This window comes from Bradyrhizobium sp. (assembly GCF_035570375.1).
In the GTDB taxonomy this organism is placed as follows: domain Bacteria; phylum Pseudomonadota; class Alphaproteobacteria; order Rhizobiales; family Xanthobacteraceae; genus Bradyrhizobium.
Genome location: NZ_DATMLW010000201.1, coordinates 1 through 56,513, shown reverse-complemented (window position 1 = coordinate 56,513; position 56,513 = coordinate 1). Strand labels below are relative to the sequence as shown.

At 62.2% G+C, this 56,513-nt stretch carries 54 protein-coding genes (1 of these 54 running past the window's edge); 33 read left to right on the top strand and 21 right to left on the bottom strand.

Annotated features, from left to right (window positions below; all coding sequences use genetic code 11):
• The 10 genes from VNX23_RS22285 to VNX23_RS22240 form a co-directional block, all read left to right on the top strand.
• Positions 1-565 carry the 3' end of an ABC transporter substrate-binding protein gene (locus VNX23_RS22285; protein ID WP_414643052.1) on the top strand. It extends 1,028 nt beyond the left edge of the window, so the window shows 565 of its 1,593 coding nt (coding positions 1,029-1,593); its start codon lies off the left edge, out of view; its stop codon occupies positions 563-565.
• A 189-nt stretch (positions 566-754) separates the two neighbouring features.
• The gene (locus tag VNX23_RS22280; protein WP_325633636.1) at positions 755-1,708 is read left to right on the top strand and encodes an ABC transporter permease; all 954 of its coding nucleotides are present in this window, start codon (positions 755-757) and stop codon (positions 1,706-1,708) included.
• A gap of 4 nt (positions 1,709-1,712) precedes the next feature.
• On the top strand, positions 1,713-2,600 hold the full coding sequence (locus VNX23_RS22275; RefSeq protein WP_325633626.1) for an ABC transporter permease: 888 nt from the start codon (positions 1,713-1,715) through the stop codon (positions 2,598-2,600).
• Positions 2,601-2,607: 7 nt separating this feature from the next.
• The gene (locus VNX23_RS22270) at positions 2,608-3,675 is read left to right on the top strand and encodes an ABC transporter ATP-binding protein (RefSeq protein ID WP_325633625.1); all 1,068 of its coding nucleotides are present in this window, start codon (positions 2,608-2,610) and stop codon (positions 3,673-3,675) included.
• Positions 3,672-3,869 (top strand): hypothetical protein, encoded by a 198-nt coding sequence (locus tag VNX23_RS22265; protein WP_325633623.1) that lies wholly within the window; start codon positions 3,672-3,674, stop codon positions 3,867-3,869. The genes VNX23_RS22270 and VNX23_RS22265 overlap by 4 nt, the downstream gene beginning before the upstream one ends.
• On the top strand, positions 3,866-5,278 hold the full coding sequence (locus VNX23_RS22260) for an amidase (protein WP_325633621.1): 1,413 nt from the start codon (positions 3,866-3,868) through the stop codon (positions 5,276-5,278). The genes VNX23_RS22265 and VNX23_RS22260 overlap by 4 nt, the downstream gene beginning before the upstream one ends.
• Positions 5,275-6,252, top strand: a complete 978-nt coding sequence (locus VNX23_RS22255) for an ABC transporter ATP-binding protein (RefSeq protein WP_325633619.1) — start codon at positions 5,275-5,277, stop codon at positions 6,250-6,252. Before VNX23_RS22260 ends, VNX23_RS22255 begins: the two co-directional genes overlap by 4 nt.
• A 135-nt stretch (positions 6,253-6,387) precedes the next feature.
• The gene (locus VNX23_RS22250; protein ID WP_325633617.1) at positions 6,388-6,657 is read left to right on the top strand and encodes a GlsB/YeaQ/YmgE family stress response membrane protein; all 270 of its coding nucleotides are present in this window, start codon (positions 6,388-6,390) and stop codon (positions 6,655-6,657) included.
• Between the two features lie 274 nt (positions 6,658-6,931).
• Positions 6,932-8,680 carry a type I secretion system permease/ATPase gene (locus VNX23_RS22245; RefSeq protein ID WP_325633615.1) on the top strand — a complete coding sequence of 583 codons (1,749 nt, stop codon included), beginning with the start codon at positions 6,932-6,934 and terminating at the stop codon, positions 8,678-8,680.
• Between the two features lie 11 nt (positions 8,681-8,691).
• Positions 8,692-9,987: an HlyD family type I secretion periplasmic adaptor subunit gene (locus tag VNX23_RS22240; protein ID WP_325633634.1), complete on the top strand. Its 1,296-nt coding sequence runs from the start codon at positions 8,692-8,694 to the stop codon at positions 9,985-9,987.
• A gap of 163 nt (positions 9,988-10,150) precedes the next feature.
• On the opposite strand, the gene VNX23_RS22235 is transcribed toward VNX23_RS22240, so the two are convergent.
• Positions 10,151-10,633 carry a CinA family protein gene (locus VNX23_RS22235; protein ID WP_325633613.1) on the bottom strand — a complete coding sequence of 161 codons (483 nt, stop codon included), beginning with the start codon at positions 10,631-10,633 and terminating at the stop codon, positions 10,151-10,153.
• Between the two features lie 218 nt (positions 10,634-10,851).
• Between VNX23_RS22235 and VNX23_RS22230 the strand changes: the two genes are divergently transcribed.
• From VNX23_RS22230 to VNX23_RS22220, 3 genes are all read left to right on the top strand, one after another.
• A complete protein-coding gene (locus tag VNX23_RS22230) occupies positions 10,852-11,925 on the top strand; it encodes an amidohydrolase family protein (RefSeq protein ID WP_325633611.1) in 1,074 nt (357 codons plus the stop codon).
• Between the two features lie 50 nt (positions 11,926-11,975).
• On the top strand, positions 11,976-13,091 hold the full coding sequence (locus VNX23_RS22225) for an amidohydrolase family protein (RefSeq protein WP_325633609.1): 1,116 nt from the start codon (positions 11,976-11,978) through the stop codon (positions 13,089-13,091).
• Between the two features lie 324 nt (positions 13,092-13,415).
• Positions 13,416-13,829: a Rieske (2Fe-2S) protein gene (locus VNX23_RS22220; protein WP_325633607.1), complete on the top strand. Its 414-nt coding sequence runs from the start codon at positions 13,416-13,418 to the stop codon at positions 13,827-13,829.
• 157 nt (positions 13,830-13,986) lie between these two features.
• Here the strand turns inward: VNX23_RS22220 and tcuB are convergent, their stop codons facing one another.
• The 5 genes from tcuB to VNX23_RS22195 all read right to left on the bottom strand — a co-directional run bounded on the left by tcuB (position 13,987) and on the right by VNX23_RS22195 (position 20,433).
• On the bottom strand, positions 13,987-15,105 hold the full coding sequence (gene tcuB / locus VNX23_RS22215; protein ID WP_325633605.1) for a tricarballylate utilization 4Fe-4S protein TcuB: 1,119 nt from the start codon (positions 15,103-15,105) through the stop codon (positions 13,987-13,989).
• A 248-nt stretch (positions 15,106-15,353) separates the two neighbouring features.
• Positions 15,354-16,385 (bottom strand): esterase, encoded by a 1,032-nt coding sequence (locus VNX23_RS22210; RefSeq protein ID WP_325633604.1) that lies wholly within the window; start codon positions 16,383-16,385, stop codon positions 15,354-15,356.
• Between the two features lie 171 nt (positions 16,386-16,556).
• A complete protein-coding gene (tcuA, locus tag VNX23_RS22205; protein WP_414643051.1) occupies positions 16,557-17,945 on the bottom strand; it encodes an FAD-dependent tricarballylate dehydrogenase TcuA in 1,389 nt (462 codons plus the stop codon).
• A gap of 84 nt (positions 17,946-18,029) precedes the next feature.
• Entirely contained in the window at positions 18,030-19,358 is a 1,329-nt protein-coding gene (locus tag VNX23_RS22200; protein WP_325633600.1) for an MFS transporter, read from the bottom strand.
• A 166-nt stretch (positions 19,359-19,524) separates the two neighbouring features.
• Positions 19,525-20,433: a transcriptional regulator GcvA gene (locus VNX23_RS22195; protein ID WP_325633598.1), complete on the bottom strand. Its 909-nt coding sequence runs from the start codon at positions 20,431-20,433 to the stop codon at positions 19,525-19,527.
• Between the two features lie 109 nt (positions 20,434-20,542).
• Here VNX23_RS22195 and VNX23_RS22190 point away from each other — a divergent pair, with 109 nt between their 5' ends.
• The gene (locus VNX23_RS22190) at positions 20,543-20,746 is read left to right on the top strand and encodes a DUF1127 domain-containing protein (protein ID WP_325633597.1); all 204 of its coding nucleotides are present in this window, start codon (positions 20,543-20,545) and stop codon (positions 20,744-20,746) included.
• A 71-nt stretch (positions 20,747-20,817) separates the two neighbouring features.
• Positions 20,818-21,432, top strand: coding sequence for a GNAT family N-acetyltransferase (locus tag VNX23_RS22185; protein WP_325633595.1), 615 nt, complete (start codon positions 20,818-20,820; stop codon positions 21,430-21,432).
• Between the two features lie 264 nt (positions 21,433-21,696).
• Here the strand turns inward: VNX23_RS22185 and VNX23_RS22180 are convergent, their stop codons facing one another.
• A complete protein-coding gene (locus VNX23_RS22180) occupies positions 21,697-22,398 on the bottom strand; it encodes an SDR family NAD(P)-dependent oxidoreductase (RefSeq protein ID WP_325633594.1) in 702 nt (233 codons plus the stop codon).
• A 153-nt stretch (positions 22,399-22,551) separates the two neighbouring features.
• On the opposite strand from VNX23_RS22180, the gene VNX23_RS22175 reads away from it, so the two are divergent.
• Positions 22,552-24,327, top strand: a complete 1,776-nt coding sequence (locus tag VNX23_RS22175) for an acyl-CoA dehydrogenase family protein (RefSeq protein WP_325633592.1) — start codon at positions 22,552-22,554, stop codon at positions 24,325-24,327.
• A 239-nt stretch (positions 24,328-24,566) separates the two neighbouring features.
• Here VNX23_RS22175 and VNX23_RS22170 read toward each other — a convergent pair whose 3' ends face one another.
• The 4 genes from VNX23_RS22170 to VNX23_RS22155 form a co-directional block, all read right to left on the bottom strand.
• Positions 24,567-26,039, bottom strand: coding sequence for an amidase (locus VNX23_RS22170; protein WP_325633590.1), 1,473 nt, complete (start codon positions 26,037-26,039; stop codon positions 24,567-24,569).
• Between the two features lie 119 nt (positions 26,040-26,158).
• Positions 26,159-27,130, bottom strand: coding sequence for an iron exporter MbfA (gene mbfA, locus VNX23_RS22165; protein ID WP_325633589.1), 972 nt, complete (start codon positions 27,128-27,130; stop codon positions 26,159-26,161).
• 125 nt (positions 27,131-27,255) lie between these two features.
• A complete protein-coding gene (locus VNX23_RS22160) occupies positions 27,256-28,419 on the bottom strand; it encodes an alpha/beta hydrolase (RefSeq protein ID WP_325633587.1) in 1,164 nt (387 codons plus the stop codon).
• Between the two features lie 166 nt (positions 28,420-28,585).
• Positions 28,586-29,758 carry an acetyl-CoA C-acetyltransferase gene (locus VNX23_RS22155; protein WP_325633585.1) on the bottom strand — a complete coding sequence of 391 codons (1,173 nt, stop codon included), beginning with the start codon at positions 29,756-29,758 and terminating at the stop codon, positions 28,586-28,588.
• A gap of 246 nt (positions 29,759-30,004) precedes the next feature.
• Here VNX23_RS22155 and VNX23_RS22150 point away from each other — a divergent pair, with 246 nt between their 5' ends.
• The 5 genes from VNX23_RS22150 (at position 30,005) to VNX23_RS22130 (ending at position 35,687) form a co-directional block, all read left to right on the top strand.
• Positions 30,005-30,763 (top strand): SDR family NAD(P)-dependent oxidoreductase, encoded by a 759-nt coding sequence (locus VNX23_RS22150; protein WP_325633583.1) that lies wholly within the window; start codon positions 30,005-30,007, stop codon positions 30,761-30,763.
• Between the two features lie 209 nt (positions 30,764-30,972).
• Entirely contained in the window at positions 30,973-32,100 is a 1,128-nt protein-coding gene (locus VNX23_RS22145; protein WP_325633582.1) for an acyl-CoA dehydrogenase family protein, read from the top strand.
• Between the two features lie 150 nt (positions 32,101-32,250).
• On the top strand, positions 32,251-33,498 hold the full coding sequence (locus tag VNX23_RS22140) for an acyl-CoA dehydrogenase (RefSeq protein WP_325633580.1): 1,248 nt from the start codon (positions 32,251-32,253) through the stop codon (positions 33,496-33,498).
• Between the two features lie 195 nt (positions 33,499-33,693).
• Positions 33,694-34,938 (top strand): acyl-CoA dehydrogenase, encoded by a 1,245-nt coding sequence (locus VNX23_RS22135; protein ID WP_325633578.1) that lies wholly within the window; start codon positions 33,694-33,696, stop codon positions 34,936-34,938.
• Positions 34,939-34,988: 50 nt separating this feature from the next.
• The gene (locus VNX23_RS22130) at positions 34,989-35,687 is read left to right on the top strand and encodes a nitroreductase (RefSeq protein ID WP_325633576.1); all 699 of its coding nucleotides are present in this window, start codon (positions 34,989-34,991) and stop codon (positions 35,685-35,687) included.
• An 86-nt stretch (positions 35,688-35,773) separates the two neighbouring features.
• On the opposite strand, the gene VNX23_RS22125 is transcribed toward VNX23_RS22130, so the two are convergent.
• From VNX23_RS22125 to VNX23_RS22115, 3 genes are all read right to left on the bottom strand, one after another.
• Positions 35,774-36,562, bottom strand: coding sequence for an enoyl-CoA hydratase/isomerase family protein (locus VNX23_RS22125; RefSeq protein ID WP_325633574.1), 789 nt, complete (start codon positions 36,560-36,562; stop codon positions 35,774-35,776).
• Positions 36,563-36,680: 118 nt separating this feature from the next.
• Positions 36,681-37,793 carry a cyclic nucleotide-gated ion channel gene (locus VNX23_RS22120; protein WP_325633572.1) on the bottom strand — a complete coding sequence of 371 codons (1,113 nt, stop codon included), beginning with the start codon at positions 37,791-37,793 and terminating at the stop codon, positions 36,681-36,683.
• A gap of 336 nt (positions 37,794-38,129) precedes the next feature.
• Complete coding sequence (locus VNX23_RS22115; protein WP_325633570.1) at positions 38,130-39,530, bottom strand: TAXI family TRAP transporter solute-binding subunit; 1,401 nt, start codon at positions 39,528-39,530, stop codon at positions 38,130-38,132.
• A 412-nt stretch (positions 39,531-39,942) separates the two neighbouring features.
• Between VNX23_RS22115 and VNX23_RS22110 the strand changes: the two genes are divergently transcribed.
• Positions 39,943-40,299 (top strand): DUF3307 domain-containing protein, encoded by a 357-nt coding sequence (locus VNX23_RS22110; RefSeq protein WP_325633632.1) that lies wholly within the window; start codon positions 39,943-39,945, stop codon positions 40,297-40,299.
• 11 nt (positions 40,300-40,310) lie between these two features.
• On the opposite strand, the gene VNX23_RS22105 is transcribed toward VNX23_RS22110, so the two are convergent.
• Positions 40,311-40,778 (bottom strand): GNAT family N-acetyltransferase, encoded by a 468-nt coding sequence (locus VNX23_RS22105; protein WP_325633568.1) that lies wholly within the window; start codon positions 40,776-40,778, stop codon positions 40,311-40,313.
• A gap of 191 nt (positions 40,779-40,969) precedes the next feature.
• On the opposite strand from VNX23_RS22105, the gene VNX23_RS22100 reads away from it, so the two are divergent.
• The 3 genes from VNX23_RS22100 to VNX23_RS22090 all read left to right on the top strand — a co-directional run bounded on the left by VNX23_RS22100 (position 40,970) and on the right by VNX23_RS22090 (position 43,058).
• Entirely contained in the window at positions 40,970-41,611 is a 642-nt protein-coding gene (locus tag VNX23_RS22100) for a DUF6151 family protein (protein ID WP_325633566.1), read from the top strand.
• A gap of 12 nt (positions 41,612-41,623) precedes the next feature.
• The gene (locus VNX23_RS22095; protein ID WP_325633564.1) at positions 41,624-42,505 is read left to right on the top strand and encodes a haloalkane dehalogenase; all 882 of its coding nucleotides are present in this window, start codon (positions 41,624-41,626) and stop codon (positions 42,503-42,505) included.
• Positions 42,506-42,650: 145 nt separating this feature from the next.
• Positions 42,651-43,058: a hypothetical protein gene (locus tag VNX23_RS22090; RefSeq protein WP_325633562.1), complete on the top strand. Its 408-nt coding sequence runs from the start codon at positions 42,651-42,653 to the stop codon at positions 43,056-43,058.
• A 236-nt stretch (positions 43,059-43,294) separates the two neighbouring features.
• Here the strand turns inward: VNX23_RS22090 and VNX23_RS22085 are convergent, their stop codons facing one another.
• The 5 genes from VNX23_RS22085 to VNX23_RS22065 all read right to left on the bottom strand — a co-directional run bounded on the left by VNX23_RS22085 (position 43,295) and on the right by VNX23_RS22065 (position 47,397).
• On the bottom strand, positions 43,295-43,612 hold the full coding sequence (locus VNX23_RS22085) for a cupredoxin family copper-binding protein (protein ID WP_325633560.1): 318 nt from the start codon (positions 43,610-43,612) through the stop codon (positions 43,295-43,297).
• A gap of 10 nt (positions 43,613-43,622) precedes the next feature.
• Entirely contained in the window at positions 43,623-44,144 is a 522-nt protein-coding gene (locus tag VNX23_RS22080; protein WP_325633558.1) for a DUF4142 domain-containing protein, read from the bottom strand.
• Positions 44,145-44,383: 239 nt separating this feature from the next.
• Positions 44,384-45,073 (bottom strand): RNA polymerase sigma factor, encoded by a 690-nt coding sequence (locus VNX23_RS22075; RefSeq protein WP_325633556.1) that lies wholly within the window; start codon positions 45,071-45,073, stop codon positions 44,384-44,386.
• Positions 45,074-45,255: 182 nt separating this feature from the next.
• Positions 45,256-45,606 (bottom strand): RidA family protein, encoded by a 351-nt coding sequence (locus tag VNX23_RS22070; protein WP_325633554.1) that lies wholly within the window; start codon positions 45,604-45,606, stop codon positions 45,256-45,258.
• A 132-nt stretch (positions 45,607-45,738) separates the two neighbouring features.
• The gene (locus tag VNX23_RS22065) at positions 45,739-47,397 is read right to left on the bottom strand and encodes an FAD-binding dehydrogenase (protein ID WP_325633552.1); all 1,659 of its coding nucleotides are present in this window, start codon (positions 47,395-47,397) and stop codon (positions 45,739-45,741) included.
• A gap of 358 nt (positions 47,398-47,755) precedes the next feature.
• Between VNX23_RS22065 and VNX23_RS22060 the strand changes: the two genes are divergently transcribed.
• The 6 genes from VNX23_RS22060 (at position 47,756) to VNX23_RS22035 (ending at position 53,626) form a co-directional block, all read left to right on the top strand.
• Complete coding sequence (locus VNX23_RS22060; RefSeq protein ID WP_325633550.1) at positions 47,756-48,214, top strand: hypothetical protein; 459 nt, start codon at positions 47,756-47,758, stop codon at positions 48,212-48,214.
• A gap of 630 nt (positions 48,215-48,844) precedes the next feature.
• Positions 48,845-49,039, top strand: a complete 195-nt coding sequence (locus VNX23_RS22055; protein WP_325633548.1) for a hypothetical protein — start codon at positions 48,845-48,847, stop codon at positions 49,037-49,039.
• A 21-nt stretch (positions 49,040-49,060) separates the two neighbouring features.
• Positions 49,061-49,651, top strand: coding sequence for an SCO family protein (locus tag VNX23_RS22050; RefSeq protein WP_325633546.1), 591 nt, complete (start codon positions 49,061-49,063; stop codon positions 49,649-49,651).
• Between the two features lie 324 nt (positions 49,652-49,975).
• Positions 49,976-50,818 (top strand): transporter substrate-binding domain-containing protein, encoded by an 843-nt coding sequence (locus VNX23_RS22045; protein WP_325633630.1) that lies wholly within the window; start codon positions 49,976-49,978, stop codon positions 50,816-50,818.
• Between the two features lie 153 nt (positions 50,819-50,971).
• Positions 50,972-52,609 carry a lysine--tRNA ligase gene (locus VNX23_RS22040; RefSeq protein WP_325633544.1) on the top strand — a complete coding sequence of 546 codons (1,638 nt, stop codon included), beginning with the start codon at positions 50,972-50,974 and terminating at the stop codon, positions 52,607-52,609.
• A gap of 234 nt (positions 52,610-52,843) precedes the next feature.
• Positions 52,844-53,626 carry a class II aldolase/adducin family protein gene (locus VNX23_RS22035; protein ID WP_325633542.1) on the top strand — a complete coding sequence of 261 codons (783 nt, stop codon included), beginning with the start codon at positions 52,844-52,846 and terminating at the stop codon, positions 53,624-53,626.
• A 174-nt stretch (positions 53,627-53,800) separates the two neighbouring features.
• Here the strand turns inward: VNX23_RS22035 and VNX23_RS22030 are convergent, their stop codons facing one another.
• On the bottom strand, positions 53,801-54,457 hold the full coding sequence (locus VNX23_RS22030) for a helix-turn-helix transcriptional regulator (protein WP_325633540.1): 657 nt from the start codon (positions 54,455-54,457) through the stop codon (positions 53,801-53,803).
• Positions 54,458-54,606: 149 nt separating this feature from the next.
• On the opposite strand from VNX23_RS22030, the gene VNX23_RS22025 reads away from it, so the two are divergent.
• On the top strand, positions 54,607-54,951 hold the full coding sequence (locus VNX23_RS22025) for a DUF952 domain-containing protein (protein WP_325633538.1): 345 nt from the start codon (positions 54,607-54,609) through the stop codon (positions 54,949-54,951).
• Entirely contained in the window at positions 54,948-56,045 is a 1,098-nt protein-coding gene (locus VNX23_RS22020) for a quinone-dependent dihydroorotate dehydrogenase (protein ID WP_325633536.1), read from the top strand. The genes VNX23_RS22025 and VNX23_RS22020 overlap by 4 nt, the downstream gene beginning before the upstream one ends.
• The last annotated feature ends 468 nt before the right edge of the window (positions 56,046-56,513 follow it).

Genomic DNA, 56,513 nt, shown 5'->3' with positions numbered 1-56,513 from the left:
CAAGCCGGCGGCACAAAAGCTGATGCAGGAAGCGGGATTTGGTCCGAACAAGAAATTGACGGTCAAGATCCAGACCTCGGCGTCGGGATCGGGCCAGATGCTGCCGCTGCCGATGAACGAATATCTGCAGCAGGCGCTGGCTGAATGTTATTTCGACGTTCAGCTCGACGTTATCGAGTGGAACACGCTGTTCACGAATTGGCGGCGCGGCGTCAAGGATCCCACCGCCAACGGTTCGAATGCGATCAACGTCACCTATGCCGCGATGGATCCGTTCTTCGCGCTGGTGCGCTTCCTGCAATCGTCAATGGCGCCGCCGGTCTCGAACAATTGGGGCTATAACAACAATGCCAGGTTCGACGAGCTGGTGACGAAGGCGCGACAGACCTTCGAGCCCGCGGCGCGGGATGCGGCACTCGCCGAACTGCACGCGGCCTCCGTGGATGACGCGGCATTTCTTTATGTCGCCCATGACGTCGCGCCGCGCGCCATGAGCGCAAAGATCAAGGGCTTTGTGCAGCCGAAGAGCTGGTTCGTCGATTTTTCGCCGATTTCGATGCAATGAGATGCAATGAAAAGTAGGCGGCAGCCTGTGCTTGCGCCCGGGATGCTCTCTCAACTCCCTCCCCCCTTGCGGGGGAGGGTTGGGGAGGGGGGTAGTCACACGGATGGTGCTCGCAATACCCCCGCCCCCAACCCCTCCCCGCAAGGGGGAGGGGAGCTCCGCGCGTCGTGTGAATAGAGGCAGGTGGCCGTGCTCATCTATGTTGCCAGGCGCATTGTCTACGTGATTCCCATCGTCATCAGCGTGGCGCTGGTGTGCTTCCTGCTCGTGCACATCACCCCGGGCGATCCGCTGGTCGCGGTGTTGCCGGCAGATGCATCGCAGGAACTCGCCAACCAGATGCGCATTGCCTATGGCTTCGACCGGCCGCTGCCGGTGCAGTTCGGATTGTGGCTGTGGAAGGCGGTCAACGGCGACCTCGGCAACTCCATCGCAACCGGGCGGCCGGTGCTGACGGAGGTGATGCGCGCCGTCGGCAACACAGTGACGCTGGCGATCGCCGCAGCGTTGATCGGCTTTACCTTCGGGCTGTTGTTCGGACTGATCGCCGGCTATTTCCGCGATACCTGGATCGACAAGGTGGCGACGTCGGTCGCGATCGCTGGCGTCTCGGTGCCGCATTACTGGCTCGGCATGGTGATGGTGATCATCTTCTCGGTGCAACTCGGCTGGCTGCCCGCCGTCGGCGCGGGTCCCGGTGGCTCGGGCGCGTGGGGCTGGGACTGGGAGCACCTCCGCTATTTGACCCTGCCTGCGATCACCACTTCCGTCATTCCCATGGGGATTGTCACGCGCACCGTGCGCGCCTTGACCGGCGATATCCTCAGTCAGGATTTCGTCGAAGCCTTGCGCGCCAAGGGTCTTCGTGAAACGGATGTCTTCCGCCATGTCGTCAGGAATGCCGCGCCGACCGCGATGGCCGTGATGGGCCTGCAGCTGGGCTACATGCTCGGCGGCTCGATCCTGATCGAAACCGTTTTCTCATGGCCGGGATCGGGGCTGTTGCTCAATTCGGCGATCTTTCAGCGCGATTTGCCGCTACTTCAAGGTACGATCCTGGTGCTTGCCCTGTTCTTTGTGATTCTCAACCTGATCGTCGACATCGCGCAAGCCGCGATCGACCCGCGCATCAAGCGGAGCTGAATCGATGAGTGCGATCGCCGACGCAGCCCTCCAGGCGGCGCCCGCATCCGGGCCGCGCGGTTACTGGGCCACAGTCGCCCGTCGCATCCTTCGTGACAAGGTAAGCATGGTCTGCGCCTTCGTTCTGGTTGCGATCTTCTTGTCGGCCCTGTGCGCGCCGTGGCTCGGTCTTGCCGATCCCTATCAAGGCTCGATGATCCGCAGGCTCCGCCACATCGGCACGTCGGGTTATCCGCTCGGCACCGACGAGCTTGGCCGAGACATGCTGGCGCGCCTGATCTATGGCGGACGGCTGTCCTTGATTGTCGGCATCCTCCCGGTCATCTTCGCTTTCGTGATCGGAACCTCGCTCGGCCTGGTCGCCGGCTATGTCGGCGGCAGGGTCAACACCGCCATCATGCGCACGGTCGATGTGTTCTACGCCTTTCCGTCGGTACTGCTCGCGATCGCGATCTCGGGTGCGCTCGGCGCCGGCATCGTCAATTCGATCGTTTCGCTGACCATCGTTTTCGTCCCGCAGATCACCCGCGTCTCCGAAAGCGTCACGACCGGCGTGCGGAACATGGATTTCGTCGAGGCAGCGCGGGCGTCCGGCGCCGGTCCCTTCACCATCATGCGTGTGCACATGCTGGGCAATGTGCTGGGGCCGATTTTCGTCTACGCCACCGGCCTGATCTCGGTGTCGATGATTTTGGCCGCCGGGCTTTCCTTCCTTGGCCTTGGCACGAAACCGCCGGAGCCGGAATGGGGCTTGATGCTCAACACGCTGCGCACCGCGATCTACGTCAATCCGTGGGTGGCGGCGCTGCCCGGCGTCATGATCTTTGCGGTGTCGATCTGCTTCAACCTGCTCAGCGACGGCATGCGCAGCGCGATGGATATCCGGAACTGAACAAGCGATGAGCCCGAGCGTCCCTTCCGTCGAACTGCTGGAGCCGATCGATGATCGCGGCGGCGCTGCGCAGCCGTTGCTCGAAGTCAACGGCCTCACCAAGCACTTTCCGGTTCGTGGCGATCTCTTCAGCGCGCGCAAGACGGTACGGGCGGTCGACGATGTGTCGTTTTCGATTCGGAAGGGCGAAACGCTCGGGATCGTCGGCGAATCCGGCTGCGGCAAGTCGACCACCGCGCGGCTGTTGATGCATCTGATGAAGCGCGACGCCGGCGAAATCATCTATGACGGAATGAAGGTCGGGCACGCCTTGTCGCTGCGCGAGCTTCGCCGCTGCATGCAAATGGTATTCCAGGACAGCTACGCCTCGCTCAATCCACGCCTGACCATCGAGGAATCGATCGCCTTCGGCCCCAAGGTCCATGGCATGGCGGATGTGGCGGCGCGTCTGCTCGCACGCGAACTGCTCGGCAAGGTTGGCCTGCGCCCTGAAACCTTCGCCAATCGTTACCCGCACGAAATTTCCGGCGGGCAACGTCAGCGCGTCAATATTGCGCGGGCCTTGGCGCTCTCGCCGCGGCTTGTGATCCTCGACGAGGCGGTCTCCGCGCTCGACAAATCGGTCGAAGCCCAGGTGCTCAATCTTCTCGCCGATCTCAAGCGCGAGTTTGGGCTGACTTATCTGTTCATCAGCCATGATCTCAACGTGGTCCGTTATGTGTCCGACCGCGTGCTCGTGATGTATCTCGGCGAGGTGGTCGAGCTCGGCCCGGTCGAGAAGGTATGGGACGCCCCCGCCCATCCCTATACCCGCGCGCTGCTCGCGGCGATGCCGTCTGCCGATCCCGACAACCGGACAGAGAGGCCGCCGATCTCGGGCGACCCGCCCAATCCGATCGATCCGCCGCCCGGCTGCCGCTTTCACACCCGCTGCCCGTTCGCAGAACCCGTCTGCGCAAAAGCGACACCTGCATTGACGGCGCTCGAGACAGTGGGCCATCAAGCCGCCTGTTACATGGCGATACCCGGCTCAGGCCACAGCCTGGCGCCCAGAAAGAGGGACGATCAAGCATGACAAGACCCACTGCCAAAGAGGTCAAGGCGATCGCCGACGTAGCCGGTGTGCCGGTGGATAACGAGGCTGCCGCGCGCATCGCCAACTCGATCGGGCCTGCCTTCGACGGTTTCGCCGCGATCGCCGGCACGCTGCAATTCGACCTCGAGCCCTCGACTTTCGTGGTCGTCCAGACGAGCAAGGCCGCGCGATGAGCAGCGAACCCGCCTTGATGTCCCTGACCGCGGTCGCGAAAGCGATCGCGGACAAGCGGGTCTCCTCGCGCGAGGCGACGCAATCCTGTCTCGCCAGAATCGTGCGATGGCAACCCCATCTCAATGCCTTCATGGCGATCGAAGCGGAAGAGGCGCTCAAAGCCGCCGATGCCGCCGACACCGCGCTCGCCAAAGGCGATCGTCGCGGCCCATTGCACGGCGTGCCGCTGGCGCACAAGGACATGTATTACGAGGCCGGCAAGGTCGTGACCTGCGGCTCGCGCATCCGCGGCGATTTCGTCGCCACGACCACTTCGACCGCACTGCAGCGCCTCAAGAATGCCGGCACGATTCGTCTCGGCTCATTGCAAATGGCCGAGTTCGCCTATGGACCGACCGGCCACAATTCCCATTACGGCTCCGTTCACAATCCCTTTGCGCTCGACCACATCACGGGCGGCTCGTCATCGGGATCGGGTGCCGCCGTCGCCGCGCGCCTGACGTTCGCAGCGCTCGGATCCGACACCGGCGGGTCGATCCGGATGCCGGCGCATTTCTGCGGCGTCACCGGGCTGAAGACGACCGTCGGCCGGATCAGCCGCGCCGGCGCGATGCCGCTGTCGCAATCACTCGACACCGTCGGGCCGCTGGCGCGCACCGCCGAGGATTGCGCGGTGCTGTTGACCCTGATGGCGGGCGCCGACCCCGAGGATCCCACTGCCGTATCGGGGCCGGTGCCGGACTATGCGGCGGCAACAACCCAATCGATCAAGGGCCTGACCATCGGCGTGCCCACTTCTTTCTATGTCGACGATCTCGATGCCGACGTTGCGGGCGCGCTCGAGGCGACGATTGCCGCCTTCAAGCGGGAGGGCGCCAATATCGTCGCGGTCGAATTGCCGGACCAGCGCCAGCTCTCTGCGGCAGCCCAGCTGGTCCTTGCCGTCGAGGCGGTAGCCTTTCACAAGCGCTGGTTGATCGAGCGGGCGCAGGACTATGGGGCGCAGGTCTTGATGCGGCTGCAGAACGGGCTTGCGATCCCGGCCGTCAACTATCTCGAAGCCATGCGCTGGCGCGGCGTAGCGCTTGCCGCGCATCTTGCTGCCGTCAAAGGTGTCGACGCCGTGATTGCACCGGTATCGCCGGTGCCCGCGCCGACCATCGCCGAGAGCGATGTCGGCAACAGTCCGGATGCCGAAGCGGTGATTCAGCGGCTGACGCGCTTTACCCGTCCGATCAACTATCTGGGCCTGCCGTCGCTTTCGATTCCGTCCGCCTTTACCCGGAGCGGCCTGCCCGTGGGCATGCAGCTGATCGGCCGCTCGTTCGATGAAGCAACGCTGTTGCGGATTGGCGCGGCGTTCCAGCGCGCCACCGATTTTCATGAAAGGGTGCCGCAGCTTCCATGACCCCCCTCGTCGAGGTCGAAAGCCTTAACGTTCGTTTTTCTGGCGATCGCAACGTGCACGCCGTGAACGATCTCAGCTTCTCTCTCCGCGAGGGGGAAGTGCTGGGCCTGTTGGGCGAGTCCGGTTCGGGCAAGAGCGTGACCTTGCGCGCGCTGATGCGGCTGTTGCCGAAAAAGCGGACGCAAATTTCGGGCGGCATTCGCGTGCTGGGCCGCGACGTGCTGGCGCTCGATGAGGAAGAACTTTCGGCGTTCCGCGGTCAGACCGTTTCGATGATCTTCCAGGAGCCCGCTCTCGCGCTCGACCCGGTTTACACCATTGGCCGGCAGATTTCCGAAACCGTGATGCGCCACGAGGGCAAGAGCCAGAAAGAGGCAATGGCGCGCGCGCTGGAAATGCTGGAAGTGGTGCGGATCCCCTCAGCCCGGCGAAGGCTGGAGGCCTATCCGCACGAGATGTCGGGCGGCATGCGGCAGCGGGCGATGATCGCGCTGGCGCTCGCCTGCAAGCCGAAAATCCTCCTGGCCGACGAGCCGACCACCGCACTCGATGCCACCGTGCAGATCCAGATCCTGTTGTTGCTGCGCGAATTGCAACGCGAGTTCGGCATGTCGATCATCTTCGTAACACACGATATCGGGGTGGCGATCGAAATCTGCGACCGTGTCGCCGTGATGTATGCGGGCCAGATTGTCGAGCAGGGAGCGCTCAGCCAGATCGTGCGTTCTCCGCTCCATCCCTACGCGCGTGGGCTATTGGCATCCACCGTTCTTCGCGCCAAAAGGGGCGAGCGGCTGGAAACCATTCCGGGCACGCCGCCCTCGCTCGATCATGCACCGACCAATTGTTCCTTCGCACCGCGCTGCAGTTTCGCGGAGGCGCGCTGTGTCGAGCGGATCCCGCCCAACGTGCAAATCGCCCCTGACCGGGTCGCAAGGTGCATTCTTGCGGAACGCGAGACATCCGCGAGCTGATCCGCCTTGTCCTGACGGGGCGAAGCAGATTGCAACCGGCGCGTGTTGCAGCAAATTGGAGTCGTCACATCGGCCAGGAATGGATAGTTTGCACCCGGCGCCGGGAGCAATGGCGCGGAGAGAACGGGGGGTTCCATGCGTCTATCCAACGAAAGCATCCTGGTGATCCTGTTCGTCGGCCTGGTCGCGGGCTGGCTGGCGGGAAAGATCGTGCGCGGCACCGGATTTGGCATCATCGGCGATATTGTCGTTGGCATCGCCGGCGCGCTGATCGCCAGTTTCCTGTTTCCCAAGCTCGGCATCCATCTCGGCACCGGGCTGGTATCCGAGATCATCTATTCGGCGATCGGCGCCATCGTGCTTCTGCTGGTCGTGCGGCTCATTCGAGGTGGCGGCCGCTTTTGACCGTCACGCCGACGCCTTCTCTTGCGGAGCAACTGGCGGGGGTGTACGGCCTTTGGCCGCCTCTCCCTGATCCCGTCGGCCACGCGTGATTTCGCGCATCGGGTAGGGGTGAACGCTCTGGGTTTGCTACCCTTTTTGGCGCCCACGAGCCGCACCGCCGGCTTGCGGGTTAACGCGGCCTCAATAGACGTTCGCTATAAAAAACGTTAAAACATTCGGTACGCGCCCTCTTTTTAAGTTGAGGCGGCGACCCCTCACGAAGAGACAAGGATAGATGGCAGCCGCTCCCGGCGTCCGGCGTTCCGAACTCGGTGAAGCACTGCGCGCCTGCCGCACGGCCTTCATCGGTGTCGGCATCATGAGCTGCATGATCAACCTCCTCTACCTGACGGGGTCGTTGTTCATGCTTGAGGTCTATGACCGGGTGCTTCCGTCGCGGTCGGTGCCGACCCTTGTCGGACTGATCATCCTGGCGTGCGGATTGTACATCGCCCAGGGCATTCTCGACCTAATCCGGGGACGAATCCTCGGCCGTATCGGCACCTCGCTCGACGAGGCCCTCAATGCCCGCGTGTTCGACACCGTCGTGCGCCTGCCGCTGATGGTGGGCGGCCGCAATGAAGGCCTGCAGCCGTTGCGCGACCTGGACAATGTGCGCTCCTTTCTGGGCAGCATGGGACCGGGCGCGTTTTTCGATCTGCCCTGGTTGCCGTTCTATCTGGCGATCTGTTTTGCCTTTCATCCCCTGATCGGCGTCACGGCGCTTGTTGGCGCCATCATCCTGGTGGCGCTCACCATCCTGACCGAATTCCTGTCACGCACGCCGGCGCGCGAGGCGACGGGATTGGCGGCACGTCGCAACGATCTGGCGGCCAGCAGCCGACGGAACGCGGAAGTGCTGGTGTCGATGGGAATGGCCGGACGCCTGAACAGGCGCTGGAGCGAAGCCAACCAGAGTTATCTCGCCGGCAATCAGCGCGCCAGCGATGTCGCTGGAGGTCTCGGTGCCGTCGCCAAGGTCTTGCGGATGATGCTGCAATCGGCGGTGCTCGCCGTCGGCGCCTATCTCGTGATCCATCAGGAGGCGACCGCCGGCATCATCATCGCGGGATCGATCTTGGCCGCGCGGGCGCTCGCGCCGGTCGATCTGGCCATTGCCCACTGGAAGAGCTTTGTGGCCGCGCGCCAGAGCTGGCAGCGGCTCAACCGGCTGCTCGAAACCCTGCCGGCGCGTCCTGCGCCGACCTTGCTGCAAAGCCCTTCGAGCCGCCTGTCGGTGGAAGCAGTCACGATCGTGCCGCCCGGCGACCAGAGGGTCGTCGTCCAGGACGCCACGTTCACGCTCTCGGCCGGAATGGGCCTCGGCATCATCGGACCAAGCGGGTCTGGCAAATCATCGCTGGTGCGCGCGCTTGTCGGCGTGTGGCAGCCGGTACGCGGAAAGGTGCGGATCGACGGCGCCGCGCTCGATCAGTGGTCGTCCGAAGTGCTCGGCCGCTACGTCGGCTATCTGCCCCAGGACGTCGAATTGTTCGCAGGCTCCGTTGCCGACAATATCTGCCGGTTCGATCCCAAGGCCAGTTCCGACGGGATCATCGCGGCGGCAAAGGAAGCCGGCGTCCATGAAATGATCATCAAGATGCAGGATGGCTACGATACCCCGATCGGCGAGCGGGGCACCGCGCTTTCGGCAGGTCAAGCGCAGCGCGTGGCGCTCGCAAGGGCGCTGTACGGCAATCCTTTCCTTATCGTTCTTGACGAACCGAATTCCAATCTGGATACCGAGGGCGACGAGGCCTTGACACGGGCCGTCCGCGCGGCGCGCGAACGCGGTGCCATCGTCGTGGTCGTCGCACACCGGCCGATCGGGATTGAGGCGGTCGATCAGCTTCTGGTGCTCAAGGAGGGCCGGATGCAGGCTTTCGGGCCGAAGGAAACCGTGCTGGGCCAGGTAATGCAGCCGCGCGTGGCGGCGCCTTCGCCCATCAAGATCGTCTCCGAAGGAGGAGTTGCCAAGTCGTGACAGCCAACGACATGAAGGGAGCGCGCCACTCGATCCGGCGGCACTTGCTCGTCGGTCTGGCCGTGGTCGTGCTGCTCGCCGGCGGGCTTGGCGGCTGGGCATCGACGGCGCAAATCTCCGGCGCGCTGATCGCGCCGGGCTCGGTCGTCGTCGAATCCAACGTCAAGAAGGTCCAGCATCCCACCGGCGGCGTGGTCGGCGAGCTGCGCGCGCGCGATGGCGACGTCGTCAAGGCCGGCGACGTGGTGGTGCGGCTTGACGATACCGTCACCAAGGCGAGCCTTGCCATCGTCACCAAGAACCTCGACGGCCTGTTGGCGCGCGGCGCGCGGCTTGAGGCCGAACAGCGCGGCCTTGAGAAGATCGTCTTTCCGAAAACGCTGCTCGACCGCGCCGATGATCCCGATGTCAAGGCCGTGATGGCGAGCGAGAGCAAGCTGTTCGAGGTGCGCGTCAACGGGCGGGCCGGACAAAAGTCGCAATTGCGCGAACGCGTCAGCCAGCTGAACGAGGAAATCGCCGGCCTCACCGCGCAGGAAAAGGCCAAGGATCAGGAAATCGCTCTGGTGGAGAAGGAACTGGTCGGCGTTCGCGATCTTTACGACAAGCACCTGGTGCAAATGACGCGCCTGACCACGCTCGAGCGCGACGCGGCGAGGCTCGCCGGCGAGCGCGCGCAATACATTGCCTCGCGGGCACAGGCCAAAGGCAAAATCACCGAAACCGAACTGCAGATCATCCAGATCGACAAGGACATGATCAGCGACGTTTCCAAGGATCTGCGCGAAACCAACGACAAGATCGGCGAATTCGTCGAACGCAAGGTCACCGCCGAGGACCAGTTGCGCCGGGTCGATATCCGCGCGCCGCAGGACGGCATGGTGCTGCAATCGACCGTCCATACGGTGGGCGGGGTGATCACCGCCGGTGACGCCATCATGCTGATCGTCCCGCAGGCCGACGATCTTCAGGTCGAGGCCAAGGTCAACCCGCAGGACATCGATAAATTGCAGGTCGGCCAGAAAACCCTGCTGCGGCTTTCGGCGTTCAACCAGCGCACCACGCCGGAACTGAATGGCATCGTCACCCGCGTCTCACCCGACGTCACCACCGATCAGCGCACCGGGCAGTCCTATTACACCATCCGCATCTCGATGCCGCCGGAAGAGGTGGCGCGCCTTGGCGACGTCAAACTGATTCCGGGCATGCCGGTGGAAGCCTTCGTACAGACCGGCGACCGCACCTTGATCTCCTACCTGATCAAGCCGCTGAGCGATCAGCTGATGCGCGCGTTCCGCGAGAAGTGACGCTAGCCGTTGCGGCGTCGTCCCCGCGCACGCGGGGACCCATAACCATATCTGGTCGTTATCTTGCTCGCCTCGCAATGACGGGGCAACAAAACGTGCGACTGACCAGGTCGGTGCTTATGGGTCCCAGCTCGCGCTTGCGCTTGGCCGGGACGACGCTGATTTACCGCGACAAATTCTCCAGCAGCAAATTCAGCGCCGTCGATGCGAACACATGCATGTTGGCGAGCCGATCGGAGCTGCCGGTCTCCAAGGTGATCGCAGCCGATTGAGCGCCGGAAACGGCCATGCAGCAATGGCCGGCCGCATCGCCGTAGCGATTGCCGGTCGGCCCGGTTGCGCCGGTCTCGGACAGACCCCAATCAGCAGAGAAGCGCTGACGGATCTGGCCCGCCAGCAGTTTGGCGTAAGCCTCCGAAGCCGGACGGATTGCCTTCATCGCGTCATCAGGGATGTTCATCAGCACCCGCCGCGCATCGCGCGTGTAAACCACCGCGCCGCCGAGGAAATAGGCCGACGCGCCGGGCACGGCAAGGAGGCTTGCCGAAATCAGCCCGCCGGTGGAAGACTCCGCGACCGCGATGGTCTGTTTTCGCGCCTTGAGTTTGACAGCAATCTGTTCGGCGATTGCGACAAGATCCTTCATCGAAATTGGCTCCTGCGAAAGAGTTACCTGAACGCGAGGCCCCATGCGTTTCTAGCACCGCGCCCCGCTCTTGCCGAGTTGCGCCACAGTGACCAGCCTGCTTCAATGCAAGCCGTCATTCCGGGATGGTGCGTTAGCACCAGACCCGGAATCTCGAGATTCCGGATTCGATGCTGCGCATCGCTCCGGAATGACAGGGCCGATGAGGAAACCAGTGCATGACGGTCCCGGTTGCTGGCGGCGTGGATTGCGATCTGCATCCTGCAGTCCCGCATCTGACGAGTCTCTTGCCTTATCTTAACGACTACTGGCGCGATCAGGTCGCCACCCGCGGCATGACCGACCTGATATCGCAATCCTATCCGCTTAATTCGCCAATCTCCGCGCGGCCGGACTGGCGGCCGGCAGGTGGAAAGCCCGGATCACACCTTGCGGACATGCAGGAGCAAGCGCTTGCCCCCTTCGGCGTCAGCTACGGCATCTGCAATCCCTTGTTCGGCGTGCAGATGGTGTTTTCGGAAGACATGGCTGACGCATTCTGCCGGGCGCTGAACGATTGGCTGGCGAAGGAGTGGCTCGACAAGGATAGCCGCCTGCGCGGATCGATCGTGATCCCGGCTCAGAGCGTCGAGAAATCGGTCGCGGAAATCGAGCGCTGCGCTCGCGACGAGCGCTTCGTCCAGGTGCTGATGCTGGTGATGGGCGACATGCCGCTCGGCAAACGCGCCCTCTGGCCGATCTATGCCACCGCCGAAAGGCTGGGGCTGCCGGTCGGCATCCACGCCGGCTCGAACTATCACAACCCGCCGACATCAGTCGGTTGGGGTTCCTACCACATCGAGGATTATGTCGCGCAGGCACAGGCGTTTCAGACGCAGTTGACCAGCCTGATCGTCGAAGGCGTGTTCGCGCGCCATCCTGGTCTGAAAATGGTGATGCTGGAGAGTGGCTTCACCTGGCTGCCATCCTATCTCTGGCGGCTGCACAAGTTCTGGCGCGGAATCCGCATGGAAACGCCGTGGGTCGATCGCGCGCCGCTGGAGATTGTGCGCAGCAACATCCGCTTTTCCCTGCAACCGATCGACGCGCCGCCGGACCCCCAGACCTTAAATCGGCTGTTTGATCATATGCAGTCCGACGAATTGCTCCTATTCTCCACCGACTATCCGCATTGGCAATTCGAAGGCGATGCGGCGTTGCCGGAAGGGATGTCGCCGGAAATGGTCCGCAAGATCATGATCGACAATCCCTATGCGACCTATGGCCGCCTAAAGCAGATGGTGGGGGCATGATCCCAGAATGGAATTCAGGGTTCATGCCCAACTAAAATGGAGAGGACGCCATGAACATTCAGTTCCGCGACCGCCCGGAGCAGGTCTCCTCCGTTGATGCCAGGACCGCGATTGCCGATTGCGACATTCACCCGGCGCGCGCCACCAGGACCGAATTATATCCGTATCTCGCCAAGCGCTGGCACGAACACCTCGAAGTCTACGACAAGCGTCCCTATCACGGCATGATGGACGGGCCGCCTTATCCGAAGGCGCAACCCAATGCGGCGCGACGCGACGCCTATCCGCCGGAAGGTGGTCCGCAAGGCTCATCGCTTTCCTTCATGCAGCAGCAGCATCTCGATCCGAACAATGTCGCCCTCGGCGTTCTCAACCCGCTCGCCACCGGGCAAGGCATTCGCAACCAGGAGCTCGCCGCCGCGGTCTGTTCGGCGGTCAACGACTGGCAGATCGACAAATGGACCAGCAAGGACGGTCGCCTGAAGGGCTCGATCGTGGTCGCCAACGAGGACGGACCCTTGGCCGCTGCCGAAATCCGCAAACGCGCGGGCGACAAGAATTTCGTTCAGGTGCTGTTGTTGAGCCGCAACGTCGAGCCGCTCGGTCAGCGTCGCTACTGGCCGATCTATGAGGCGGCCGAAGAGGCGGGGCTTCCGGTCGGCGTGCACGCGTTCGGCTTTGGCGGCAATCCGCTGACGCCATCCGGCTGGCCGAGCTTTTACATCGAGGAGATGGTCGGCCATTCGCAATGCCAGCAGACGGTGCTCGCAAGCCTGATCCTGGAAGGCGTTTTTGAGCGGCATCCAACACTCAAGATGATCATGATCGAGGCCGGCTTCGGCTGGGCGCCGTCGCTGACGTGGCGGCTCGACAAGAGCTGGCAGCGGTTGAAGAGCGAGGTGCCGCATGTGAAGCGGCCGCCGTCGGAATATGTCCGCGACCACATCTGGTGGACCACGCAGCCGATGGAGGACCCCGAACGCCGCGACCATTTGTTCGATGTGATCGAATGGGTCGGCTGGGACAAGCTGTTGTTCGCGACCGACTATCCGCATTGGGATTTTGACGATCCGACGCGGGTGTTGCCTCCCGGCGTCAGCGAGGCCAATCGCGAAGCGTTTTACCTGAACAACGCGCTCAAGCTTTACGGACTCGCAAAGAAGTAAAGCGCGATGGTCTTGGTTGAATCACTTTCTGTGCAGATCAGGTTAGCGCCGGCGCTCTCCCCCTTGCGGGGAGGGAAGGCCGAAGCAAGGCGAAGGCCAGGGTGGGGGTTTTCAAAAACAACTCTCACGTAATGGAGATTTTTAACAAAATGAGCACCCCCATCCGACCGCTGCTTCGCAACGGCCACCCTCCCCGCACTCGCTTCGCTCGCGGGGGAGGGATAACACCGTCATATGTGATGGCCCAGCCGCAAGCGGGGAGAGGGAGTGCACTTTCAACGCGGTTGCGGTCCATTCCGACCGCATCAGGCCCTGCAAACTAACATGGCGCGTCATGTCGTTGCTTCCGTCGACGAGCTGCCGCCGGGCGCGCGCAAGTTCCTTGACCTCGATGGCCGCCCGATCGCGATCTTCAATATCAAAGGCGAGTTCTTCGGCCTGTTGAACCGCTGCCCGCACCAGGGCGCCGCCCTGTGCGAGGGCCCGCTGATCGGGCTTGCGCAGTCGTCCGATCCCGGCGAGATAAAGTACACGAGATTGGGCGAAATCATCCGCTGCCCGTGGCACGGCTGGGAATTCGATATCCGCACCGGCCAATCCTGGTGCGAGCCGAAGCGTTTTCGCACCCGCGCCTATCCCGTCAATGTCGAGCCGGGAACAGCCGTGGTGAAGGGACCGTATGTCGCGGAAACGATCAAGGTTTCGGTCGAAAGCGATTACGTCGTCGTGGAGCTCTGAACGCGCTTCAGAACAAGCGTAGGGTGGGCAAAGGCGCCTTACGCGCCGTGCCCACCAACTGTCACAGCGAGTGACGCGGTGGGCACGCAGCCTGTGATCGGGCGCGCGTTCGCGCGACCGTTGGCTTTGCCCACCCTACCGCTGAGCTTGCAACGCGCTACTCCGTCATCGCCCCCTGCGCCGCCATCCGCCGCTCGCGCGTGTAACGCACCAGCGCGACGTAGCGGTAGAGGCCATGCACGAATTTCCCGTAAGGCAGCGTGATGAAAAGCGCGAATACCACGCCGAGATGCAGCGCCAGCAAGGGCCCCATCGCGACAGTGTCGCGCCACAACAGAAGTGCCAAACCGGTGAGGCCTGTCAGGAACAGCATGAGGATGAAGGCGACGTCCATGCCGATGCGCTTCTCGTCGACCAGCGCAGGATCGCGCTTGAACCTTTCAGTAAGCAGCCCGGCAGGCCCGATCAGAAGGGCGATGCCGCCGAGCGTGCCGAGGACGACCGGCAGGTCCCACCAGGCGTAAGGCGCCTCGCGTGCAAGCAGGTAGTGATAAAGCGTCGCGACCGAGGTCGACGCAAAGCACAGGAGAAAACCGTAGAACGTGAAATGGTGATAGATCTTGCGGTGATCGGTAGGGCGTTCGTCCTCGTTGAAGCAGCCGACGCCGCCGCCGTCGAGATAGCGTAGCCGTCCGGCATCTTTCATCGCCTGCCAGAGCGAACCGGTCTGCATAAAACTTCCGATCGGCTCGCCGATATCGCGCCAGAAGGCGCGCACGCTCATGGCAAGCGCAACGATGGCATAGAGAAACGCCAAGCCGAACAACGCAGCCATCGCGCTGTGCGGCATCAGCGCGTAGAACGCACCTGGGCCGGTGTGGATGCCGACCAGAACTTGGCGGTCGATAGAAGCGGCAAAACCGAAAATGAACGCGGCGACGCTCAAAGCGCAGATGAGACTTATGGCAACGCCGTTCCGCGCGAACAGGCCTGATAGTGCGCTCGGCCACGCGTAAGTCGCCCAGGATTCCGCGCGCACGATCGCCAGGGTTTGCGGCACATTGACGTTGAATTCGTGCGGCGGCGAGAACTGGCAATCGGTGTAGCAGGCGCCGCAGGCGTGGCAGAGATTGGCGAGATAGTTGAGGTCGCCGTCGGAAAACGAGCGGCGCATTTCCATTGCCGGAAACACCGCACACAGGCCCTCGCAGTAGCGGCAGGAATTGCAGACCGTCATCAGGCGGTCGGCTTCTTCCAGAATTCTGGTCTTGTGCATCTATGCGGCTCCGGAGCGCTGCAACGTGGTCCCCGGGAAAGCGGGGACCCAAACGCCGGGTCTTGTCAATATGGCGAGATGCGCGCCGGCTCTCTTGATCTCACCACAACGGCCGGTGTTTATGGGTCCCTGCGTCCGCAGGGACGACAGATGAGGATCGCTTTGTACGCCGTCGTCCCCCCAAGTCAGGAAAGGTGGCCTGAACTGGGGTGGTTTTCCGTGCATGCCACGCATGTTTGTATTTTCATCTACTTCGTCAGGCCTTTGCCTTCCAGCCAGCTCTGGATCAGGTTCGCAACCTCGGCGTTGTTCTTGTCCATCATGATCATGTGCGAATTGCCCTTGATGCCGATCTGCGGCAGGTCGACGACATCGACACTGCCGCCGGCGGCCTTGATGTTTTCCGCAAACGCGAGGCCCGTGCCGCGCATTTTGGGCCAGCGGGTATCGCGCTCGATGAAGTCGCCATAGATGATCAGGGTCGGGATGTTCTTCAGTGCATCGATCCTTGTGGGGTCGCCGACGCCGGCCGGCTCGACGGCGATCAGCGCCTTGACCTTGTCGGGGCGCGCCTGCGCCACCTTGAAGCCAAAACTGCCGGCCTGGCTGTGGACCATGATGATGCACGGGCCGACGCGATCGACCTCCGCAACGTAGGCGGCAATCGTCGCCTCATCGTTGGTGGTCCAGCGCGGCACGCCCTGCTTGACGAAATTGTCGTAAGCCTCAGTCGGAAACAGACTGCCCGGCAGCGTCTTGCGCCTGGCGGGGTCGGGATCCCAGGAGTTCGGACCGTCGCCGATGCGAAAGCGCAGAAACGGGTTCGCTGTAGTCAAAAACACCGGCTCGCTCTTGAAGATGTCGGGATATTGCGCCCAGCCGGCGCGGCCGCGCTCGACGGCGTCGGAATTGTAGACGCTCCATCCCTTGCGCAGAAAAAAATTCAGCCAGCCTTCGCGACCATCAGGGGTGGTCTCCCAGGTGACGCCGGTCAGTCCGCCGCCATGCCACATCAGAAGCGGATAGGCGCCGTGTTCGTTGCTCGGCAGGAAGTACTGCACATACATCTGCTCCACCTGATAGGTGCCGTTGGGATCGACTTTTGCGGGCACGCCGCCCGGCGTGAACACGATCTCCTTGACCGGCTTGCCGCTGATCTCGACCAGGCGGCCGCCGACATGGAACGAGCCCATGTCGCGAAGCGAAATCGGCTCGGCGGCGCGCGCCGAAACTGCCGACATCAGGGTTGCCGTAACTGCAGCGAAAATCAGTCGTGACATGGCTCCTCCTTATGTTGCCGCGGCGGCAGCCCGCTCCCTCACCCTTGCGGGGGAGGGTTGGGGAGGGGGTCCACCCGACAACGATGCGAGAATACCCCCACCCCCGACCTCGAGAGCGAGCTTCGCTCGCCTCGGACCCCACAAGGGGAGGGGTGAAGAGACGGCACCGTGTCAATTCCTTGGGTTCTTCGCCGCCTCGCGCCCGGCGATCCGCCCAAACACGCTGCCGATGGTCATGCCGATGCCGGCGGCATAGCCGCGGCCAAGCACATTGCCGGCCATGATCTCGCCGGCGGCGAACATGTTGACGGAAGGCTTGCCGTCCTTCATCAGCATCCGCGCCTCCCTGTTCACGCGCGTGCCGAGATAGGTGAAGGTAATGCCGGGCCGCACGGGATAGGCATAGTAGGGCGGGGCTTCGATCCGCCGCGCCCAGTGCGTCTTCGGTGGCGCCAGTCCTTCGGTGCGGCAATCGTCGAGAATCGTGTGATCGAAGGTGCCGGGTCGCACTGCCGCGTTGAAATCGGCGACTGTCTTTTCCAGCGCGCCCCGATCGAGATCGAGTCTCGACGCCAGGCCGGCGATGCTGTCCGCCTCGATCGGCGGAAACAGCGTCGGCATGAAGCTGTTGCGAGAGCTGGCGTCGAAAATGATGTAGGCGATCTGGTCGGGTTGGGCTGCCACCAGCCTTCCCCAGATCGCGTAGCGTTTCGGCCAGATGTCCTCGCCCTCGTCGTAGAAGCGCTGGGCGTCTTTGTTGACGACGATCCCGAACACCACGGAATCGTGCCTTGTAATGATGCCGCCGTCGAATTTCGGCGCGCGTGCATCGATGGCGACCGCGTGACATTGCGTGGGATCGCCGATTTCCTGCACGCCCTTCTCAAGCAGCATTTTCAGGACCGAGCCGCGGTTATAGGGTGTGCCCCGGATCAAGAAATTGTCGGCAGCCTCGCCCCAATATTGCTTGAGCCATTCGATGTTGGCCTCGAATCCTCCGGCGGCGGCGACAAGCGTCGCAGCCGTGGCGGTGGCAATACCCTCGACTTGCCTCACCGTGGCGGAGAGAAACATGCCGTCGGCGATTTCGAGATCGATGACTTCGGCGTCGTAGACAATGTCGACTCCAAGTTGCTCGGCGGTCAGATAGAGCGCATTGAGCATGGCCCGGCCGCCGCCGAGGAAGAATGAATTCGTGCGTCCGAGGCTAAGCGTGCCGCCGAGCGAGGGCTGCCAACGCACCCCCTGTTCGACGATCCAGCCAAGAATATCCTTGGACTCGGCGATCATGTGACGCGCCAGCTGCTCGTCGGTCTGACCACCGGTGACGCGAAGCAGGTCTTCCCAGAATTCCGCTTCGGTATAGGGCCCGGTGAGGATATCGGTTGCCGCATCATGGGCGCAGCGCATATTGCGGGTATGGCGGGTGTTGCCGCCGCGATAGAATTTTGGCGCGCCCTCCAGCACCAGGACGGAAGCGCCCAAGCGTCGCGCGCTGATTGCGGCGCATAGTGCGGCGTTGCCGCCGCCGATCACCAGCACGTCGTATTTGCGGGACAGATCGACCATGGCCGTTGCTGTTGGCGTGGAAATCAAAGCCGGTATCCGGGCAGATGGGTCCGCGGCCGAGGCACAATTAAAGCCTCATGTCGCGACCGCTTCCTCGGTGGCGATGGTCCTGCCGGGCCGATAGATCGTCAGTGCGGCGAAGATGCCGAGCGCCGCGGCGCACATCAGCCAGAAGCCGGGAGAGGCCTTGTCGCCGGTGTGCTCGATCAGCCAGGTCGCAGCGAAAGGCGTGAACGTGCCGAACAGGCCGGCGGCGAGCGCAAACGCCATCGAGAAGCAGGTGGTGCGGACGTGCCGCGGCACCACTTCCACCAGCGCGCCGAGCATGGTGCCGCTGTAAACGCCGAAATAGAACGAGAACATCATCTGGACCGCCAGCATCTTGCCGAAGGTGGGCGCTGTGACCAGCCAGTTCAGCGCGGGGTAGGCGGTGACGAATGACAGGCATGCAATGGTCAAGAGCACGGGCTTCCTGCCGATCCGGTCCGACACCGCGCCGCCGACCGGATTCCAGATGAAGTTGGTCACTGCGACCAGGAGCGTGACAAGAAGCGCGTCCTGCGAGGAAAGCTTCAACACGTTCCTGCCGAAGGTCGGCGTGTAAACGGTGATGAAGTAGAAGGTCGTGGTGGTCAAGACCGCCACCATCATGCCAAGCACGACGATTTTCCAGTTCACGGCCGCGGAGCGGAAGACCTCGGCGGTGGAAGGATGTTTTTTCATCGCCAGAAATTCAGGCGTTTCTTCCAGCGTGCGGCGAAGGAAGAAGATGAAGGGAATGATGAGGCAGCCGATGAAGAAGGGAATTCGCCACTTGGCGAATTCAAGGCCGCCAAACAATGCTACGGTGTCGCTCGTGACATACTGGTTGAGCACATAGCCGATGATCGCGGCGACAAAAATCGCGACCTGCTGGCTGGAGGATTGAAACGAGGTATAAAAACCCCGGTTGCCGGGGGTTGCGATCTCGGCCAGATAGACCGACACGCCTCCGAGTTCGACGCCCGCGGAAAAGCCCTGCAGCAGGCGGCCGACCAGAACGATGATTGGAGCTGCGACGCCGATGCGCGCATAGTCCGGGCACAGCGCAATGGTCACGGTGCCCATTGCCATGATGGTCAGGGTGACGATCAGGCCCTTGCGGCGGCCGATCCGGTCGATATAGGCGCCGAGCACGATGGCGCCGACGGGACGCATCAGGGCACCGAGCCAGAACACGCCGAAAGTGTTGAGCAGCGAGGCGGTCTCGTTGTCAGATGGAAAGAAGGCCTTTGCGATATAGGGCGCGTAAAATCCGAACAGGAAGAAATCAAACTGCTCGAGGAAATTGCCGCTCGTCGCTCTGAGAATGGCGCCAATTCGCGACTTGAGCTGAACCGGCGGCGAATCGGACGAATGCGACATTATGGATTTCTCCCCATTGGTCCTCAAAAAGCCCGCGCGGCCGGGGCATTTCGTATTGCTTCGTCGGCCAATTTGCCACGTCGGCGCGGTCCGACCAACCCAAAATGCACTGCGGCTGGTTCCACGCATACGGGCGCAACGGTCGGAGCAATCTCTGCGGCATCCTTCAACTGATTTTCGCGCCGCCCTGGATTGAGGCCAGAAGCCACTGCCGGAACGCCGATAATTTTGCTGACTCGGCCCGCGCCTCCGGCGAGACGAGATAAAACCCGGCATCGGCCGGCAGCGCGATCTTGAACGGCACAACCAGCCGGCCCTTGGCGATATCTCCCTCGACATAGGAGGTTCGGCCCATGGCGACGCCGATGCCGTCGATCGCCGCCTGTACGGTCACCAGGATCAGGTCAAAACTCAACCCCGGCTGTTTCGAGATATTCGAAGGCAGGCCTGCAGCCGTGAGCCAGAGCCGCCAGTCGTCGTCATAGCCGCCGCTCGAATGCAGCAGCGTGTGATTTGCGAGGTCCTCCGGACAGCGCAGCGGCTTGTCGCCGTTGAGCAGCGCCGGGCTGCACACCGGAAACAATTCGTCGGCCATCAGCCATTGGGCGCGAACGCCCGGCCAGTTGCCGCGGCCGTAACGGATCGCGGCATCGACGTCGTCGCGCCGGAAATCGACCAGGCTGGTCGAGGTGGTGATGCGGACGTCGATGCCCGGATGCGCCTGCTGGAAGCTGGAAAGTCTCGGCAACAGCCATTTTGCCGCCAGCGAGGCCAGCGTCGAGACCGTCAGCACGTGATCATTGTCCTTGCGCTTCAGCCGGTCGGTGGCAAGCCGCAGGTCGTTGAACGCAGCGCGGATGCCGGGAAGGTATTCCCGCGCCTGCGGCGTCAGCTCCAGGCTGCGGTTCTGACGGATGAATAAACGAACCCCGAGTTCTTCCTCGAGCCGCCGGATCTGATGGCTGATCGCGGTCTGGGTCACGTTCAGCTCGGCGGCGGCAAGGGTGAAGCTCAGGTGGCGAGCGGCCGCCTCGAACGCGCGCAAACCGTTGAGCGATGGCAGCCGGCTATTCATCTCACCCCATACATGAGATTATTTCATCCGAAACGGTACAAATTATCGTTTGTCGAAAGCCAGAATCTCCCAGATATTCCATGTAACAGGTTATCCATAGGAGGCGACCATGTCCACCTACTCACCTGAAAAGATGATAAATAATCATGATTTGGGGTTTTTGTCCGGCCTTGGCGAAACATTGCATGTCTGGGGCGAGCGCTGGCGGCAACGGCGGGAGCTGAGCCACTGGACCGAGCGGGACCTGCACGACGTCGGTCTTTCCTGGAGCGACGTGGTCCGTGAGGCCGAAAAACCGTTTTGGCAGGCGTAAACGCGGCCCTGGCTGGCGCCGCCTTTTGAGGGACGCCGGCCCAAGTTTCTCGACAAGGACAGGAGCCTGCCATGACCACGCTTCGCTTTGAGGACCTTCGGCAGCACAGCGATGTCCTGCCCTTGCCCAACGGCAGGACGGTTTCGGTTCGTTTTGTCGAGCCTGATGATGCCGGGGCGCTGCAAAACTATTTCCGCTCGCTCTCGGTGCGCTCGCGGTACAATCGCTTTCTCGGCGCCATGAGCGAATTGCCAGCGACGCAACTCGATCAATTCATCCATGTCGGCGAACTCGATCGCTTCAGCGTGATCGCGTTGATGACGGTCGATGGTTTCGAGACCATCGTGGGCGAAGCGCGCTACGGGTTTGAGGCCACCACCGGAAACTTCGAGTTTGGCGTATCAATCGACGACCGCTGGCAGGGCCATGGCATTGGCGCGGCCTTGCTTCGCAATCTCCAATGCCGGGCAGCCGCGCTTGGCGCCCGCCGCATCTTCGGCGACACGTTGCGTTCCAACGAGGCCATGATTGGTCTTGCGCGCAAATCCGGATTCAACTTCGCGCATAATCCCGACGACTGGAAACTGGTTCGTTTCGCAAAGCAGATCGAAGTTGCGCCGCAGGAGATTCCCTGTGCGAGCTGGCGGCTCGCGGCGCAACAGAACGCGTCGCAGGCGATGGTCTGAAAGAGCATCGGGTCATTGCGGAGCCAACCCGCCGCGCGAGAACCGCACCCGATCCTCCTCCGTCATGGCCGGGCAAAAGCGCGAAGCGGGTCTTCGCGCTAGATGACCCGGCCATCCACGTCTTTGTCTCCTGAAAAAGAAAGCAAGACGTGGATCACCGGGCATAGGCGAGCGGAAGCGACGCCGTTCTTCGAACGGCTATGCCCGGTGATGACGGGCAGCTCTGGATTGCTTCGCTGACGCTCGCCATGACGGTAACAACACCTAAAACCTCTCCACCCACGGACGCAGCTCCACTTCCCAGGTCCAGGCGCTTCTCGGCTGCTGCATCACGTTCCAGTAGCTCATCGCAATCGCGTCGGGATCGAGCATCGAATCCGGACGGTCGAGTGGCTCGGTCCGCACTGCGCTGCGGATGCCGCCATCGATCACGAAATGCGCGACATGAATGCCTTGCGGCGACAACTCGCGCGCCATGCTCTGCGCCAGCCCGCGCAGTGCGAACTTGCCCATGGCGAATGGCGCCGATTGCGCATAGCCCTTGACGCTGGCAGACGCGCCCGTGAAAAGGATGGCGCCGTGCTTGTTGGGCAGCATCCGTTTCGCCGCCTCTTGCGCCACCAGGAAGCCGCCATACGCGCTTACGGTAATGGCCTGCGCGACCTCGGCGGGCACGAGATCGAGGAAAGGACCGCGCGTACGTCCGCTGGCATTGTAGACGACGACATCGGGCGTCCCGATCTCGCGCTCGACCAGACCAAACAGCCGCTCGACCTCGTCCACCTTGGTGGCGTCGCAGGTGAAGGCGAGCGCGCCGGTCTCGGTGCAAAGTGCGCCGAGCTTTTCGATTGAGCGCGCCGCGAGCGCAACCCTGATGCCATGGCGGGCAAACAGCCGCGCTAGCGACGCGCTTAAGCCAGAGCCCGCGCCGACGATCAGGGCGGTTTTGTATTTTGGCGTTTCCATGAGAATTTTCCTTGGCTTATGGGAACGGATCCCGGGTTCTCGAAGGCGATTTCAGCGAAAATCACGTCCCAGGCCTGGCTGGAAGGGCGACATGGCCGTGCCTGATATGCGATAGTTCGTCCAAACAGATGAGGAAGCGGACACGGGAATTCAATGCGGCAACTCAAGCACGGCGGCTTTGCAGATTTCGCCGGAAAGGCAGGACTGCTTGCCCCCGACACGTCGGGCATGAATTTCTATCGTGCCGATCCTTCGCTGGCGGACCTGCTTCGCATTCATCTTCCCGATGCCCTGTTTCGCCATATCGAGCCGCATCTGGACCGGCTCGGCGCACTTGCAGGCGGTCATCTCGACGAATGTGCCCGGCTCGCGGACCGGCATGTGCCGGTGCTGCATCAGCGCGACCGCTTCGGCCGCGACGTCCAGTGGATCGAATATCATCCGGCCTATCGCGAGCTCGAGCGCGCCGCTTTCGGCGAGTTCGGCATTCACGCGATGTCGCTGCGCAAGGGCATTCTGGGCTGGCCGGAAAAATATCCCGTCGTTGCCAAGCACGCCTTCACGTTTCTGTTCAACGAGGCCGAGTTCGGCCTGGGTTGTCCGATCAACGTCACCGACGGTTGCGCGAAACTTCTCGCAAGCTTCGGCAGCGAGGCCTTGAAAGAAAAATATCTCGACGGCCTCACCCAGACCGACATGAACCGTCTGACGCAGGGCGGCCAGTTCATGACCGAGAAGGAAGGCGGCTCCGACGTCGGAACGCTCACCACGATCGCGGTGCAGGAGGGCGGTCACTGGCGGCTGTTCGGCGAGAAATGGTTCTGCTCGAACGCGGACGCAGAGGTCGTGATGCTGCTGGCGCGTCCCGAGGGCGCCGGCCCCGGCACCCGCGGCGTCGGCCTGTTTTTGATGCCGCGCAAGCTCGACGACGGCTCGCCCAATCATTACCGGATCGTTCGCCTGAAGGACAAGCTCGGCACCCGCTCGATGGCATCGGGAGAGATCAAGCTCGAAGGCGCGATCGCATACGCCGTCGGCCGGCTCGACCGCGGCTTTGTGCAGATGGCGGAGATGGTGAATTCGTCGCGGCTCTCGAACGGCGTCAAATCGACCGCCCTGATGCGCCGAGCTCACCACGACGCGATGACGGTTGCGCAAAATCGCGTGGTGTTCGGAAGCCGCATCATCGATCTGCCGCTGGCGCGGCGGCAATTGATGAAGATCATGCTCGCGACCGAGCAGGCGCTGTCGCTCAGCTTCATCACCGCGGATGCGCTCGATCGCGCCGAGGCCGGCAGCCAGGACGCGGCCGCCTTGCTGCGAATCCTGACACCGACGCTGAAATTCCGCGCCACTCGCGACGCCCGCAAGGTCTGCGGCGACGCGCTCGAGATGCGCGGCGGCATCGGTTACATCGAGGAGTTCGCCACCGCGCGGCTGTTGCGCGATGCCCATCTCGGCTCGATCTGGGAAGGCACCGGCAACATCGTCGCGATCGACGCGCTGACGCGGGCGGTCGGACGCCACGGCGCGGATGCGGCGCTCGCCGCAGACCTGCACGCGCGGCTTGATGACAGCGCCAACGTGCCGCAACGCTGGCGCGATCGCCTGCGTGAACTCACCGATCGCGCCACAGGTTTTGTCCGCGAGATTGCCTTGCGCAGCGAGAACGAGGCCGAGGCGCGGCGGGCCACCAGCTTGCTCTATCATGTCGCAAGTGCGGTTGCGCTGGCGTGGGAGGCCGGGCGAATTCATGAGAGGCGCGGCGATGCTAGAAGACTGCTGCTCTCGCGTCTGGTCATTGACCACCGGGTGTTGGCAGGCGATCCGTTCAGGCTTGGGGACAACGCGGCGCAGCGGGCAATCACCGATCTTTTGCTCGGCGAGCGTGCTGCCGGCATGGCCGAGGTCAGCGAATTCGTTGGCTAAAGGTTACTTTAACCGCGACAAAGGTTTGCTCCCTCTCCCACCCAGCTCGGGTTTACCCGAGTTGGCTATCCAGATCTGTCAAGTCGGATGAATCCGACTTCGATGGGGAGAGGGTCGGGGTGAGGGGGGCGGTCCCTGGTATAAGTAAGACCCTCACCCGGATCGCATCGTCAATGCGATCCGAACTCTCCCATACGGGAGAGGTGAAGCGACCCCGATTCAATCAAGAATCATCGCGTTTAATCGTCGAACGCCGGCGGCGGCACGAAGCCGCCGAATTCGCGCTCGATCAGTTCGGCCAGTCTCAAAGGCGTGCGATCCTCCAGCCACGGGCCGACGATCTGGACGCCCACCGGCAGGCTGTGCTGAGAAAGTCCGGTCGGGATCGCAGTTGCCGGCAGGCCCGGAAGATTGGCAATACCCGGCCACGCCATCTGGTCGGGATACGCAAACTCCTTGCCGTCGACGTTGATGCGGCGCTCTTCCTGCTCCGGCGAGTGATCGTGCGGAAAGGCCGGCGTCGGCATTACCGGGCAGATCACCGCATCGAAGCTGTTGAACAATGCGCGCCACTGCGCCCGCAATTGTCCGCGTGCGCTCTCGGCCATCACCCAGTCGCGGTGGCTGAGCGCGATCCCGCGCAGCCGCTCGGCCTGCAGGCTCAGATCGTCCTTGGGCAAATTGGGCGCCGCGGCCACCGCGCCGGCGTAGATTTCGGGCTGGAATGCAATCGCCAGAAACGACATCAGCATCCGCATGAAGAGGCGGGAGGAAGCGGCGAAGTCCGGCCACAGCGGGCTTTGGCGTTCGATTCTGACGCCGGCCCTGGCGAGGTCGCCGGCTAGCTTGTCGATCGCCGCACGCACCACCGCATTGGCCGGCATCACCGGGTCGCTATCGATCACGAGGATACGGAAGTTTTTCAGTTCGTTGTGGCGCGGCGGCGGCAATGCAAGCCTGTAGGCCTTGCCGGCTTCGATCGGGTCGGGCCCCGCGACGACGTCAAGCAGAAGCGAAAGGTCGGCCGCGCAGCGTGCCAGCGGGCCAATCACGGCCATATCGCGATCGAGCGGCAGGGGTTGAAATGGCGGCGGCAGGTGCCCGCGCGACGGCACCAGCGCGAAGGTCGGCTTATGTGCAAACACGCCGCAATGAAACGCCGGTACGCGCAATGAGCCGGCAAGGTCCGAACCGAGCGAAAGAGGTCCGTAACCCGCGGCGAGCGCGGCCGCCGATCCGCCGGAGGAGCCGCCCGGTGTACGGGTGAGATCGTAAGGATTATTCGTCGTGCCGTAGATTTCGTTATAGCTCTGCCAGTCGCCTAAGCCCAGCGGCACGTTGGTCTTGCCGAGGATGACAAGGCCTGCATCCTTGACGCGAGAGATCGCGAGTGCATCTTCGGCGGGGCGAAAATTGCTATGCTCCGGCATGCCCCATGTCGTGGGCAGGCCCGCGACGTTGTAGGATTCCTTGACCGTGAGCGGAATGCCGAGCAGCGGGCGTTCATCGCCGCTTGCGCGCGCCGTGTCGGCAGCGCGCGCCGCATTCAGTGCTCGTTCGAAATCACGAACGCAGACGGCGTTGATTTTTGAATCATGACGCTCGATGCGTCCGATCGCGTCCTGCGCCAGTTCGACGGCGGAAACTTCCCGTTTCCTCAAGGCAGCGCCAAGTTCGGTCGCCGTGCTGAAACTCCACTGCGATTTTGCCACATCTTCCTCCCGGTTTTCGCGTCGAGAGGATATTGGCTCAGTGCGAGGCGTGCCCGCTAGACTGGCATTGCTGCTTCAGTGAAAATTTATCCACTGGCGCGATGATCGCGGCAATCTCTTCAGGCACCGCCGATGAGGATGCCGACCCCGAGCACAATGACGCCGCCAAGCACGATCTGGAACACCGCCTGCAGGAACGGCGTATCCATATAACGTGCCCGGATAAAGGCGATCGCCCACAATTCAAAGAACACCACGACGCCGGCGATCGCGGTCGCAATCCAGAACGCGTTGTTCCAGGAGTCCGGCACCAGATACGGCATGGTGTGGCCGAGCCCGCCGACTGCGGTCATGAGCCCGCAGGTCAGGCCGCGCAGCCACGGCGAACCGCGCCCTGTGAGCGAGCCGTCATCCGACAAGGCTTCCGCAAAGCCCATGCTGATGCCGGCGCCGATCGAGGCAGCGAGGCCGACCAGAAACGTCTGAAAATTCTGATGCGTGGCGAAGGCGGCGGCAAACAGGGGCGCGAGCGTCGAAACCGATCCATCCATCAATCCGGCAAGGCCCGGCTGCACATATTGCAAAACGAACACGCGCCGGCGGGTCTCGTCTTCCTCCGCGCGCACGTCGGGCTTGAGAATCTCGTCTGTCAGTTTGGCCGCGGTTTTCTCGTGGCCTTTTTCGGCCTCGGCAAGATCGCCAAGCAAGCGCCGCACACCCACATCCTGCGCCTGTTCGGCGGCCTTGACATAGAACCGCTCGGCCTCGAACTCCATCGTCCCGACCTCCTTGCGAATGGCGTCGAGCGACAGGTTTTTGGTCAGCCAGAGTGGCCGCCTGCGCAAAAATCCCTTGACGTTGTCCCTGCGGATCGGCGGCAGATGCGGGCCGAAGCGTTTTTCGTACATCTCCAGCAGCATGTGGCGATGGGTTCTTTCCTCCTCGGCCATTTGCTCGAACAACTTCGCCGATTCCGGATAGCGTTCCGCCAGATCCTCGGCGAAGGTCATGTAGATCCGGCTGTCTTCCTCTTCCGCGGAGATGGCAACCGCCAGCACTTCCCGCTCGGTCAAATCGGAGAAATTCTTCACAACACGGCCTATGCTTGATTTAGAACGATTCTAAAGCACCTATAGCTGCCGGCTGCTTTTAGGTCAATTCGTGCGAGGTCTGCATCAAGTTCGGCAAGCGTGCCAGACCGAAGTCAGAACGTGGTCTACGATATGTGCTCTGCAGTCGATCGCAGGAATTGCAGCAGCAAGCGGTTGACCTGATCCGGCTGTTCCTGCTGCACCCAGTGGCCCGCGCCCTCGACCAGATGACAACCGAGCATGCGGCTGCAGGCGCTGGTCTGCATCGCTTCGAATGCACCGGGGCGCTGATATGTACCCCAGTCCTGCTTGCCGGAAAGAAAACAGGAGGGCACGTCGATGCTGCGGCCCGACCAGGTTTCGAGTTCCGCGGTGAAGCGGTCCGAGGTGCCGCAGCGATACCACTGTAAGCCGCCCTGGAAACCGGTGCGCTTATATTCTGCGCTGTAGAAGACGAGTTCGTCGTCGCTCAGCCATCCGTTGGCTGCGATCTGTGCGGCGGAGGGCATTTCTTCCTCAACCGTCTGCGGCATGTTTTTCGAAAGATCCATCACGTAGTACGTCGGCAGTTTGGCGAGTTCGCCCGCCGACCATGATTGCAGGCGATAGGGTCTGTTGTCCTTCCAGTCCGCGCTTTTGTGATGAAAGTAGGCGCGCAGGAAATCATGAACGCCCTGCGGCGCCTGCAGCATGTCCGCATTGGCCTCGCGCGTCGAATAGTACCAGTGGTAGTGCTTGCGCGGACGCGGCAGTGCAGCCAGCTCGCGATGCACGGGATCATCGCGTTTCGGCTTGGGCGCATCGGCGGTCGCGAAGGCAAGCCTCGGCGGACCCGCAAATGGCGCGCTCATCAGCACAACGGAGCGGAATACATCGGGACGAATCAACGCGCACCACGCCGCGACCGGGCTGCCGAAATCATGCCCGACCACGGCGGCGACCGAGCGATGGCCGAATGCCGAGACCAGGCCAAGCGCGTCGCGCACCAGGTTGGTGAGCCGGAAGGAATGAAGGTCGCCGTCGTAAGCGGGATCCCACCCGGTGGTCCGGCCATAGCCGCGCTGGTCCGGCGCGATCACGTGATAGCCGGCTTCCGCCAGCGCTGGCATCACCTTGCGCCAGCTGAAGGCAAGTTCGGGAAAGCCGTGCAGCAAAAGCACGCAACTTCGGCCTTTGCTCTCGAAACCCGCCTCGAGCACATGCATGGAGAGGCCATTGATGTCGTCGACGAAGCGCGAGCGGATGGAGGAAGGAAGCGGGATCGGAGGAAGGCTGCTTGTAGTATTCATGCGCTCCCCTCGTGATGCTGGGCACAGGCATTTGAACGCGCGCTTCCTTATCCCTCCCCGCCGCTTCGCGGGGGGAGGGATCAGGGGTCGATGTGGCCGTACAGGTCTAATCTCGTCATGACCAACTCTGTCGCTGCAAAAAACGCCGAAGGAATGTCGCGGCAATCTACAGCCGCTCCACGATGGTCACATTGGCCATGCCGCCGCCCTCGCACATGGTTTGCAGCCCATAACGTTTGTTGCGCTGCCTGAGCGCGTGAACGAGCGTGGTCATCAGCTTGGTGCCGGAAGATCCGAGCGGGTGCCCGAGCGCAATCGCACCGCCATTGACATTGAGCTTTGCAGGGTCGGCGCCGGTGGTCTTCAGCCATGCCGTGGGCACGGAGGCAAAGGCTTCATTGACCTCGAACAGGTCGATGTCGTCGATTCCCATGCCGGCCTTCCTGAGCGCGCGCTCGGTGGCCGGCAATGGCGCGTCCAGCATGATCACGGGATCGCCGCCCATCATGGTCATGTGATGGATTCGCGCCATGGGAACTGCGCCGAGCGACTTCAAGCCTTTTTCGTTGACGACCATCACGCCGGACGCGCCGTCGCAGATCTGGCTCGCACTTGCGGCGGTGAGCTTGCCGTTCTCCGCAATCAGCTTGACGCCCCTGATGCCCTCGAGGCTGACATCAAAGCGGATGCCTTCGTCGACGGAATGAACGTCAGGCGTGCCGTCCGCGCGCGCGACGGCTACCGGAATGATCTCGTCCTTGAAGCGGCCGCCTTGCGTCGCCGCGATCGCGCGCTGGTGGCTGCCATAGGCGTATTCATCGAGTTCATCCCTGGACAGACCGTATTTCTCCGCCATCATCTCGGCGCCGGTGAACTGGCTGAACACGATGTTTGGATAGCGCTGCTCGATGTTCGGGCTCTTGTAGTGGCCAAATCCGTTCTTTGCCGGAAGCGAGGAGGCAAGTCCCATCGGTACCCGCGTCATCGCCTCGACGCCGGCGGCGATCACGACGTCCATCGTTCCGGACATCACCGCCTGCGCTGCGAAATGCAGCGCCTGCTGCGAAGAGCCGCATTGCCGGTCGATCGACGTGCCCGGCACGCTCTCTGGCAGTTTCGAAGCCATGATGGCGTTGCGCGCGATGTTGTTGGACTGCTCGCCCACCTGCATGACGCAGCCCATGATCACGTCCTCGATCTGGTCGGGCGCGGCACCGGAACGCTCGACCAGCGCATCAAGCACAGAAGCGGCGAGATCGGCCGGATGCCAGCCGGCGAGGCGACCTCCCTTGCGGCCACCGGCGGTGCGCGCGGCGGCAACGATATAAGCCTCGGCCATGGGCGTTCTCCCTGATCGATTTTCAACGGTCTGATTTGCCGAATTAAAGGGTTGCTGCCGGATTTAGTCAATCAATCGATTAACTCTTGAGTGCGCCCCTGCCATCGGCTTAGCTGTAGGACGCTTTTGGGTCAGCATCGGGAAGCGCTGTTCCGAGCGAGGCATGCTCAAGGGTATGGCGAGCGAAGATGGCGTTGATCCCATCCGCAACTTCAAGAACAAAGAGACGACCAGGGAAAAATCATCATGCAATTGAAGAATGTTGCCGTTCTGATCACGGGCGGCGGATCCGGCCTTGGCGCCGCGACCGCGCGCGCCATGGCGGCGAAGGGCGCCCACGTCGCCGTGCTCGATCAGAGCAAGGAAAATGCCGAGAAGGTCGCGGCCGAGGTGAAGGGCATCGCGACTGTCGCGGACGTCACCGACGAGGAGCAGGTCAAGGCCGCGATTGCGAAAGCGGAAGCCGCCCACGGCATCGCGCGCGTTCTGGTGAACTGCGCCGGCATCGGAGGATCACAGCGCATCGTCGGCAAGGACGGCGTCTATCCGCTCGCCAAATTCGCGCGCATCATCAACGTCAACCTGATCGGCACGTTCAACGTGCTGCGGCTGTTCGCCGAGCGCCTGCTCACCGAACAGCCGATCGGTGAAGAGCGCGGCGTCATCATCAACACCGCAAGTGTCGCGGCCTACGAGGGCCAGATCGGCCAGATCGCCTATTCGGCGTCCAAGGGTGGTGTGGTTGGCCTGACCCTGCCTGCGGCGCGCGATCTCGCCCAGCACAAGATTCGCGTCAACACCATCGCGCCGGGGCTGTTCTTCACGCCGCTGTTGATGGGATTGAGCGAGGAAGCACGCGCGAGCCTGGGTGCCCAGGTGCCACATCCGGCTCGTCTGGGCGAGGCATCCGAATACGGCAACCTCGCCGTCCACATCGTCGAGAATGCCATGCTCAACGGCGAAACCATCCGGCTCGATGGCGCGATCCGCATGGCGCCGAGGTAGTAATCTCCTGACCCTCTCCCCTTGCGGGAGAGGGTGGCAGCCGAAGGCTGACGGGTGAGGGGTCTATCCGGTTGGCAACCCCTCACCCGATCGAATGCAAAGCCAACACCGGCGCCGCCCTCTCCCACAGGGGGAGAGGGCACGACAATCAGCAGCCAATCCGTTATGCGCTGAGTCGCTGAGAGAGTTAGCAAAGGTAGTAATCCACCATGAATTTCGATTTCTCCGACGAGCAAAAGCAGTTGCGCGACGAGGCGCGGAAATTCCTCGCCGAGAAATGTCCGCCTAAGGCAGTGCGCGCCGTCCTCGACGGCAAGGCGACCTATGATCGCGACTTATGGAAGGGGCTCGCCGAGATGGGCTTTCTCGGGGTTGCGATTCCCGAAGCCTATGGCGGCGCCGGTGCCGGCCATCTCGAACTTTGCGTTATCGCGGAAGAGATGGGTCGCGCGCTAGCGCCAGTGCCTTTTTCCTCCACCGTCTATCTTGCAGCCGAAGCCACTCTTCTCGCCGGCAGCGAGGCGCAGAAACAAAAATGGCTGCCAAAGATTGCCTCCGGTGAGGCGATCGGCACGCTGGCGCTGTTCGAAGGCAAGGGCGGTCCATCACCGCAAGCGATCAAGCTCTCTGCTTCCGGCGGCAGTCTCAACGGCGTCAAGAAGCCGGTACCGGATGGTGCGATCGCCGATTTCGCCATCGTCGCCGCGCGCACGGCTGCAAGCGGCCGCGACACCGATATCTCGTTGTTTCTGGTGGACATGAAGGCCGAAGGCGTCGACGTGAAGGCGCTGAGCAACGTCGATCCGACGCGCGGCCAGGCGGAGATCACGTTCAAGAATTGCAAGGCGGAGCCACTGGGTGCAGCGGGCGAAGGTTTTAGCGTGGTCTCGCAGGTGCTTGATCGCGCCGCGGTGCTGCTTTCTTTCGAGCAGGTCGGCGGCGCCGATCGCGCGCTGGAAATGGGCCGCGACTATGCGCTCGATCGCATCGCGTTCGGCCGGCCGATCGGATCATTCCAGGCGATCAAGCACATGCTCGCCGACATGTATGTGTCGGCGACGCTGGCACGATCGAATTGCTATTACGGCGCCTGGGCGCTTTCGACCAATGCCTCGGAATTGCCCGAAGCGGCCGCGGCTGCGCGGATCAGCGCGACGCAGGCGTTTCAGCATTGCGCCAAGAACAACATCCAGGTCCATGGCGGCATGGGATTCACCTGGGAATTCGACTGTCACCTCTATTACCGACGCGCCAACGCCACCGCGCTGTCGCTCGGCTCGATGTCCTATTGGGAAGACGCGCTGATCGATCGGATGCGGAAAAGGAACGTTGCCTAATTATCGTGTCCCGGACGCGGTGCAGCGGTAACGCTGCTCCGCAGATCCGGGACCCACAGCGACCGGTTGATGGACCTCGGATCAGCAGCGCGTCACTTCGTGCCGCGCAGCATGCGGGAAAGTTCCCGGAACGACAGCAGGGATACGACCATGAATTTTGACGATACCCCCCAGGAAGCCGCGTTCCGCGCCGAGGCCAGGGCCTGGATCGCCGCCAATGCGCCGAAGCAATATGAGGACGAACTGAAAAAATCCTCGCTCGGCCGCACCCAGCTCAAGGGCGCCAATATCCTCGATGTCGCCAAGGCCTGGCAGAAGAAGAAGGCGGAGAGCGGCTGGGCCTGCCTGCACTGGCCGAAGGAATATGGCGGGCGCGGCACCTCGCCGATCGAGCGCGTGATCTGGCAGCAGGAGGAGGGGGCGTTCGGCAAGCTCAGTTACATGTTCATCATCGGGCACGGCATGTGCGGGCCGACGATGATGGCGTTTGCCAGCGAAGAGCAGAAGCGTCGCTATCTGCCAAAGCTCGCTTCCGGCGAAAACATCTGGTGCCAGCTGTTTTCCGAACCGGCCGGCGGGTCGGATGTCGCGGGTCTGCGCACCCGTGCGGAGAAGCGCGGCGGCGACTGGATCGTCAACGGCCAGAAGATCTGGACCTCGGGCGCGCATTATTCCGACTACGGCATCCTCCTGACGCGCACCGATCCCACCGTGCCCAAGCACAAGGGGCTTACCATGTTCTTCCTCGACATGAAGAGCACAGGCATCGAGATCAAGCCGATCAAGCAGGCCAACGGCGCGTCCGATTTCAACGAAGTTTATTTTACCGACGTGAAAATTCCCGACTCGCAGCGGCTGGGTGCCGTCAATGACGGCTGGAACGTGTCGCTGACCACGCTGATGAACGAACGCATGTCGATCGGCGCGGGCGTTGCGACCGGCTTTCCGGAGCTGTTCGAATTCTGCAGCAACCTGATGCTCGAGGATGGACCTGCGATCGACAACCGCAACGTTCGCTCGAAACTGGCCAATTGGGCGGTGCGCGCCAGCGGACTCAAATACACCAGCATGCGCGCGATCTCGGCGCTGTCGAAAGGCGAACGTCCGGGGCCTGAGAATTCGATCGGCAAGCTGGTTGCGGGGTCGATGATCCAGGATATCGCGGCTTTCGCGATGGATCTGCAGGGTGCGGCGGGGGTGCTCGGCGATGCGGAGGAAGCGGAAGCCGCCGGCAAATTCCAGGCGATGCTGTTGCGCGCGCCCGGCACGCGCGTCGAAGGCGGCACCGACGAAATCATGCGCAACATCATCGCCGAGCGCGTGCTCGGCCTGCCCGGCGACATCAGGGTCGACAAGGACGTGCCGTTCAACCAGATACCGACGAAGGGGCGACGCTGATGGCGCGACCAACTCGCGGGGCTTTCCCTCTCCCCTTGCGGGAGAGGGTGCCTGAGCGACGCGAAGGCGGGTGAGGGGTGATTTCGTGATCTGAAAACCCCCTCACCCGGCTCGCATCTTACGATGCTCGCCACCCTCTCCCGCAAGGGGAGAGGGAAGAGTTGGCGGCTCAGAATCTGACAGGAGAACACGCCGATGAATTTCGACGACACGCCGCAGGAGGCCGCGTTCCGCGCAGAGGCGAGGACGTGGATCGACGCCAACGCGCCGAAGGAGTTCGAGGCAGAACTCCTGAAGGCTTCGCTTGGCCGTATCAAACTGAAGAAGCACGACATCGTCGAGGTCGCCAAGGCGTGGCAAAGGAAGAAGTCGGAGAGCGGCTGGGTGTGCCTGCACTGGCCGAAGGAATATGGCGGTCGCGGCGCCACGGCGGTCGAGCGCGTGATCTGGCAGCAGGAGGAGGGGGTCTATTTCAAACTCAGCAGCCCGTTCCAGATCGGCGAAGGCATGTGCGGGCCGACGCTGATGGCCTATGGCAGCGAAGCCGACAAGCGGCGTTATCTGCCGAAGATCGCCTCGGGCGAGGAGATCTGGTGCCAGCTTTTTTCCGAGCCCGCCGGCGGGTCCGATGTGGCGGGTCTGCGCACCCGCGCCGAACGCGAGGGCGATCAGTGGATCATCAACGGCCAGAAAATCTGGACTTCCGGCGCCCATTACTCCGATTACGGCATCCTCATCACCCGCACCGACCCGACCGTGCCCAAGCACAAGGGCCTGACCATGTTCTTCGTCGACATGAAAAGTCCGGGCATCGAGGTGAGGCCGATCAAGCAGGCCAACGGCATGCAGGAATTCAATGAAGTGTTCTTCACCGATCTGCGCGTTGCGGATTCGCAACGGCTGGGCGCGGTCGGCGACGGCTGGAACGTATCGCTGACTACACTGATGAACGAGCGGATGACGATCGGCGCGAGGCTTGCCACCGGCTTTGCCGAAATGTTCGATTTCTGCTGCAACCAGATCACCGAGAACGGCCTTGCGATCGATGATCGCGCAACCCGCGCAAAGCTCGCCAACTGGGCGGTGAAGAACAGCGGATTGAAATACACCAGCATGCGGGCGATCTCGGCGCTTTCCAAAGGCGAGCGTCCGGGACCGGAAAATTCGATCGGCAAGCTGGTCGCAGGTTCCATGCTGCAGGACATCGCGGCTTTCGCCATGGATCTGCAGGGCGCAAGCGGCGTGTTGAACGATCCGGAAATCGCGGAAGCCGCCGGGCAGTTTCAGGCCATGCTGATGTCGTCGCCTTCGGCCCGCATCGCTGGCGGCACGGATGAAATCCTTCGCAACATCATTGCCGAACGCGTGCTGGGCCTGCCCGGCGATATCCGCGTCGACAAGGATGTGCCGTTCAACAAGATCCCGACCAAAGGACGTTGAGCATCCGCGTTGTGATGCGCCGCGTCCGGGGCACGAAAGTGAGCAAGACGATGGAAGTTTTGAACAAGACGCAGGAACGGATCGGTGTGCTCGAGGAATTGCTGGCCGAGCGCTTTTCCTGCCGCGCGTTCAGGGCGGAGGCTGTGCCGCGCCCGATCATCGAGCGGATCTTGAAGGCGGCGCAGCGCACTGCGTCCTGGTGCAACAGCCAGCCCTGGCAAGTCGTCATCGCCAGTGGCGAGGCCAAGGAGCGCTTCCGAAAGGAGATTTATGCAACCGCCAGTTCCGGCGCGCCGGACGACGGCGACTTTCCCTTTCCGCGCGAATATCGCGGCGTTTATCTGGCGCGCCGCCGCGAAAGCGGGTTCCAGCTTTACAACACGCTCGGCATTCCCCGCGGCGACAGGCTGGCTTATGCCAAACAGTCTTTGGAGAATTTCAATTTCTTCGGCGCGCCGCATGTCGCCATTCTCCACACCGACGAAGCACTCGGCGTCTACGGCGCGATCGATTGCGGAGCCTATGTCGGCAATTTCATGCTCGCCGCCCAGGCGCTTGGGCTCGGCGTCATTGCGCAGGCGGCGCTGGCACATCAGTCGGGCTTGATCCGGCGTCATTTCAGGCTCGGTGACGACCGCCGGGTGGTGTGCGGGATTTCGTTCGGATATCCGGATCGCGATCACCGCATCAACAGCTACCGGACCTCGCGCGCGGAAATTTCCGACGCGGCGACGTTTTTGGACAAATAGGCAAGAGGAACGATCTGAAAGGGCAGTCGCTAGCCGCCTGTTTCGTTCTGTTGTCTACCGGGCAGTTGAGCATCAGGGCGCGCTGATCAAAACTTCGGCGGACGCTTTTCCGAAAACGCCTTGATGCCTTCCTTGATCTCGTCGCCGCGCATGCTTTCGCGGTGACGACGATCGGCCGCCTCTTCGTCGAGCTTGCCGCGCGAAAATTCGTTGATCGTCTGTTTCATGCCGCGCATCGCCGCCGGCGCGTTCGCGGCCAGGATGCCTGCGAGCCTGCCGACCTCCTCGTCGAGCGCCTCGGCCGGCACGACCGCGGTAAGATAGCCGATCCTGAGCATTTCTGCCGCGCCGATCCTCTCGGCAGTCAGGAACAGCCGCTTGGCGTTGTCGACGCCGAGCCGCGCCACATAGCGCGCGATTCCGCTCTTGTAATAATGCAGGCCCAGCCGCGCCGCCGGCATGAACATTTCGCAAGCGTCGACACCGATGCGGAAATCGCAGGCGAGCGCGAGATCGGTCGAGCCACCATAGACCCCGCCATTGAGGCGGCAGATGGTGGGAAGGCCGATGTCTTCGAGCCGGTTGACGACGACCTCAAACGCCGAACCTGCGCTTCGTTGTTCAACGGTGCTCACCGCGCGCTCGGCGACCGAGTTGAGATCGTAGCCAGCGCTGAAGGCCCGGCCTGTGCCGGTGAGCACGAGAACCCGGATCGCGGGATCGGCCTCGATCCGGTCGAACAGGTTCATGAGGACGTCGAGATCGTCGGCTTGCAGCCGGTTGAGGTGCTTCGGCCGGTTGAGGCGAATGGTGGCGCGGGCGCCATCGAGTTCGAGCAGCGGCGCGCTTGCCGTTGCGGCGTTTTCGGAGGTCATTGCCCACGCTCACGGCTTTGCATGCATGATCTCTTCAAGACACGCATCTTTCGTTCGTCGTTAAGAAGACCGGTTCCCACTTTGCACCAAGGCGGTCAAGTGGGTCCGGGTCATGCGGCTATTCGTTTTCCAGCTCGCGCCGTTTGGCTTCGCTGTCGATGGTAGCGGCAAGATCGGGGTGCCGCGCCATCAGCAGACGGAAATCGACGAGATCGAGCACCAGCAGTTTCGACACCTGCGTGGTGGTGATGTTGGCCGAGCGCAGGTTGTTGCCGAGCAGCGCCATTTCGCCAAAGAAAGCGCCATCGCCGAGCGTCACCTTCTTGCCGGGCAAATCGACCTCGACCTCGCCGGAAGCGATGAAATACATGCAGTCGCCGACCTGACCCTTGCGGATGATCGTGGTGCGCGCCGGCAAGTCGATCGTGCGCAACATTTGCGTCACGTCGGCGATCGCCGCCGGCCCAAGCGCGGCGAAGAACGGAACCGTGCTAACCGACTCCCATGTTTTGAGGAAATTGTCGCGACGGGTTTCCGCGGCAAAGCCGGTAGCCAAGATACCGGTCCAGAGCCCGAACACGCCGAGGCCGCAGATCATGACGATGGCCGCGATGAGCCGGCCAAGCGGCGTGATCGGCACCACATCGCCATAGCCGGTCGTGGTCAGGGTCGCGACCGCCCACCAGAGCGCCGCCGGAACGCTGCCGAATCCGGCCGGCTGGACGTCGTGTTCCAGATAGAATTCCGCCACCGAGGCCATGAACAGGACCATCAGGAAAAACAGGAACACGCTCAACAGTGGCCCGGATTCCACAACCAGCACGCGCCGCAGCTGCCGCAAACCCGGAATTCCCGGCACCACCTTGAACATCCAGAACACGCCGAGCAGCCAGGCCGACCGGTGATTGATACCAAGCATCATGGCCAGCGGAACGGCGATGGCGCTACCAGCGTCCACCAGCCCGCGGCCGGACCACGCGTAGGCCGATCCGCAACCATTGCTGAGGGCATGGCGAAACCGAACCACCCATTCGAACACGAAGAAGGCCAGGCACCCCCATAACAGGGCGTCGACATAGTGATGCGCGGCCTCATACGCCGGATCGACCGTCACCAGCACCATCATGGCGACACCGCAGGCCACGGCGACATAGGCCACCTTCGTCATGTTGCGGCCGCTCGTTGCGGCCACAAACTGCGCAAGGGCAGGAAAGGCTGGCGGCTTGGACATCGGAATGCGAATCGCCTGTGGCTTCAAAAAAATCTTGCCCAGCCGCTTCCGGGCGGGGCGGATTGAACAAAGTGCCCGCGCGGCGAAAGGCCGTCAACGAGCTGGTGTCCCGATTCCGAAGTTCGCATCATTGTGCGGCGGCCTCGTTTGCGAACTTCGGATCGAAAGGACACGAGCAATTCATTGATTCTAGAGCTCCGGTTCCGAAGTTCGCAAGCTATCGCGGTGCGAACTTCTGAACCGCCACACTAGCGGGAAAAACGTTATCATCACGCGCCCCGGTTCTGGACGTGGGCAGCGCCGGACTGCACGAAACGGTTGCAACGGCAACGTCCTTCAAGCGCTCTGCGCAGATTTGACGATCACCACGTTGTCGTCATGGCCGGCCTGCCGCTTCAGGCTCTCCCTCCGCATTCCGATCTCGTCGCGTACCAATTCATACCCAAGCTTGAACGTGTCCAGCCCGTCGCTGGATATGGTGCCGTCGCGCAGCCCGATCACCGCGCCGCGAAGAATGGTCTCGAGTTCGTCCTGCAAGGCTTCGAGCGCTTCCACGGTGTTGGCATGCGCGATTCTTTCGCCGACATCGAGAATGGCAGTGGCCAGTTCGCTCGCCTTCTCCGGCGCGACCCTCGTCACCTTGGTGTAGATGCCGAGGAAGATCGAGCCGATGACGCTCAGCGCGCCGGCGCCGAGGTACAAAAGGTCGCTGTAGCGGTCGAGGAACGACTTGGTGTCGTCGTTGATGTATTCCGCGGCTCCCGGATGGGCGACGATGAAGGCATCCTTGTCGACATCGGCGGGTTCGATCCTGGAAGCAAAGCCATTCTCGAGCGCAAGTTCAGCCTTGTTCTCGTAGATGGTGCGCGCGAGCTCTTCCGCCGTGGTTGCCGGCATTCGCGATTGGGCCACCAGAAGCCATTGCAGCCCGACGGTATCGAGATCGTCGTCGGGAATCTCGGGCGTCGTCGACAGCATGCCCTTGGCGAGCGTTTCCTCGGAAATGCCGGGATGGCGTCTGGCGAGCGTCTTCGCCTCATCGATCGCATTCAGGGTGAATTGGGAGCGCTTGGCATACTGCTCCCAGCTCTTGTCCTTGACGATCGCGGAGGCGTGCGCAACGGCGACCACGGCGCCGTAGCCGCCGGAAGAGAACAGCTTGTCGAGTGTCGAGTTCGCCGGCGCCATCTGCACTCGCGCATTGCCTTCGGCGCCTTCCGTAATTTCGAGGATGTTGCGGACGAAAGCGGCGTTGCTGTCGCCGTCCGCAAGCACCGCGATCTTCTTTTTCTTCAACTCGGCGAGCGATTTGATTTTTTTGGATCCGGGACTGATCAGCATGACGACGTCGTGTTCGAGGATCGCGAGCGCGCGAGCGCGGGTCGGGATCCTCGCATCGGTGCGCAGCACCACGACATCGGCCTCTCTGCGATCAAATTGCCCCAGTGCCTTGGCCATGTCCGGGTTGGAGACGATCTTCAGGCGCAGTCGCGACGAATTGTTTTTGAGGACGGCTGCAAGCTTGGTGGCAAAGCGGGCCTCAGGCGCGTTGGCGTTGCCGACCGCAAAAGTCACCGTTTCCGAATTTCTCAACCAGATGCGGCCGCCCCAGACGGTTGCGACCGTCAGAATCAACGTCAACAAGGCAAACAGGAGCAATTGCCCGCGATTGGTTTCGAGGAGCCATTGATGCACCGGCTGCTTGTTCGGACGTGGTGTTGGGACTTCAGCGCTCATGGCTCATACCCGCAACCTATCGCGTCGTTACCGCTCGCCGCCGAGGGTCGCCTGAAAGGCCGTAAATGCCTAAAAAAGAACGACAATTTCGCGGGAACATGATATCCGCCATTGCGCGGATTGCAAATAAGCCCGGCCGGTAACCTTACCGGCGGAACCCGGCAGGACCTATCAGCCGCCGCGCGAGGATTGAAGGAATTTCTTGACGCTTTTCGGGTTCCATTAACGTGCATTCCGGTACGGGAGATGTCATAAAAGCGCCATGCCCGACGATTTGTCCGGGGCTTAACAAGAAGTCGCGCTGAACGCCTCCTGTCCTTTCCCTTTGTTCCAAAGCGTGTCTTTCGAGGGCGTCAGCTTGTCGTTTCCCCCCATGTCCGCATCGGTTCCGGTAGGTGCTCTGATCGGATGGATGTTGCTGCTTACCTTCAAGCACGTCATCGCCGATTTTGTGCTGCAAAATTCCTGGATGGCCATCGGCAAGGACCAGAGAAAGGGATGGGCTCTCCCCTTGCTGGCCCACTGCCTTGTGCATTTTGCGGTGGCGCTGGTGCTGATCCTGATTGTCGCGCCGCGGTTCTGGTTCGTCGCCGTGATCGATTTTGCGATCCACATCATGGTCGATCGCGCCAAGGGATTTGTTGCATCGAGATTTGGTGTGACACAGGAGCTCAAGCACCCCTGGTTCTGGACCCTGATCGGTGTCGATCAGGCACTGCATCACCTCACCGGCTTCGGTCTGGCGATTTTTATGGCGGCGAACGGCTGATCTCGCAGTTGTCAGGTGTTCTGGACAAAGACATTCAACCGATATTCGCCTACACCCTGCTCGACCAGGTTCCAGCCCAGCCTTTGGTAAAAGAGCGTCATCTGGGGCCGCGCGCAGAGATAGCGACTCTTAAATCCGAGCGCGAGGCAATCCTGCGACGCACGGTTGATCAAGGCGCTACCGATGCCGCGACGGCGAGCACTTCGTTCGACCCACACCGCTGCGACCCACGGCGTCAATTGCGGCCGCTCCGGAAGATCGGATGCGATCACCGACACGGTACCGAGAAATATCTTGCCGTCGTGTGCAACCAGTGTGAACGGAATCGGCGTAGCCGTCATGTTATCCTTGAGGCGGCCGGAAATATGGTCGAGCGGAATACCTTGCGCCTGCCACCATGCTCGCCAGATACGGTCAGCCACGCTATTGAAAAATTGCGGTCGCTGCCGCAAGTCGGAAACGGTGAATGGCGAGGGCATTTGTTCCTATCCGGCGCTGCATGTCGCTCTATCGTAGAGCAAGAAACCTGTGACGGAACGTCATTCGCCAAAAAGACGATCGACTCCCTCGACGCACGCATGACCTATCATGATCACCGATTCGATTGAGCAAGAGCGTTCCCGGGTTTGGCATCGCATCGTACGGGATCATGAGTTACCATCCGTGACTGATGACTGAGGCCCTTAGGGAACTCCCGCTTCGCTGCCGGTGCGGCCATGTGCGCGGCGTCGCGAACGAAGTTACGCCGCGCAGAGGCTTCCGCTTCGTCTGCTATTGCAGGGATTGCCAGGTGTTCGCACGCTTCCTCGAACGGCCGGATGTGCTCGATACGGCGGGCGGAACGGACATCTTCCAGATGCCAACGGGCTGCGTGAAGCTGACCACAGGTTCGGACGCGGTGCGGTGCCTGCATCTCTCCAGCAGGATCTTTCGCTGGTACGCCGACTGTTGCCGGACACCGATCGGCAATACGGCCGGCCCACGTTTTCCGGTTGTCGGCCTCATTCATTCGTTCATGGATCACGATGCCGGCGGCCATTCACGAGATGAAGTGCTTGGCGCACCGCTTTGCCGGATTTTCGAGCGCTCGGCGGTGGGGCCACTTCCCCCCGACGCGCCCGCGCCAGCCTCGCTTCTCCTCTTTGCCGACCGCATGGTGAAACTTCTCGTTTGGTGGATGGGCGGGCTCGGTTGGCCGAACCCTCTTCGACAATCCTACGCGCGCTCCGATCTCCGCGCCGCGCGTTCTTACGCCGAGCGAGCGCGCTGCCCTGCTCGTCAGCGACCCCGCGCGGCGATATCCATTGACTGACAGGGATTCAAGATGACCGAACAACCGCTGATAAAGAAAACCATCGATATCCTGGACGCTCGCATGGCCTATCACGAGCGCGGCGAGGGAAGGCCTGTGCTGTTCCTGCACGGCAATCCCACCTCGTCCTATCTTTGGCGCGACGTCATCCCCGAACTGGAGGGTCTGGGCCGGCTGGTCGCGCCGGATCTGATCGGCATGGGCGATTCCACCAAGTTGGCCTCGCCCGGTCCTGACACCTATCGCTTCGCCACTCATCGCAAATATCTCTGGGCTTTCATCGAGCAGGTAATCGGTGGGTCCGAATCCCTCGTGCTGGTGGTGCACGATTGGGGATCGGCGCTCGGCTTCGACTGGGCCAACCATCATCGCGGCCGCGTCCGCGGCATCGCCTATATGGAAGCCATCGTGCGCCCGATTGGTTCCTGGGACGAATGGAGCAAAGCCGCGACTCCGATCTTCCAGGCCTTCCGCTCCGACAAGGGCGAACAGATGATCCTTGAGCGCAACATGTTCGTCGAGCGGGTGTTGCCGGGGTCGGTGTTGCGAAAACTCACCGACGCCGAGATGATCGAATACCGCAAGCCTTTTTTGAAGGCGGAGCATCGCTGGCCGACGCTGACCTGGCCGCGACAGATCCCGATTCTCGGCGAGCCCGCCGACGTCGTGCAGATCGTTTCAGACTATGCGCAATGGATGGCGCAGAACGAAATGCCGAAACTGTTCGTCAACGCCGAGCCCGGGGCCATTCTGATAGGCGCGGTGCGCGATTTTTGCCGCAGCTGGAAGAGCCAGACCGAAGTTACGGTCACCGGGTCGCATTTCGTCCAGGAGGATTCCGGACCGGCGATCGGGCGCGCGGTGGCCGACTGGATCAAGGCCAACGCGCTTTAGGTGCCGTTTTCCGAGGTCTTTTGCGGATCACGACGGCTGCCCGATCGCTCGCCCGCCTTCAAGGTGGTTCGATCGTTGTCGCGGCGCGTAGTTAACCCTTCGTTAGAGAGTTGCATTGCATCCTTCGCATCGGGGGATTTACAAAATGTTTTCAAGTCGGGAAGCCTTTGAGAATGATGTTTGCCCGGTCCGGGACGAATTGCTCGGCCAGATGTACCGTGCCAACGAGAATGGCTTGTGCCAGCTCGTAGCGAGCGTTTCTCCCGATGTCCGGGCCATGCTGGCGCTGTTTTGCTATCGCCGAAGCCATCTCTATTCGCTGGCGCTTGCGATCGCCGGAAGCTGCAGCGAGCAGGAGTTGGTCCACTTCGGCGGTCGCGTCGGCACGACCCTCTACACGCTGGCCCGTGAACCGGCGGCGAGCGCGGCACCCTCGACCTACGGCAACCGCAAGCCGATCACGCTCTCCACCAAACCGCTGTCGCCCATCGCTCCCATCGAGGATGAGCTCGATGAGGAGTTTGCCGAGTTTGCCAAAGCGTTGATGGCCTAAAGCATGATGAGGTTACGTTCGATTAGAGCCGCAATGGAGATATCCTCCCTCTCCCGCGCAACTGGCGTCTACCCGGTTGCGCATTGTTCGGTTTGCGCAAGTCGGGCAAGCCGCGAACTGCGGTGGGAGGGCGCTGGGTGAGGGGTTACGGCCTTTGTGGGGGCTATGCCCCTTGCCGGGATCGCCATATCGCGATCCGACCTCTCCCCGCCGGGGAGAGGTGAATTGCTCGACTGTTAGGGACTTACCGTCAGACTTGCCTTCATATTGGGATGGAAGCGGCAATAATATTCGAACGTGCCGGCCTTCGTCACAACGAGCGTGCCGGTTTTCTTCGGCGGCAACATCACGTCGAAATCGCCATTTCGCGCGGTGGCGGTATGGGCGAGAACGTCCTTGTTGATCCATTCGATGGTGTCGCCGACCTTTGCCGAAACCTGGGCCGGCATGATTTCGAGGTTTTCCATCGAGATTTGAATGGTGGCCGCTTGCGCCGAGACGGACACGCCCAGCATCAGCGCGGCGATGATTGGGAAAATCCGTCCCGGCTTCATCGGATGCCCCTCACTTCAGCTCGGCGGCGACATGTTCGGCGTGCTGCTGGTGACCCTGGAAAATCTTCAGGCCGGTCTGCAGCAGGCTTTTCAGTTCAGCATTGTTCGCTGATGGGATGAGGGTCGTCTCCAGCGCGGAGTCGACCGCCTTGTGATAAGCAACTTCGTTCGTAATATAGGCCTTGTCGAAGGCTGCGCCGTTCAGCTTGGCAAGTTCGGCGAGCTTGTCGACCGCGTTCTTCGACAGCGTCTTGCTGGTGTCGTTGTCTTCCGGTGTCACGTTGAGTTTCTTCACCAGATCCAGCGCCTGCTTGTTCACGGCTTCATGGTCGCGCAACATGTCTTGTGCGAAGGTCTTGACATCCTTGTTGCTGGCTTTTGCCAGCGCCTGTTTCGCGGCGGCGATATCGATCAGGCCGGCGGTGTAGGCGATGTGGGCAATCTGCGGATCGGTTGGCTTGGCGCCTTGCGCCAAGGCGGCACCGCTCAACAGGCTGACAGCGGCAATGGCCGCGCTCAATCGAATGAACATGGTAAAATACTCCTGTACGCCGGGGCAAAGCCGCTCGGCATTGTTGATTGCACAAGCATTGGATGGTGCGCGAAGAGAAAGGTTCCCGAAAATCAGCGCATGATCCGGACCCGAAGGGCCGCGTTAGCGCAAAGTGTGCAGCGGTTTTTCCCTCAGCTGACAAACGCGGAACACGTTTGCGCGGAGATCATGCGCAAACAGTAAACTGAAGCGCGATGGCGACTCGAGGCTATCGCGCTTTACGCAGGCAATCCCAACCGCTTCAAAGTTGCCTCGGTGAGGCGTTGGCATCGCCTGCCGGCGAACGGGAACGCCTCCATCACCACGGGTCCGATCTTCCTTTCCACATTGTCGCGCAGCACGGCGCGGGCGCGGTGCAGCCGCGTTTTCACGGTCTCCGGCTTCAATCCGAGAATCTCGGCGGTTTCCTCCACGTTCATGCCTTCGACCACGCGAGTCATGAAAACGATCCGGAACGGTTCGGGAAGCTCATCGATCGCCTGCTCGACGACATGTTGAATTTGACGTTGTGCCATGGTCTTTTCCGGGTCGGACGCGGCCGCTGTGGGGAACGGGATGATCTGGGCGTTGAGAACTTCCCCTTCCAATGATGTCCATTCGACTGCCGCGCGCCGGCGCCGCAACCGCCCCAACGCCTCATTGATGGCGATGCGCCCGAGCCACGTTCCGAAACTGGAGCCGCCGCGAAAACTGTCCAGATGGGTGAATGCACGGACGTAGGTCTCCTGGACGACGTCCTCCGCTTCGCTGTCGTTGCGAAGGATTCCACGGGCAAGCCGATAAAGCCTGCGATTGTTCGAACGCATGATCGCACGGATCGCCGCCTCGTCGCGGTCACGGGCACGCCGGACCAGTTCGGCGTCGGCAGTGCTATTGGGACTGATTTGCGGTGCTTGTGCGTAGGCCATGGTGATCTCGCGGGTCCGATCATACCGGATTGTCGAGACATTGGATGCAGCAAAGCCGCACAGGTTCCCGGAAAGTCGCAGGATATTGCTTTTGGTTAATCGTCAGGCCTCCAGGTCCAGGGCGTCGGCTGCCGGGGGCTGTGGTTCGGGTCAGGAATTGGCCAAGGCTCGCCGTCGCAGCGCTATCGCGCCGCGGTCACCATGATCTCGACGTTATATCTGGGCGCGGCGAGTTTGACCTCCACCGTCGCGCGCGCCGGGGTATTTCCTGGCGCAACCCAGGCGTCCCACGCGCCGTTCATTTCGGCAAAGGTCTTCATGTCGGTCAGGTAGATCGTGGCCGAGAGCAACTTCGATTTGTCGCTTCCCGCTTTCTTGAGGTGGCCGTCGATGATCGCGAGCACCTCCTGCGTCTGCTTGGTCACGCTTTCGCCGGCCGTGGCATTGGCCACGATGCCGGCGAGATAGATGGTGTCGCCATGGATGACGACCTGACTCATGCGTGGCCCGGTCTCGAAACGCTGAATGTTCATCTTGTTCTCCGTACTCGACGTCGCGCCGATGATCGCTGGTTCATGATTCCATCGAAACCGGTTCCCGCTTTTCCCGGATCATGCTCTTAGCGCGCCCATGCGCTCGCCGCCACCACGTTCTCGGGCCGGCCGTCATGCGACCGCTTTTGCCGCGGCGCGCCCGGCATTGCGGCCTGAAAACAGGCAGCCGCCGAGAAACGTGCCTTCCAGCGAGCGATAGCCATGCACGCCGCCGCCGCCGAAGCCGGCCGCTTCGCCCACGGCGTAAAGCCCGGGCATGATCCTGCCGTCGTGACCGAACACGCGTGCATCGAGATCGGTCTCGAATCCGCCGAGCGTCTTGCGCGTCAGGATATTGAGCTTGACGGCGATCAGCGGCCCATGGGCAGGATCGAGAATCCGGTGCGGCGTGGCGGTGCGGATCAGGCGGTCGCCGATATAGCGGCGCGCGTTGTGGATGTTGAGAACCTGGGTGTCCTTGGCGTAGGCGTTGCCGATCTCGCGATCGCGCGCTTCGATCTGCGCCTGCAGGGTTTCGGTTTTCAGAAGGCTGTTGCCGACGAGCGCATTCATGGCATCGACGAGGTCATCGAGCTTGTCGCGCACGATGAAGTCCGCGCCATGGGTCTTGAAGGCTTCGACCGGCGCGGGTGCGCCTTTGTTGGTGGCGCGCCTGACCGTCAGGCTCCAGCTCTTGCCGGTGAGATCGGGATTCTGTTCGGAGCCTGAGAGCGCGAACTCCTTCTTGATGATGCTTTGGGTCAGCACGAACCACGAATAATCATGGCCGGTCGACATGATGTATTCGAGCTGGCCGAGCGTGTCCGATCCGGGAAACAGCGGCGAGGGCAACCGGCGGCCGTTGGCGTCGAACCACATCGATGACGGTCCGGGCAGGATGCGAATGCCGTGGCGCGGCCAGATCGGCGACCAGTTCCGGACGCCTTCCACATAGTGCCACATGCGGTCGCGGTTGATCAGTCGCGCGCCCGCAGCCTCAATGATGCCCATCATTCGACCATCGACATGTTCCGGCACGCCGGAAATCATGCTTCGTGGTGCTTGCCCGAGCCGCTTCGGCCAGTTCTGCCGCACCAGATCGTGGTTGCCGCCGATTCCGCCAGAAGCGACGATCACGGCCTGTGCATGCAGCGTGAAGTCACCCACGATTTTTCGCGAACTGCTTTTTCCCCGCTCGACACTGTCAGCCTCGAGGATCGAGCCGCTGACGCCATTGACGGTGCCGTTGTTGCTCAAGAGAGCATCGACCCGATGGCGGAATTTGAGGGTGAGCCGGCCGTTGCCAGAGGCTTCGCGCGCCCGCCGCTCGAACGGCTCGATAATGCCAGGGCCCGTTCCCCAGGTGACGTGGAAGCGCGGCACCGAATTGCCATGACTCATGGCGTCGTAACCGCCGCGCTCGGCCCAGCCGACCACCGGAAACAGCCGGTGACCCATTGCTCGCAACCAGGCGCGTTTCTCGCCGGCAGCAAAGCCCACATAGGCTTCCGCCCAGCGCCGCGGCCAGAGATCCTCGTCGCGGTCGAAGCCTGCCGATCCGATCCAGTCCTGGAGCGCCAAATCGTAACTGTCCTTGATGCCGAGCCGGCGCTGTTCAGGGGAATTAACCAGAAATAGCCCGCCGAACGACCAAAAGGCCTGGCCACCGAGGCTCTGTTCGCCCTCCTGCTCGACAAGGATGACGCGTTTGCCGGCATCCGCAATTTCGGTGGCGGCGACGAGACCCGAAAGGCCTCCGCCGACCACGATGACGTCAGCTTGCTCAGCCATCGTTTCCCCCGTTTTGAGAAATTATTGAACGCGTGGCATCGGGCGCGGTCAACGGCAAATGGGCCTTTGGCCTGGTGTCCCGTACGTGTTGCCGCGAAGGTTTTTACGAATGCCAGGACCAAGGGGTACTGGCAAATGCAGGATTCCGGGGTGTTTCCGCGCTCCTCGCTACCAGAAGGTAATGTTCCGGCCTGGGAGCCGGGGAGAGGGGTGCAGCCGTCCGGCAACACTTTTATTGAATTTGATTTTGGCTTCGCCTCACATCTGGACAAAATTGCCGTCTAGCAACAGGCTGACAACCGCGCATCACGCAAGGCATTCGGATTCGGTTCTGACAGATTTGGACTGGGGCTGGGGAATGAAGTTCATCACAGGAGTGCTCGCTGCGGTTCTGTTGCTGGCGGGCATGGGGGCAAGCCACGCGGTTGTACGGATTGGCGAGGACCGCGGCGGACGGATCGGTACCTACGTTGACAGGTATCAGGAAGTGCGCAGTTCGGGCGAGATGGTGATCATCGACGGGTTGTGCGCGTCGGCCTGTACCATCGTGCTCGGCGCGATACCCCGCGACAAGATCTGCGTCACCTCTCACGCCGCCCTCGGATTCCACGCCGCGTGGGATCTCGACGAAGACGGGCGCGCCATCACCAACCCCGAAGCGACGCACATGCTCTATTCGATGTATCCGCCGCAGGTGAAAAGATGGATCAATGCTCGCGGCGGGCTGACGTCGCGCATGATCTATCTGCGTGGCAAGGAACTGATGAGCATGTACCACCCGTGCTTTCTCGATGCCCGGGCCTCCACCCAGCACTAGTGTGGCGATTCAGAAATCCGCATCATTACTGCCGGGTGTTCATCATGCGGTTTTCAGAACCCAAGCCACGCTAGAATCAATGTGTTGCTAGTGTCCTTTCGATTCCGAAGTTCGCATGAGCGGTGCCGCTAATGCTTTGCGAACTTCGGAAGCACCGGACGCCCATTCAAATCGACATGATCTGACGGCGCTGGGGGCCAATAGTGCCGCCGATTTGAAGTTCCTGCTTCACGCGCGGCAACCTCCAACAGGAACTTCAAATCGAAAAGCGGCACTAGTGGTCCGATTCCAACATTCGCATCCCATCTCAGCAGACACCTTTGCGAATGTTAGAATCAAAGGACCACTAGCAATTATAAGATTTTAGTGGAGTTTTGGATTTGACATTCGCATTACGCACCTGCGGCTAGATGGGTAGCGAATGTCAAATCCACTCCACCAGCATCCTGCGCTTGCCAGTACCCTTTGCTTTCCGAAGTTCGTTTGCGAAGATGCGGAGCCGGATCACGAACTTCGGAAAGCGGGTACCAGCGGCTTGCCCGGCCGCACAACTGGCCTTATCTGAACGGAACAGGCCGGGCAGGCGGTGGTCGACACCGCCTCCGGCTCCTTCGGTCAGATGGTCGAGAGATGGCTCATCCCCTTTCCACCCCGCAGCCGATGCACCCAGGCTCGCAAGCCCCGCGCAGGCTCGCGCGGGCAATCGTCGCTGCGGCGGCGGGGCTCGGCTCAGCCATCCTGCTTGCCGCGCTGGTGCTGTGGTTTCATTATGGGACGGCGGTCTTTTTCGAAATGATCGCCTCAGGCATCTCGGCCTGCTTCTGACGAGCAACAGGGAATTTCATGATGGATAAGACCACCCGCCCGCTGGTCATTGTCGGTGCGTTCGCGGCAAGCCTGATCGTTGGCCTTGTCCTGATGCTGTGGGCGCTCGGCGGCTTTCGGCATGTGGCCGCGCCGGCCGCGATCGGCGGCCCGTTCCAGCTCACCGATCAAAGCGGTCAGGCCGTCACCGAGAAATCGATGCAGGGCCATCCGACGCTGATCTTTTTCGGCTTCACCCATTGCCCGGACGTGTGTCCGACGACGCTGTTCGAGATTTCCGAGGTGCTGCGGGTGATGGGCAAGGACGCCGACCGCGTCAACGCCTATTACATCTCGGTCGATCCCGAGCGCGACAGCGCGGCCGCGATGAAAGATTATTTGTCGAGCTTCGATCCGCGCCTCAAGGGACTTACCGGCAATCCCGAAGAGATCGCGAAGGTGCTTTCGCAATATCGGGTCTACGCCAAGAAGGTCCCGCTCAAGGACGGCGACTACACCATGGACCACACCGCGCTGATCTATCTGATGGACCGCGACGGCAAGTTCGTTTCACCCTTCAATCTCAACCGCAAGCCCGAGGAGGCGGCTGCTGACCTCAGGCGCTATCTTTGAGAGGTGAGCAGAGAGCGGAGTCTTTGCGAGCCGAATGAGGTTCGCGTTGCCGGGTAGATGGTCTATAAGTCGCTAGTGTCTGACGATATTAACTTGAGCTGGTACGGCATCGATGGAGCACCTCTCCCCTTCTTGTGGGAGAGGTCGGATCGCTCTTGCGATCGGGGTGAGGGGTTTGTCTCCGCGAACGAATATGCCTCATTTGCGGACAGTGACCCCTCATCCGGTGCGGACTTTCGTCCGCGCCACCTTCTCCCGCAAGGGGAGAAGGAACGGAGTTCGCCGAAAGCCGGCGCGCTGGTGGCGGCCTGGTTCGCGCTTGCGCTGAGCGGCGCTGCCGCCCATGCACAAGGCGTCGTTCCTAACCAGGGCACGGCCGCCAGGCCCGCCATGGAGGCTGCGCCTCAGGCTGTGCCGGGATTCTGGGATCCGCGGCGGCGGCCCGACCGGCCCGATCTGTCGCGCATCACGGTGATCCGGTTCTTGACCGAGACCGATTATCCGCCGTTCAATTTCACCGGCCCCGACGGCAATCCCGCCGGGTTCAATGTCGATCTGGCGCGGATGATCTGCGACGAGATCAAGGTCACCTGCACGATCCAGATGCGGCGCTTCGAGACGCTGATCGATGCGCTCGCAAGCAACCGGGGTGATGCCATCATCGCCTCGCTCGCGGTGACGCCGCAATTGCGCGCCCGCGTCGACTTCAGCGATCCGTATTACCGGGCGCCGGCGCGCTTCGTGTCGCGCCGTGACTCCGTGATGCGGGAAATCCGCCCCGAATTTCTCGAAGGCAGAAAGGTCGGCGTGATCGCCGGCACTTCGCATGAGGCCTATCTGAAGGCGATGTTCACGGACGCCGAATTGCACGCCTTTCCGAATGACGAGAGCTTGCGTGCGGCGCTGCGGCGCAGCGAGGTCGATTTCATTTTCGGCGACGCGATTTCGCTGGCGTTCTGGATCAACGGCACCGATTCTGCCGAGTGTTGCACCTTTTCGGGCGGGCCCTTCGTTGAGAGCCGCTATTTCGGCGAGGGCATCGGGATTGCCGTGCGCAAGGGCAACGACTTGCTGCGGCAGGCGCTGAACTGGTCGCTGTTCCGGCTTTGGGAAAAGGGCCGCTACACCGATCTGTGGCTGCGCTATTTTTCGGTCAGTCCGTTCTAGGGTTTGGACCGTCATTCCGGGGCGATGCGAAGCATCGAACCCGGAATCTCGAGATTCCGGGTACGCTCGTTTCACTCGCGTCCCGGTATGACCGGGCGTTTTGCTTTTTGACGCGGAAAGTCTAATTTCCGCGCTTCCCGGAGACCTTTTCTGATGTCCGTGACCGAGCTTGCCAACCCGAGCGACCTGCGTGCGCTTGCCGAACAATCCAACGCCTGGCCGTTCGAACAGGCGAAGGCGATCGTGGCGCGGCTGAAAAAGAAGCCAAAGGACGAAGTATTGTTCGAAACCGGCTATGGCCCGTCCGGCCTGCCGCATATCGGCACCTTCGGCGAAGTCGCGCGCACCACCATGGTGCGACATGCGTTCCGCGTGCTCACCGAGGACAAGATCAAGACCCGCCTGATCGCGTTTTCGGACGACATGGACGGTTTGCGCAAGGTGCCCGACAACGTGCCGAACAAGGAGATGCTCACTGAGCATCTCGGCAAGCCCTTGACGAGAGTGCCGGACCCGTTCGGCACCGCCCCCAGTTTCGGCGCGCACAACAACGCGCGGCTGCGCGCCTTTCTCGATACTTTCAACTTCGACTACGAATTCGCCAGCTCCACCGACTACTACACCTCGGGAAGGTTCGACGCGACGCTGCTTCTGATGCTGGAGCGGATCGAAAAGGTGATGGCGATCATGCTGCCGTCGTTGCGCGAAGAGCGCGCGGCGAGCTATTCGCCGTTCCTGCCGATCTGTCCGCGCACCGGCGTGGTGCTGTATGTGCCGATCGTGGCGCACGATGCGAAGAGCGGCACGATCTCCTATGACGATCCGGAAACGAAGGAGCGCGTCACGCTTCCGGTCACCGGCGGCCACTGCAAGCTGCAGTGGAAGCCGGACTGGGCAATGCGCTGGGCCGCGCTCGGGGTCGACTATGAAATGGCCGGCAAGGACCTGATCGATTCGGTCAAGCTGTCGGGCAAGATCTGTGCAGCGCTTGGCGGCACGCCGCCGGAGGGCTTCAACTACGAGCTGTTCCTCGACGAGAAGGGACAGAAGATTTCGAAATCGAAGGGCAACGGGCTCACCATCGACGAGTGGTTGCGCTACGCCTCGCCGGAATCGCTGTCGCTGTTCATGTATCGCGAGCCGAAGTCGGCCAAGCGGCTGTACTTCGACGTGATCCCGCGCAATGTCGACGACTACCAGCAGTTTCTCGAAGGCTTCCCGCGCCAGGATGGGAGGCAGCAGCTCGGCAATCCGGTCTGGCACATCCACGCCGGCCATCCGCCAAAGGCCGACATGCCCGTCACCTTCCAGCTGCTGCTGACGCTGGTCTCGTCGTCGAACGCCGAGAATGCCTCGACGCTCTGGGGTTTCATCGGACGCTATCGCCCCGGCGTGACGCCGCAAACCCACCCCAGGCTCGACGCGATGGTCGGTTACGCGATCAACTATTATCGGGATTTCGTCGCGCCCACCAAGAAATTCCGCGAGCCTACCGAAAGCGAGCGCGCCGCACTGTCAGACCTGCGCGATGCGCTCTCCAACATGCCGGAAGCATCGAGCGCCGAAGACATCCAGAACGTCGTCTACGAGATCGGACGGCGCGAGCCGTTTCTCGATGCGATAAAAAAAGGCAAGGACGGGCGGCCGGGCGTTTCACTCGACTGGTTCAACATGCTCTACCAGGTGCTGCTCGGCCAGGAGAAGGGCCCGCGCTTCGGCTCTTTCGTCGCGGTCTATGGGCTGGCGAACGCGGTGGCGATGATCGACGGCGCATTGGCGCGCAGCGCGTAGGGGCGGCTACTTCCCTTCTTCCCTTGTGGGAGAAGGTGCCCACGATACGACAGTATCGTGGGCGGATGAGATGCTTCGCATCTCAGGCCCCCTCTCCCGCAAGGGGAGGAGGGGGAGAGAAGTATCGTGCCGCGGATGAGCAATGCGTGCCACGCAATGACCGCTGGCTCGATTTGAGGTACATTGGCCCCAAATCAGTTTAAAATAAATCGCACGCTAGCAGGGAGAATGCTCATGCAGTTCAGGGTTTCGCCGCAGACGCTGAAGGAATGCAGCGCGGCCGAGTGGCAGGCGCGGGTCGATCTTGCGGCCGCGCATCGGCTGGCCGTCATGCACGGCTTCAACGAAGGCATCTTCAACCATCTGACCTTAGTGGTGCCGGGCCGCAGCGACCGCTACTACCAGATTCCCTTCGGCATGCACTGGTCGGAAGTGACGGCCTCCAGCTTCATGGAAGTCGGCATCGATGACGGCGAGGTCAAGCGGGGCGAGGGGGACGTCGAGCGCTCCTGCTACTGCATCCACGCGCCGATCCACAAGGCGTTGCCGCAGGCCAAGGCCGTGTTCCATACCCACATGCCGTATGCGAGCGCGCTGACGCGGCTGGAAGATCCGCGGATCAAGGAGATCGGGCAGACCGAAGTCGGAATGTCCGGCAAGATCGCCTATGACGATCTCTATACCGGTCCGGCGCTCGATCCGGCCGAAGGCGCGCGGTTGGCGAGCATCATCGGCGACAAAACCATCCTGTTCATGGCCAACCACGGCATCAGCACGGTCGGCCAAACCATCGCCGAGGCTTACAACCAGCTTTATTACATCGAGCGCGCGGCACAGGTTCAGATCTATGCGATGTGGACCGGCCAGCCGCTGAAAAAACTTCCCCAGGCCGTGGTCGAGAAGACCAGGCGGGATATCAGCGGAACGCGTTTTTACGAGGGCTTAAGCCCGGCGCAGCGGCATTTTGATGCGCTGAAACGCATCCTCGACCGCAAGGAGCCCGACTACGCGACCTGAGCCCGGGCGACCCTCTTGCCTTCTTCCCTTGTGGGAGAAGGCGCCTTCGCCAACGGGTCGACTCCGCGAAGGCGGATGAGGGTTCTCTCCGCAGATAGACAGACCACTCACCCGTCACGAACGCGCTTCGCGCGTCCGTGCCACCCTCTCCCGCAAGGGAAGAGGGTGTTAAGCCTACTGGCTCGTCCAGACGATCCGTGCGATCCATGCGACCTCGCCGACCGCCAGCGTGCGGTCGGCCTGGCTCGGGTTCAGCGATCGCAGTTCGAGCGTTTTTGTCGTCCGGCGCCCCAGCTCCTGGACCATGATCTCGCCTTCCGTCGTTTTGACCACCACGCGGTCGCCACGCCGGATCGGGGTTGCGGGCGACACCACGATGACGTCGCCGTCGCGATAGATCGGCCGCATCTGGTCGCCCGAAATCTCCAGTGCGTAAATGTGCTCGTCACGGAAGCACGCAAGTTCGGTCTCGCCCCAGGCCTTGCCGGCGGGTAGACCGTTGCCGTCAAAATGGTTGCCGGCTCCGGCCTGGGCGAAGCCGAGCAGGGGCACCACGTGCAAGGCCGTCGGTGCGGTGTTGCCGACCAGGTGCAGGAAGCTGTCGATGGAGCTGCTGGTGGCTGCAAGCGCCCTTGCCACCGACTCCGTCGAAGGCCATCGCTCACGTCCGTCGGCGGTGACGCGCTTGGATTTGTTGAAGGTAGTAGGGTCTAGTCCGGACTTCTTTGCCAGTCCCGAAGCCGAGAGCCCGGCGCGTTCGGCAAGCCGATCCAGCGCGTTCCAGATCTGCTCGTGCGTGAGCGTTTGCGGCGCCTTTGGATTTCGGGCCATCCGGCGGCCTTGTCCTGGTTAGGAATTATTCCCTCTATCAAGCCGATTTTCACCAGCCTGGGCAAGGGCGGGAATGCGGCCCTTGAAGTGGGAAGGTGGCGTCGATACGGTCGCCTCGCATCGAAGTAAAATAGAGAAGCCAAGAACTCTTGCACGCGATCTACAAAATCTGTCCGGCTTCGGCCTGGCGCGAGGCCGAGCGCCAAGGCGTGTTCCGGGGCAGTCCTGACGATATCCGCGACGGCTTCATCCATTTCTCGACCGCCGCACAGGTGGCGGAGACCGCGGACAAGCATTTCTTCGGCCAGAGCGGCCTGTTCCTGATCGCGGTCGACGCCGACGCACTTGGAAAGGCGCTGCGGTGGGAGCGCTCGCGCAACGATGAATTGTTTCCGCATCTCTACGGCGAGCTCGATCTCGGCGCGGTGATCCGAATTTTCGACCTGCACACGCGTTCCGACGGATCTCACGATATCCCGGAGCTCGAGCCGTGATCCGCGCGTTCGACGCTTTTTCCCTGCCGTTGCTGCGCTGGTTCGATCCGGAGGACGCCCATCGCCTCGCGATCCACGGCCTGAAATTCCTGCCGCCGGCGCAGCCGCGGCCGGACGATCACAAGCTGGCGGTTCGAGCCTTCGGGTTGAATTTCCCCAATCCGGTCGGCATGGCCGCGGGCTTCGACAAGAATGCGGAAGTGCCCGATGCGCTGTTGCGTCTCGGTTTCGGGTTCGTCGAAATCGGGACCGTGACGCCCAGGCCGCAACGCGGCAATCCGCGGCCGCGTCTGTTTCGGCTCGAGCGCGACGAGGCGGTCATCAACCGTCTCGGTTTCAACAGCGATGGCGCAGAAACCGTGTTGCGGCGGCTGGCGGGACGCGCTCATTTCGGCGGCATCGTCGGCGTCAACGTCGGCGCCAACAAGGACTCTTCCGATCGCACCGCCGACTATGTGAAGCTGATCGAGATTTTTGCCCCGGTGGCAAGTTATTTCACCGTCAACGTGTCCTCGCCGAATACGCCGGGTCTGCGCAATCTTCAGCAGGCCGGGATGCTCGATGATCTCCTGGCGCGAGTGATCGATGCGCGCGAACGGGTGCGGAAAAACGCCGGCGAGGCGCCGGTGCTTTTGAAGATCGCGCCGGATTTGAGTCTCGGCGAACTCGATGATGTGGTTCAGATCGCGCGCTCGCGCCGCGTCGACGGCATGATCGTGAGCAACACGACGCTGGCGCGCCCCTCCACCTTGCGTGAAGAGACCCGTGCCCGGGAATCGGGCGGGCTGTCGGGCAGGCCGCTGTTTCGGCTGTCGACCCGGATGGTGGCCGAGACCTATGTGCGCGTCGAGGGTGCCTTTCCGCTGGTCGGCGTCGGCGGCATCGATTCGGGCGGGGCCGCGCTGACGAAAGTCCGCGCCGGTGCCAGCCTGATTCAGGTTTATTCCGCGCTGGTCTACAAGGGCCTCGGGCTCGTCGAGGATCTCAAGAACGACCTTGCTTCCACGCTCTTGCGCACCGGGCGCGACTCGCTCTCCGAGATCGTCGGCGCCGATGCAGCGGCGATTACGGCCGAGGATTGGCCTGCCGGCTAGCGCGATGGGACAGCAGGCATCGCCCACAATGTTGCTTCGAACGCGCGCTGACAGGCAACCTGAGCGTCGAGATCAGGCACGGACTGTTTGACGCCTGGGGCCGGCTGTCCGTTGACGGCTTGTGCTTGCGCACCGGGGCCGTCGCCGGATTGAGCAGGAGCGCCACGCGCACGGTGCGCGGAGCGATCTCCTTCAATAGCTCCACCCACTTGCCGCCCAACGCGGACCCGATGAACTCGCGTCGTTTCATACAGCCCCCGTTAGTCGGGTATCTGCTGAAACTAACACCATCAAGGGTCTGGTGTCAGGGCAACCGACGTCCGAGTTGGGTCGATGCTGTCGAAAAATACCGTGGTGTCGTTGGTTTTGCTGTCGGGAGGCGTTTTTCTGGCAGACGTTGGAGCCTGATCGGCAAGCACCCGCGACCGGCTTGGCGACTTACCCAATCGCCCTACAGGCTCCTCTTGT

Excerpts from the sequence above, each read along its gene's own strand:
- VNX23_RS22275 (WP_325633626.1), top strand. The coding sequence starts at position 1,713 with ATGAGTGCGATCGCCGACGCAGCCCTCCAGGCGGCGCCCGCATCCGGG.
- VNX23_RS22270 (WP_325633625.1), top strand. The coding sequence starts at position 2,608 with ATGAGCCCGAGCGTCCCTTCCGTCGAACTGCTGGAGCCGATCGATGAT.
- VNX23_RS22265 (WP_325633623.1), top strand. The coding sequence starts at position 3,672 with ATGACAAGACCCACTGCCAAAGAGGTCAAGGCGATCGCCGACGTAGCC.
- VNX23_RS22260 (WP_325633621.1), top strand. The coding sequence starts at position 3,866 with ATGAGCAGCGAACCCGCCTTGATGTCCCTGACCGCGGTCGCGAAAGCG.
- VNX23_RS22255 (WP_325633619.1), top strand. The coding sequence starts at position 5,275 with ATGACCCCCCTCGTCGAGGTCGAAAGCCTTAACGTTCGTTTTTCTGGC.
- VNX23_RS22250 (WP_325633617.1), top strand. The coding sequence starts at position 6,388 with ATGCGTCTATCCAACGAAAGCATCCTGGTGATCCTGTTCGTCGGCCTG.
- VNX23_RS22245 (WP_325633615.1), top strand. The coding sequence starts at position 6,932 with ATGGCAGCCGCTCCCGGCGTCCGGCGTTCCGAACTCGGTGAAGCACTG.
- VNX23_RS22240 (WP_325633634.1), top strand. The coding sequence starts at position 8,692 with ATGAAGGGAGCGCGCCACTCGATCCGGCGGCACTTGCTCGTCGGTCTG.
- VNX23_RS22235 (WP_325633613.1), bottom strand. The coding sequence starts at position 10,633 with ATGAAGGATCTTGTCGCAATCGCCGAACAGATTGCTGTCAAACTCAAG.
- VNX23_RS22230 (WP_325633611.1), top strand. The coding sequence starts at position 10,852 with ATGACGGTCCCGGTTGCTGGCGGCGTGGATTGCGATCTGCATCCTGCA.
- VNX23_RS22225 (WP_325633609.1), top strand. The coding sequence starts at position 11,976 with ATGAACATTCAGTTCCGCGACCGCCCGGAGCAGGTCTCCTCCGTTGAT.
- VNX23_RS22220 (WP_325633607.1), top strand. The coding sequence starts at position 13,416 with ATGGCGCGTCATGTCGTTGCTTCCGTCGACGAGCTGCCGCCGGGCGCG.
- tcuB (WP_325633605.1), bottom strand. The coding sequence starts at position 15,105 with ATGCACAAGACCAGAATTCTGGAAGAAGCCGACCGCCTGATGACGGTC.
- VNX23_RS22210 (WP_325633604.1), bottom strand. The coding sequence starts at position 16,385 with ATGTCACGACTGATTTTCGCTGCAGTTACGGCAACCCTGATGTCGGCA.
- VNX23_RS22200 (WP_325633600.1), bottom strand. The coding sequence starts at position 19,358 with ATGTCGCATTCGTCCGATTCGCCGCCGGTTCAGCTCAAGTCGCGAATT.
- VNX23_RS22195 (WP_325633598.1), bottom strand. The coding sequence starts at position 20,433 with ATGAATAGCCGGCTGCCATCGCTCAACGGTTTGCGCGCGTTCGAGGCG.
- VNX23_RS22190 (WP_325633597.1), top strand. The coding sequence starts at position 20,543 with ATGTCCACCTACTCACCTGAAAAGATGATAAATAATCATGATTTGGGG.
- VNX23_RS22185 (WP_325633595.1), top strand. The coding sequence starts at position 20,818 with ATGACCACGCTTCGCTTTGAGGACCTTCGGCAGCACAGCGATGTCCTG.
- VNX23_RS22180 (WP_325633594.1), bottom strand. The coding sequence starts at position 22,398 with ATGGAAACGCCAAAATACAAAACCGCCCTGATCGTCGGCGCGGGCTCT.
- VNX23_RS22175 (WP_325633592.1), top strand. The coding sequence starts at position 22,552 with ATGCGGCAACTCAAGCACGGCGGCTTTGCAGATTTCGCCGGAAAGGCA.
- VNX23_RS22160 (WP_325633587.1), bottom strand. The coding sequence starts at position 28,419 with ATGAATACTACAAGCAGCCTTCCTCCGATCCCGCTTCCTTCCTCCATC.
- VNX23_RS22155 (WP_325633585.1), bottom strand. The coding sequence starts at position 29,758 with ATGGCCGAGGCTTATATCGTTGCCGCCGCGCGCACCGCCGGTGGCCGC.
- VNX23_RS22150 (WP_325633583.1), top strand. The coding sequence starts at position 30,005 with ATGCAATTGAAGAATGTTGCCGTTCTGATCACGGGCGGCGGATCCGGC.
- VNX23_RS22145 (WP_325633582.1), top strand. The coding sequence starts at position 30,973 with ATGAATTTCGATTTCTCCGACGAGCAAAAGCAGTTGCGCGACGAGGCG.
- VNX23_RS22140 (WP_325633580.1), top strand. The coding sequence starts at position 32,251 with ATGAATTTTGACGATACCCCCCAGGAAGCCGCGTTCCGCGCCGAGGCC.
- VNX23_RS22135 (WP_325633578.1), top strand. The coding sequence starts at position 33,694 with ATGAATTTCGACGACACGCCGCAGGAGGCCGCGTTCCGCGCAGAGGCG.
- VNX23_RS22130 (WP_325633576.1), top strand. The coding sequence starts at position 34,989 with ATGGAAGTTTTGAACAAGACGCAGGAACGGATCGGTGTGCTCGAGGAA.
- VNX23_RS22125 (WP_325633574.1), bottom strand. The coding sequence starts at position 36,562 with ATGACCTCCGAAAACGCCGCAACGGCAAGCGCGCCGCTGCTCGAACTC.
- VNX23_RS22120 (WP_325633572.1), bottom strand. The coding sequence starts at position 37,793 with ATGTCCAAGCCGCCAGCCTTTCCTGCCCTTGCGCAGTTTGTGGCCGCA.
- VNX23_RS22115 (WP_325633570.1), bottom strand. The coding sequence starts at position 39,530 with ATGAGCGCTGAAGTCCCAACACCACGTCCGAACAAGCAGCCGGTGCAT.
- VNX23_RS22110 (WP_325633632.1), top strand. The coding sequence starts at position 39,943 with ATGTTGCTGCTTACCTTCAAGCACGTCATCGCCGATTTTGTGCTGCAA.
- VNX23_RS22105 (WP_325633568.1), bottom strand. The coding sequence starts at position 40,778 with ATGCCCTCGCCATTCACCGTTTCCGACTTGCGGCAGCGACCGCAATTT.
- VNX23_RS22100 (WP_325633566.1), top strand. The coding sequence starts at position 40,970 with ATGACTGAGGCCCTTAGGGAACTCCCGCTTCGCTGCCGGTGCGGCCAT.
- VNX23_RS22095 (WP_325633564.1), top strand. The coding sequence starts at position 41,624 with ATGACCGAACAACCGCTGATAAAGAAAACCATCGATATCCTGGACGCT.
- VNX23_RS22090 (WP_325633562.1), top strand. The coding sequence starts at position 42,651 with ATGTTTTCAAGTCGGGAAGCCTTTGAGAATGATGTTTGCCCGGTCCGG.
- VNX23_RS22085 (WP_325633560.1), bottom strand. The coding sequence starts at position 43,612 with ATGAAGCCGGGACGGATTTTCCCAATCATCGCCGCGCTGATGCTGGGC.
- VNX23_RS22080 (WP_325633558.1), bottom strand. The coding sequence starts at position 44,144 with ATGTTCATTCGATTGAGCGCGGCCATTGCCGCTGTCAGCCTGTTGAGC.
- VNX23_RS22075 (WP_325633556.1), bottom strand. The coding sequence starts at position 45,073 with ATGGCCTACGCACAAGCACCGCAAATCAGTCCCAATAGCACTGCCGAC.
- VNX23_RS22070 (WP_325633554.1), bottom strand. The coding sequence starts at position 45,606 with ATGAACATTCAGCGTTTCGAGACCGGGCCACGCATGAGTCAGGTCGTC.
- VNX23_RS22065 (WP_325633552.1), bottom strand. The coding sequence starts at position 47,397 with ATGGCTGAGCAAGCTGACGTCATCGTGGTCGGCGGAGGCCTTTCGGGT.
- VNX23_RS22060 (WP_325633550.1), top strand. The coding sequence starts at position 47,756 with ATGAAGTTCATCACAGGAGTGCTCGCTGCGGTTCTGTTGCTGGCGGGC.
- VNX23_RS22055 (WP_325633548.1), top strand. The coding sequence starts at position 48,845 with ATGGCTCATCCCCTTTCCACCCCGCAGCCGATGCACCCAGGCTCGCAA.
- VNX23_RS22050 (WP_325633546.1), top strand. The coding sequence starts at position 49,061 with ATGGATAAGACCACCCGCCCGCTGGTCATTGTCGGTGCGTTCGCGGCA.
- VNX23_RS22040 (WP_325633544.1), top strand. The coding sequence starts at position 50,972 with ATGTCCGTGACCGAGCTTGCCAACCCGAGCGACCTGCGTGCGCTTGCC.
- VNX23_RS22035 (WP_325633542.1), top strand. The coding sequence starts at position 52,844 with ATGCAGTTCAGGGTTTCGCCGCAGACGCTGAAGGAATGCAGCGCGGCC.
- VNX23_RS22030 (WP_325633540.1), bottom strand. The coding sequence starts at position 54,457 with ATGGCCCGAAATCCAAAGGCGCCGCAAACGCTCACGCACGAGCAGATC.